Annotated in this window: 49 protein-coding genes, 1 pseudogene and 1 riboswitch (2 of these 51 only partly in view); of the genes and pseudogenes, 20 read left to right on the top strand and 30 right to left on the bottom strand. The window is 62.5% G+C overall.

The window, feature by feature from the left end:
• The 3 genes from urtC to urtA form a co-directional block, all read right to left on the bottom strand.
• On the bottom strand, window positions 1–699 hold the 5' portion of the coding sequence (gene urtC / locus LPJGGPFB_RS20580; protein WP_173421772.1) for an urea ABC transporter permease subunit UrtC. It extends 465 nt beyond the left edge of the window; only the first 699 of its 1,164 coding nucleotides appear in the window; it begins with the start codon at window positions 697–699; the stop codon falls past the left edge of the window.
• Window positions 696–2,312, bottom strand: a complete 1,617-nt coding sequence (urtB, locus tag LPJGGPFB_RS20575) for an urea ABC transporter permease subunit UrtB (RefSeq protein ID WP_173422261.1) — start codon at window positions 2,310–2,312, stop codon at window positions 696–698. The genes urtC and urtB overlap by 4 nt, the downstream gene beginning before the upstream one ends.
• Before the next feature lie 175 nt (window positions 2,313–2,487).
• Entirely contained in the window at window positions 2,488–3,780 is a 1,293-nt protein-coding gene (urtA, locus tag LPJGGPFB_RS20570; RefSeq protein WP_173421771.1) for an urea ABC transporter substrate-binding protein, read from the bottom strand.
• A 279-nt stretch (window positions 3,781–4,059) separates the two neighbouring features.
• On the opposite strand from urtA, the gene LPJGGPFB_RS20565 reads away from it, so the two are divergent.
• The 3 genes from LPJGGPFB_RS20565 (at window position 4,060) to LPJGGPFB_RS20555 (ending at window position 8,904) form a co-directional block, all read left to right on the top strand.
• A complete protein-coding gene (locus LPJGGPFB_RS20565) occupies window positions 4,060–4,491 on the top strand; it encodes an OsmC family protein (protein ID WP_173421770.1) in 432 nt (143 codons plus the stop codon).
• Window positions 4,492–4,604: 113 nt separating this feature from the next.
• Complete coding sequence (locus LPJGGPFB_RS20560) at window positions 4,605–7,991, top strand: hybrid sensor histidine kinase/response regulator (RefSeq protein WP_173421769.1); 3,387 nt, start codon at window positions 4,605–4,607, stop codon at window positions 7,989–7,991.
• Window positions 7,984–8,904, top strand: a complete 921-nt coding sequence (locus LPJGGPFB_RS20555; protein WP_077505334.1) for a response regulator — start codon at window positions 7,984–7,986, stop codon at window positions 8,902–8,904. The genes LPJGGPFB_RS20560 and LPJGGPFB_RS20555 overlap by 8 nt, the downstream gene beginning before the upstream one ends.
• 75 nt (window positions 8,905–8,979) lie before the next feature.
• Here the strand turns inward: LPJGGPFB_RS20555 and LPJGGPFB_RS20550 are convergent, their stop codons facing one another.
• Both LPJGGPFB_RS20550 and LPJGGPFB_RS20545 read right to left on the bottom strand, forming a co-directional pair.
• Window positions 8,980–9,708, bottom strand: a complete 729-nt coding sequence (locus tag LPJGGPFB_RS20550; protein WP_173421768.1) for an invasion associated locus B family protein — start codon at window positions 9,706–9,708, stop codon at window positions 8,980–8,982.
• A 265-nt stretch (window positions 9,709–9,973) separates the two neighbouring features.
• Window positions 9,974–10,192 (bottom strand): hypothetical protein, encoded by a 219-nt coding sequence (locus LPJGGPFB_RS20545; RefSeq protein WP_147294610.1) that lies wholly within the window; start codon window positions 10,190–10,192, stop codon window positions 9,974–9,976.
• Window positions 10,193–10,642: 450 nt separating this feature from the next.
• Here LPJGGPFB_RS20545 and LPJGGPFB_RS20540 point away from each other — a divergent pair, with 450 nt between their 5' ends.
• The 5 genes from LPJGGPFB_RS20540 (at window position 10,643) to LPJGGPFB_RS20520 (ending at window position 16,665) form a co-directional block, all read left to right on the top strand.
• Window positions 10,643–11,419, top strand: a complete 777-nt coding sequence (locus tag LPJGGPFB_RS20540) for a CsgG/HfaB family protein (RefSeq protein ID WP_234902946.1) — start codon at window positions 10,643–10,645, stop codon at window positions 11,417–11,419.
• Between the two features lie 296 nt (window positions 11,420–11,715).
• Window positions 11,716–15,231, top strand: coding sequence for a beta strand repeat-containing protein (locus tag LPJGGPFB_RS20535; RefSeq protein WP_173421767.1), 3,516 nt, complete (start codon window positions 11,716–11,718; stop codon window positions 15,229–15,231).
• A gap of 148 nt (window positions 15,232–15,379) precedes the next feature.
• Entirely contained in the window at window positions 15,380–15,721 is a 342-nt protein-coding gene (gene csgH, locus LPJGGPFB_RS20530; protein ID WP_173421766.1) for a curli-like amyloid fiber formation chaperone CsgH, read from the top strand.
• Between the two features lie 31 nt (window positions 15,722–15,752).
• Complete coding sequence (locus LPJGGPFB_RS20525; RefSeq protein WP_173421765.1) at window positions 15,753–16,361, top strand: hypothetical protein; 609 nt, start codon at window positions 15,753–15,755, stop codon at window positions 16,359–16,361.
• A gap of 31 nt (window positions 16,362–16,392) precedes the next feature.
• Entirely contained in the window at window positions 16,393–16,665 is a 273-nt protein-coding gene (locus LPJGGPFB_RS20520; RefSeq protein WP_115422482.1) for a curli assembly protein CsgF, read from the top strand.
• Window positions 16,666–16,773: 108 nt separating this feature from the next.
• Here the strand turns inward: LPJGGPFB_RS20520 and LPJGGPFB_RS20515 are convergent, their stop codons facing one another.
• On the bottom strand, window positions 16,774–17,178 hold the full coding sequence (locus LPJGGPFB_RS20515; protein ID WP_173421764.1) for a hypothetical protein: 405 nt from the start codon (window positions 17,176–17,178) through the stop codon (window positions 16,774–16,776).
• A 201-nt stretch (window positions 17,179–17,379) separates the two neighbouring features.
• The gene (locus tag LPJGGPFB_RS20510; protein WP_173421763.1) at window positions 17,380–18,282 is read right to left on the bottom strand and encodes a hypothetical protein; all 903 of its coding nucleotides are present in this window, start codon (window positions 18,280–18,282) and stop codon (window positions 17,380–17,382) included.
• A gap of 485 nt (window positions 18,283–18,767) precedes the next feature.
• Between LPJGGPFB_RS20510 and LPJGGPFB_RS20505 the strand changes: the two genes are divergently transcribed.
• Window positions 18,768–19,268: a hypothetical protein gene (locus tag LPJGGPFB_RS20505; RefSeq protein WP_173421762.1), complete on the top strand. Its 501-nt coding sequence runs from the start codon at window positions 18,768–18,770 to the stop codon at window positions 19,266–19,268.
• A gap of 19 nt (window positions 19,269–19,287) precedes the next feature.
• On the opposite strand, the gene LPJGGPFB_RS20500 is transcribed toward LPJGGPFB_RS20505, so the two are convergent.
• From LPJGGPFB_RS20500 to LPJGGPFB_RS20475, 6 genes are all read right to left on the bottom strand, one after another.
• Window positions 19,288–19,998: a FadR/GntR family transcriptional regulator gene (locus tag LPJGGPFB_RS20500; RefSeq protein WP_173421761.1), complete on the bottom strand. Its 711-nt coding sequence runs from the start codon at window positions 19,996–19,998 to the stop codon at window positions 19,288–19,290.
• Window positions 19,999–20,113: 115 nt separating this feature from the next.
• Window positions 20,114–21,022, bottom strand: a complete 909-nt coding sequence (locus LPJGGPFB_RS20495) for a dihydrodipicolinate synthase family protein (RefSeq protein WP_173421760.1) — start codon at window positions 21,020–21,022, stop codon at window positions 20,114–20,116.
• A gap of 12 nt (window positions 21,023–21,034) precedes the next feature.
• Window positions 21,035–22,750 (bottom strand): IlvD/Edd family dehydratase, encoded by a 1,716-nt coding sequence (locus LPJGGPFB_RS20490; protein WP_173421759.1) that lies wholly within the window; start codon window positions 22,748–22,750, stop codon window positions 21,035–21,037.
• Window positions 22,751–23,050: 300 nt separating this feature from the next.
• Window positions 23,051–23,827: an SDR family oxidoreductase gene (locus LPJGGPFB_RS20485; RefSeq protein WP_173421758.1), complete on the bottom strand. Its 777-nt coding sequence runs from the start codon at window positions 23,825–23,827 to the stop codon at window positions 23,051–23,053.
• 37 nt (window positions 23,828–23,864) lie between these two features.
• Window positions 23,865–25,013 carry a galactonate dehydratase gene (gene dgoD / locus LPJGGPFB_RS20480; protein WP_173421757.1) on the bottom strand — a complete coding sequence of 383 codons (1,149 nt, stop codon included), beginning with the start codon at window positions 25,011–25,013 and terminating at the stop codon, window positions 23,865–23,867.
• A 70-nt stretch (window positions 25,014–25,083) separates the two neighbouring features.
• Window positions 25,084–25,845 carry a FadR/GntR family transcriptional regulator gene (locus LPJGGPFB_RS20475; RefSeq protein ID WP_173421756.1) on the bottom strand — a complete coding sequence of 254 codons (762 nt, stop codon included), beginning with the start codon at window positions 25,843–25,845 and terminating at the stop codon, window positions 25,084–25,086.
• 198 nt (window positions 25,846–26,043) lie between these two features.
• Between LPJGGPFB_RS20475 and LPJGGPFB_RS20470 the strand changes: the two genes are divergently transcribed.
• The 4 genes from LPJGGPFB_RS20470 (at window position 26,044) to LPJGGPFB_RS20455 (ending at window position 30,468) form a co-directional block, all read left to right on the top strand.
• The gene (locus LPJGGPFB_RS20470; protein ID WP_173421755.1) at window positions 26,044–27,027 is read left to right on the top strand and encodes an arabinose ABC transporter substrate-binding protein; all 984 of its coding nucleotides are present in this window, start codon (window positions 26,044–26,046) and stop codon (window positions 27,025–27,027) included.
• Between the two features lie 69 nt (window positions 27,028–27,096).
• Window positions 27,097–28,623, top strand: a complete 1,527-nt coding sequence (araG, locus tag LPJGGPFB_RS20465) for an L-arabinose ABC transporter ATP-binding protein AraG (protein ID WP_173421754.1) — start codon at window positions 27,097–27,099, stop codon at window positions 28,621–28,623.
• A 2-nt stretch (window positions 28,624–28,625) separates the two neighbouring features.
• On the top strand, window positions 28,626–29,576 hold the full coding sequence (araH, locus tag LPJGGPFB_RS20460) for an L-arabinose ABC transporter permease AraH (protein ID WP_173421753.1): 951 nt from the start codon (window positions 28,626–28,628) through the stop codon (window positions 29,574–29,576).
• A 7-nt stretch (window positions 29,577–29,583) separates the two neighbouring features.
• Window positions 29,584–30,468, top strand: coding sequence for an aldose 1-epimerase (locus tag LPJGGPFB_RS20455; protein ID WP_173421752.1), 885 nt, complete (start codon window positions 29,584–29,586; stop codon window positions 30,466–30,468).
• A 102-nt stretch (window positions 30,469–30,570) separates the two neighbouring features.
• Here LPJGGPFB_RS20455 and LPJGGPFB_RS20450 read toward each other — a convergent pair whose 3' ends face one another.
• Window positions 30,571–31,182, bottom strand: a complete 612-nt coding sequence (locus LPJGGPFB_RS20450; RefSeq protein WP_173421751.1) for a glutathione S-transferase family protein — start codon at window positions 31,180–31,182, stop codon at window positions 30,571–30,573.
• A 76-nt stretch (window positions 31,183–31,258) separates the two neighbouring features.
• Between LPJGGPFB_RS20450 and LPJGGPFB_RS20445 the strand changes: the two genes are divergently transcribed.
• Window positions 31,259–31,975, top strand: coding sequence for a helix-turn-helix transcriptional regulator (locus tag LPJGGPFB_RS20445; protein WP_173421750.1), 717 nt, complete (start codon window positions 31,259–31,261; stop codon window positions 31,973–31,975).
• A gap of 33 nt (window positions 31,976–32,008) precedes the next feature.
• Here LPJGGPFB_RS20445 and LPJGGPFB_RS20440 read toward each other — a convergent pair.
• The 3 genes and pseudogenes from LPJGGPFB_RS20440 to LPJGGPFB_RS20435 all read right to left on the bottom strand — a co-directional run.
• Window positions 32,009–32,197 (bottom strand): annotated as a pseudogene (locus LPJGGPFB_RS20440) (cupin domain-containing protein); the annotation flags it as partial.
• Window positions 32,198–32,218: 21 nt separating this feature from the next.
• Complete coding sequence (locus LPJGGPFB_RS33500) at window positions 32,219–32,341, bottom strand: hypothetical protein (protein ID WP_268833709.1); 123 nt, start codon at window positions 32,339–32,341, stop codon at window positions 32,219–32,221.
• An 85-nt stretch (window positions 32,342–32,426) separates the two neighbouring features.
• Window positions 32,427–33,752 carry a dicarboxylate/amino acid:cation symporter gene (locus tag LPJGGPFB_RS20435; protein WP_173421749.1) on the bottom strand — a complete coding sequence of 442 codons (1,326 nt, stop codon included), beginning with the start codon at window positions 33,750–33,752 and terminating at the stop codon, window positions 32,427–32,429.
• Between the two features lie 228 nt (window positions 33,753–33,980).
• Between LPJGGPFB_RS20435 and LPJGGPFB_RS20430 the strand changes: the two genes are divergently transcribed.
• The 3 genes from LPJGGPFB_RS20430 (at window position 33,981) to thiC (ending at window position 39,339) form a co-directional block, all read left to right on the top strand.
• The gene (locus tag LPJGGPFB_RS20430) at window positions 33,981–35,849 is read left to right on the top strand and encodes a sensor histidine kinase (protein ID WP_173421748.1); all 1,869 of its coding nucleotides are present in this window, start codon (window positions 33,981–33,983) and stop codon (window positions 35,847–35,849) included.
• Window positions 35,850–35,852: 3 nt separating this feature from the next.
• Complete coding sequence (locus LPJGGPFB_RS20425; protein WP_173421747.1) at window positions 35,853–37,217, top strand: sigma-54-dependent transcriptional regulator; 1,365 nt, start codon at window positions 35,853–35,855, stop codon at window positions 37,215–37,217.
• A 75-nt stretch (window positions 37,218–37,292) separates the two neighbouring features.
• Window positions 37,293–37,424, top strand: a riboswitch (TPP riboswitch).
• Between the two features lie 94 nt (window positions 37,425–37,518).
• On the top strand, window positions 37,519–39,339 hold the full coding sequence (thiC, locus tag LPJGGPFB_RS20420; RefSeq protein WP_173421746.1) for a phosphomethylpyrimidine synthase ThiC: 1,821 nt from the start codon (window positions 37,519–37,521) through the stop codon (window positions 39,337–39,339).
• A gap of 290 nt (window positions 39,340–39,629) precedes the next feature.
• Here the strand turns inward: thiC and LPJGGPFB_RS20415 are convergent, their stop codons facing one another.
• From LPJGGPFB_RS20415 to LPJGGPFB_RS20405, 3 genes are read right to left on the bottom strand one after another with little or no spacing between them, the layout of a single operon-like run.
• Window positions 39,630–40,868 (bottom strand): Zn-dependent hydrolase, encoded by a 1,239-nt coding sequence (locus LPJGGPFB_RS20415; RefSeq protein ID WP_173422260.1) that lies wholly within the window; start codon window positions 40,866–40,868, stop codon window positions 39,630–39,632.
• 44 nt (window positions 40,869–40,912) lie between these two features.
• The gene (locus tag LPJGGPFB_RS20410) at window positions 40,913–42,085 is read right to left on the bottom strand and encodes a M20 aminoacylase family protein (RefSeq protein WP_173421745.1); all 1,173 of its coding nucleotides are present in this window, start codon (window positions 42,083–42,085) and stop codon (window positions 40,913–40,915) included.
• 5 nt (window positions 42,086–42,090) lie between these two features.
• A complete protein-coding gene (locus tag LPJGGPFB_RS20405) occupies window positions 42,091–43,299 on the bottom strand; it encodes a diaminopropionate ammonia-lyase (RefSeq protein WP_173421744.1) in 1,209 nt (402 codons plus the stop codon).
• Window positions 43,300–43,404: 105 nt separating this feature from the next.
• On the opposite strand from LPJGGPFB_RS20405, the gene LPJGGPFB_RS20400 reads away from it, so the two are divergent.
• The gene (locus LPJGGPFB_RS20400) at window positions 43,405–43,899 is read left to right on the top strand and encodes an Lrp/AsnC family transcriptional regulator (RefSeq protein ID WP_173421743.1); all 495 of its coding nucleotides are present in this window, start codon (window positions 43,405–43,407) and stop codon (window positions 43,897–43,899) included.
• A gap of 2 nt (window positions 43,900–43,901) precedes the next feature.
• Here LPJGGPFB_RS20400 and LPJGGPFB_RS20395 read toward each other — a convergent pair whose 3' ends face one another.
• On the bottom strand, window positions 43,902–44,708 hold the full coding sequence (locus tag LPJGGPFB_RS20395; protein ID WP_173421742.1) for an anti-sigma factor family protein: 807 nt from the start codon (window positions 44,706–44,708) through the stop codon (window positions 43,902–43,904).
• Window positions 44,705–45,247: an RNA polymerase sigma factor gene (locus tag LPJGGPFB_RS20390; protein WP_173421741.1), complete on the bottom strand. Its 543-nt coding sequence runs from the start codon at window positions 45,245–45,247 to the stop codon at window positions 44,705–44,707. The genes LPJGGPFB_RS20395 and LPJGGPFB_RS20390 overlap by 4 nt, the downstream gene beginning before the upstream one ends.
• Before the next feature lie 161 nt (window positions 45,248–45,408).
• Here LPJGGPFB_RS20390 and LPJGGPFB_RS20385 point away from each other — a divergent pair, with 161 nt between their 5' ends.
• A complete protein-coding gene (locus LPJGGPFB_RS20385; RefSeq protein ID WP_173421740.1) occupies window positions 45,409–46,818 on the top strand; it encodes a S8 family serine peptidase in 1,410 nt (469 codons plus the stop codon).
• Between the two features lie 137 nt (window positions 46,819–46,955).
• Here LPJGGPFB_RS20385 and LPJGGPFB_RS20380 read toward each other — a convergent pair whose 3' ends face one another.
• The gene (locus LPJGGPFB_RS20380; RefSeq protein WP_173421739.1) at window positions 46,956–48,128 is read right to left on the bottom strand and encodes a glycerate kinase family protein; all 1,173 of its coding nucleotides are present in this window, start codon (window positions 48,126–48,128) and stop codon (window positions 46,956–46,958) included.
• A gap of 172 nt (window positions 48,129–48,300) precedes the next feature.
• Window positions 48,301–49,776, bottom strand: a complete 1,476-nt coding sequence (locus LPJGGPFB_RS20375) for an SLC13 family permease (protein ID WP_234902944.1) — start codon at window positions 49,774–49,776, stop codon at window positions 48,301–48,303.
• Between the two features lie 297 nt (window positions 49,777–50,073).
• Between LPJGGPFB_RS20375 and LPJGGPFB_RS20370 the strand changes: the two genes are divergently transcribed.
• On the top strand, window positions 50,074–50,559 hold the full coding sequence (locus LPJGGPFB_RS20370) for a pyridoxamine 5'-phosphate oxidase family protein (RefSeq protein WP_173421738.1): 486 nt from the start codon (window positions 50,074–50,076) through the stop codon (window positions 50,557–50,559).
• A 63-nt stretch (window positions 50,560–50,622) separates the two neighbouring features.
• Here LPJGGPFB_RS20370 and LPJGGPFB_RS20365 read toward each other — a convergent pair whose 3' ends face one another.
• The 6 genes from LPJGGPFB_RS20365 to LPJGGPFB_RS20340 all read right to left on the bottom strand — a co-directional run.
• On the bottom strand, window positions 50,623–51,867 hold the full coding sequence (locus LPJGGPFB_RS20365; RefSeq protein ID WP_173421737.1) for a Gfo/Idh/MocA family protein: 1,245 nt from the start codon (window positions 51,865–51,867) through the stop codon (window positions 50,623–50,625).
• A gap of 22 nt (window positions 51,868–51,889) precedes the next feature.
• Window positions 51,890–52,909, bottom strand: coding sequence for a LacI family DNA-binding transcriptional regulator (locus LPJGGPFB_RS20360; RefSeq protein WP_173421736.1), 1,020 nt, complete (start codon window positions 52,907–52,909; stop codon window positions 51,890–51,892).
• Window positions 52,906–53,862 (bottom strand): ABC transporter permease, encoded by a 957-nt coding sequence (locus tag LPJGGPFB_RS20355; RefSeq protein WP_173421735.1) that lies wholly within the window; start codon window positions 53,860–53,862, stop codon window positions 52,906–52,908. The genes LPJGGPFB_RS20360 and LPJGGPFB_RS20355 overlap by 4 nt, the downstream gene beginning before the upstream one ends.
• Window positions 53,859–54,851 carry an ABC transporter permease gene (locus LPJGGPFB_RS20350; RefSeq protein ID WP_173421734.1) on the bottom strand — a complete coding sequence of 331 codons (993 nt, stop codon included), beginning with the start codon at window positions 54,849–54,851 and terminating at the stop codon, window positions 53,859–53,861. Before LPJGGPFB_RS20350 ends, LPJGGPFB_RS20355 begins: the two co-directional genes overlap by 4 nt.
• Window positions 54,851–56,356: a sugar ABC transporter ATP-binding protein gene (locus LPJGGPFB_RS20345; RefSeq protein ID WP_173421733.1), complete on the bottom strand. Its 1,506-nt coding sequence runs from the start codon at window positions 56,354–56,356 to the stop codon at window positions 54,851–54,853. The genes LPJGGPFB_RS20350 and LPJGGPFB_RS20345 overlap by 1 nt, the downstream gene beginning before the upstream one ends.
• A 68-nt stretch (window positions 56,357–56,424) precedes the next feature.
• On the bottom strand, window positions 56,425–56,699 hold the final stretch of the coding sequence (locus LPJGGPFB_RS20340; RefSeq protein WP_173421732.1) for an ABC transporter substrate-binding protein. Its footprint extends 751 nt past the window's final position; 275 of the gene's 1,026 nt are visible here — the last part of the coding sequence; its start codon lies beyond the right edge, outside the window; it ends in the stop codon at window positions 56,425–56,427.

The following is a 56,699-nucleotide window of genomic DNA, read 5'->3' as shown; positions in this document are numbered from 1 at the left end:
GTATTTCGAGCGAACGATCGCCGTCGTCAGCACCAGGCACAAGGCGAGCGTCACGGCAGATGCGGCAAAAAGGGCGGCGCGCGTACCGGGCGCCTGGATGTTGAAGCCAAGAATATCCTTGAAGTCGGTCAGGCCGTTGTTGCCGCCAAACCCCATGTCGTTGCGAAAGAAGGCAAGCAGCAGCGCATAGGTCATCGCCTGGGTGATGATCGAAAGATAGACGCCGTTGACCCGCGAGCGGAAGGCAAACCAGCCGAAAACGAAAGCGAGCAGCCCGGGCACCAGCACCACCATCAGGGCGGCAAACCAGAACATGTCGAAGCCCTGCCAGAACCAGGGCAATTCCTTCCAGTTGAGGAACACCATGAAGTCCGGCAGCATCGGATTGCCGTAGGAGCCGCGCGCGCCGATCTGGCGCATCAGATACATGCCCATGGCGTAGCCGCCGAGCGCGAAGAAGGCCGCATGGCCGAGCGAGAGGATGCCGCAGAAGCCCCAAACGAGATCGAGCGCCAGCGCCAGAAGCGCATAGGTCAGGTACTTGCCGAACAGCGACACCAGATAGGTCGGCACGTGCAGCGGATGATCCGGCGCCGTCAAAAGGTTGAGCGCCGGAATGGCGACGGCAAGACCAAGCAGGATCGCCACGACGGTGACGATGCTGCGGTCGAGCGACCTGAGCAGAAACGAGGTGATCATGCTTCCACCGCCCTTCCCTTGAGTGCGAAGAGGCCGCGCGGCTTCTTCTGGATGAAGAGGATGATGAGCACGAGCACGAGGATCTTGCCGAGGACGGCACCGGCATAGGGCTCAAGGAACTTGTTGAGGATGCCGAGCGAAAAGGCGCCGACCAGCGTACCCCAGAGATTGCCGACGCCGCCGAAGACCACGACCATGAAGCTGTCGATGATATAGCCCTGGCCGAGATTGGGCGAGACATTGTCGATCTGCGACAGCGCTACGCCTGCCATGCCGGCGATGCCGGAGCCGAGCGCAAAGGTCAGGGCATCGACCAGGGGGGTGCGAATACCCATGGATGATGCCATGCGGCGGTTTTGGGTGACGGCCCGCATCCTGAGGCCCATCGACGTTCTTTTCAGGAGGAACAGCAATGCGGCAAAGACAGCCAGCGCGAAGACGATGATCCAGAGCCGGTTCCAGGTGATTGTCAGACCGCCGAGTTCGAAGGCACCGGCCATCCAGGAGGGGTTGCCGACCTCGCGGTTGGTCGGCCCGAAGATTGACCGGACCGCCTGCTGCAGGATCAGCGAGATCCCCCAGGTGGCCAGCAGCGTTTCGAGCGGCCGCCCATAGAGAAAGCGGATGACACTGCGCTCGATGGCAAGGCCGATGATCCCGGTGACGAGAAAGGCGAGCGGCAAGGCAATCGTGAGCGACCAGTCGAAGAGTTCAGGATAGGACGTGCGGATGACGTCCTGGACCAGGAACGTCGTATAGGCGCCGAGCATCACCATCTCGCCATGCGCCATGTTGATGATGCCCATCACGCCGAAGGTGATGGCAAGGCCGATCGCCGCCAAGAGCAGCACGGAGCCGAGCGACAGGCCGTACCAGACGTTCTGGCCGGCGTTCCAGAAGACCTGCGCCTGCTCGATGCGCTGCAAGGCTGCTTCGATATCCGGCTTCAGGCTGGCATCCGCCGATGAAAGTGCCGAGGTCAGCACGCCCAATGCCTCGCGACCGCCGCTTTCGGCCAGCGTCTTGATCGCTGCGCGCTTGTCGTCGTCGGAACGGTCGGAGATAAGCAGCGTCACGGCGCGCGCCTCGTCGAGGCTCTTGCGCACCGCCCCGTCCTTCTCAGTGGCAAGCGCCTTGTCGATCGCCTCTAGCGCGTCGGCGTTCGGGGTCTGGCGCATGGACTGCGCCGCCTTCAACCTTGCGCCCGCATCCGTGCTGAAAAGCGTTAGACCGCCGAGCGCGCTTCGAACAGCGCGGCGGACTGAATTATTGACCTTGATCTTCTGCAACTCGCCTTTCGGCACTTCACCGGCTTGCGCGCCATCGACTGGATCGACGAGAACAAAACTGCCGCCCTTCTCCGTGGCGAGGTACACGCTGCCATCGGTTTTTCGTGCGTAGAGATTGCCCTCGCCGAGCGCCTCGAGAACCGGGATGACCCGCGGATCGCCGCTCTTGGCAAGCGCTTCAATACGATCGTCGAGCTCGGAGAGCTTTGCTGTCCCGAGCGCGTTGACCAAGGCTGAGAGATCGTCTGCCGCGCGCAACCCGGTCACGTGGGCTGAAACCAGCAGACAAAGGGTGATCAACAGGGTTTGCAGAATGCGATACATCGCCCTCTCGCTTGGGTCTCGCTTGCCCGCGGCAAGCGCCGCAATGGCGGCGTGGGATTTCAAGGTCCCTTCGCCCGACGGGAGCGTCGGGCGAAGGGTCTGCCCGCCTATGGATTGGTCATGCAAAGGTTGTCCGGGCAGCAGCGCCACCCGGCAATATCCCTAGGTGATGAAATCAGGAGCCCTTGCCGCCGCACTTGCCGGTGGCGACGTTGAAGTTGCCGCAGGACATCGGTGCGCGCCAATCGGCGATCAGGTCCTTGGAATCGGGCAGGTAGTCGGACCATTCATCACCGACCACGAGGCCGGGCGTTTCCCAGACCGTCTCGAACTGGCCGTCGCTCTGGATTTCACCGATCAGCACCGGTTTGGTGATGTGATGGTTCGGCATCATCGTCGAATAGCCGCCGGAGAGATTGGGGACCGAGACGCCGATCATCGCATCAAGCACCGCGTCGGTGTCGGTCGTTCCTGCCTTTTCGACCGCCTTCAGCCACATGTTGAAGCCGATGTAATGGGCTTCCATCGGGTCGTTGGTGACGCGCTTGTCGTTCTTGGTATAGGCCTTCCAGGTCTTGATGAACTCGGCATTGGCAGGGGTGTCGACCGACTGGAAGTAGTTCCAGGCGGCGAGATGACCGACGAGCGGTTTCGTATCGAGGCCGGCAAGTTCCTCTTCGCCGACGGAGAAGGCGACAACCGGGATATCCTCGGCCTTGACGCCCTGGTTCGCCAGCTCCTTGTAGAACGGCACGTTCGCGTCGCCGTTGATCGTCGAGACGACGGCGGTTTTCTTGCCGGCGGAACCGAATTTCTTGATGTCGGACACGATCGTCTGCCAGTCGGAATGACCGAACGGCGTGTAGTTGATCATGATGTCCTCGGGCTTCACGCCCTTGGAGATGAGATAGGCTTCGAGGATCTTGTTGGTCGTGCGGGGATAGACGTAGTCGGTGCCGGCCAGAACCCAGCGCTCGACGCTTTCGTTTTCCATCAGGTAGTCGACGGCCGGAACAGCCTGCTGGTTCGGCGCGGCACCCGTGTAGAAGACGTTGCGCTGGCTTTCCTCGCCCTCGTACTGCACGGGGTAGAAGAGGATCGAATTCAACTCCTCGAAAACAGGCAGGACGGATTTGCGCGACACCGACGTCCAGCAGCCGAACACGGCGGAAACCTTGTCGACGGAAACGAGTTCACGTGCCTTTTCGGCAAAGAGCGGCCAATCGGAGGCCGGGTCGACGACGACAGCTTCCAATTTCTTGCCGAGCAGGCCGCCCTTCTTGTTCTGCTCGTCGATGAGCATGAGCATGGCGTCCTTGAGCGTCGTCTCGGAGATCGCCATGGTGCCCGACAGCGAATGCAGAATGCCGACCTTGATCGTGTCGTCGGCGGCAAAGGCGCCGTTGAATGCCGTCGTCGACAGGATCGTTGCCAGGAATGCGCCGGTGACGCGTGCCTTGATATTCATCTGATTGAACCCCTCTCGTTCTGATCGCCGCAACGAGGCTTCGTTCCTTTTGACCGTTGCTTGAGGGATCATCCGCCAGTCCTGCTGCACTGCACATACGTCATTCTACGTAGGTCGAGGGGGCAAAGCGGAAGCAGCGGACCGGCCACGCGCAGTTGGCGGCGCTGCGTTGGCGCTGAAATCCCCACACCGGTCTGGCCGCAACATGATGTTTACGGCTATTAAAAGCGTTCGACGGTCACACGGCCGCGACGAGCATCACAACACAGGTGAAAGACCATGAAAGCACGCATCAAATGGGTTGAAGAGCGGACATTCGTCGGCGAATCGGGCAGCGGTCACAAGATCGTGCTGGGAACGGCATCCGGTCCGGAGGGGCGCACGCCTGGCCCAAGCCCGATGGAACTGATGCTGATCGGCGCCGGCGGCTGCTCGGCCTACGACGTGGTTCATATCCTTGAAAAGGGTCGCGAGCCGGTCGAGGATTGCTCCGTGGAACTCGACGCCGACCGCGCCGAAGAGGACCCGAAAGTCTTTACCCGCATCCATATGCATTTCGTGGTGAAAGGCCGCGGCCTTTCGGAAAAGAAGGTCGAGCGTGCCGTTGCCCTCTCGCTGGAAAAATACTGCTCGGCATCGGCCATGCTCGCCAAGTCCGCGACGATCACACATGATTTTGTCGTCGTCGACACATCAGCTGTGACCGCCTGAGCCTTTGACACTTGCTTTCGCCCTCTCCGCATTGCATAAATTTCACGCATAGACTCTTTGTGCCGTGAAAATAGGCATTAACCTGCCGGCAATGCGAGAGATGACGAGGCAACATGGCGGCACGCCAGCGCATCATTCCCGTTCGACGTGAATACAATCGCTGGGTCGCCGACCAGACGCTGGAAGACTATGCGCTGCGCTTCACCGCCAAGAGTGCGCGGCGCTTCTCCTCCGAGCGCATTTCTCAGACCGCGATCGGCGCGATCTCGTTTCTGGCGCTCGAAGCCATCGGCGGCGCGATCACCATGTCCTACGGCACGACCAACGCCATCGTCGCCATCCTGATCGCCAGTCTGATGATCCTGACGGTCGGCCTGCCGATCAGCCGCTACGCCATCCGCCACGGCGTCGATATCGACCTTCTGACCCGGGGCGCCAGCTTCGGCTATATCGGCTCGACGCTGACGTCGCTGATCTATGCCAGCTTCACCTTCATCCTCTTTGCGATCGAGGCCTCGATCATGTCGGGAGCGCTGGAGCTTGCGCTCGGCATCCCGCTTTGGGTCGGTTACATCGTCAGCGCCGTCGTCGTCATCCCACTCGTCACCCATGGCGTGCGACTCATCAGCAAATTCCAACTGATCACCCAGCCCTTCTGGATCGTGCTCAATATCCTGCCGTTCCTTTTCATCGCCTTTGCCGATTGGGAGAAGGTCGGCATCTGGCTTGCCTATGCCGGCATGCACCACGCATCCGGGCCGCCCGGCACGCTTGCGCCCTTCGACCTCATCGAGTTCGGCGCGGCCTCGGCAGTGATCTTCGCGCTGATGGCACAGATCGGCGAGCAGGTCGACTTCCTGCGCTTTCTGCCGCCGGACGGACAGCGCAAGCTGCATCACCGCGTCGCCATCTTCCTGGCAGGCTCTGGCTGGGTTTTGGTTGGCGCGCCGAAACTGCTGGCCGGGTCTTTTCTCGTCGTGCTGGCGCTTTCGTCCGGCGTTCCATCGACACAGGCCGCAGATCCGGCGCAGATGTACTACACCGCCTTCGGCTACATGATCCCATCGGAGACCGCCGCCCTCCTTTTGATGGTCGCCTTCGTCGTCGTCTCGCAGTTGAAGATCAACGTCATGAACGCCTATGCCGGGTCGCTCGCCTGGTCTAATTTCTTCTCGCGCCTCACCCACAGCCATCCCGGACGCGTCGTCTGGCTGGTGTTCAACGTGGCGATCGCGCTGCTTTTGATGGAACTCGGCATCTACAAACTGCTGGAGGAAACGCTCGGCGTCTTCTCGATCGTCGCCATGGCATGGCTCTGCACCATTTCGGCCGACCTCTTCATCAACAAACCACTTGGCCTGTCGCCGCCCGGCATCGAATTCAAGCGCGCTCACCTCTATGACATCAACCCGGTCGGCCTCGGCGCCATGGCGCTTTCGGCAACGATTGCGCTCATCGCGCACTTCGGCACCTTCGGTGCCATCGCCGCATCGCTTGCGCCCTACATTGCTCTCATCGTCGCCTTCGTCGCCTCACCGCTGATTGCTTGGGGAACGGGCGGCAAATACTACCTCGCCCGCAAGCCAAGAAAGAGCTGGGCGAGCAAAAGTGAGATCACCTGCTCGATCTGCGAACACCCCTTCGAGCCGGAGGACATGGCCTGGTGTCCGGCCTATGCCGCCCCCATCTGTTCGCTCTGCTGTTCACTCGACAGCCGCTGCCATGACATGTGCAAGCCGAAGGCCCGCTTCAACGCACAGGTGGCCACGGTCGCGCACGCCCTTCTGCCCGAATCCATAACGGCGAAGCTGACGACCCGCCTCGGCCGCTACGCCATTTCGGCCGTGCTCTCGATCGCCGGCATCGGCCTGATCCTGGCGATGATCGCGCATCAGACCGGCAACGCCTCGCCGGAGACGGCTGTCGTCGTCGAGCGAACCATTGCCGTCGTCTTCTTCGTCTTTGCCGTGCTCGCCGGCATTGTCTGCTGGTTCTATGTGCTCGCCCATGACAGCCGTGTCGTCGCCGAGGAAGAATCATCGCGACAGAACACGCTGCTCCTGAAAGAAATCGCCGCACACAAGAAGACCGACGCCGCCCTGCAGCAGGCAAAGGAGACCGCCGAAGCAGCCAATCGCGCCAAGAGCCGCTATGTCGTCGGCCTCAGCCATGAACTGCGCACGCCGCTCAACGCCGTACTCGGTTACGCACAGGTGCTTGAGCGCGATGAAACGATCCCACCGGGGCGACAGGGCGCGATCAAGGTGATCAAACGCAGCGCCGACCATCTCTCCGGTCTCATCGACGGGCTTCTCGACATCTCCAAGATCGAGGCGGGCAAGCTGCAGGTCTATTCCAACGAAATCAACGTTTACGACTTCCTCGACCAGGTCGTCGAGATGTTCCGGCCGCAGGCGCAGGCGAAAGGCATCGCCTTCGAACATCGGCGCGCCTCCAGCCTGCCACGCTACGTCAAGACAGACGAAAAGCGGCTGCGCCAGATCCTCGTCAATCTGCTCTCGAACGCCATGAAGTTCACCGAGCGCGGCGAGATCCGCTTCGATATCGACTATCGCAGCCAGGTTGCGACATTTACGATCAGCGATAGCGGCCGAGGCATAACCGAGAGGGATCTGCCACGCATCTTCGACCCCTTCCAGCGCGGCGAGGCGGAGCATCTCGGCAGCATGCCAGGTCTCGGCCTGGGGCTGACCATCACCCGGTTGCTGACACAGACGCTCGGCGGCGAGATATCCGTCGTCAGCGAACCGAACAAGGGCACGACCTTCAAGGTCCGGCTGATGCTTTCCGCCGTCGACCGGCCGGCGCCGCTTGTGGCCGTGCGACGGATCACCTCCTATCTCGGCCCGCGGCGGACAATCATGGTGGTCGACGACAACGCCGATCACCGCGACCTCATGCGCGAAATTCTCACGCCGATGGATTTCACCGTGCTGACGGCTGACAGCGGCAAGCAATGCCTCGCCATGCTTGAAGCGCTCAGCCCGGATATCTTTCTCGTCGATATCTCCATGCCCGATATGAGCGGCTGGGACCTCGTTGATCGATTGCGACGCGACGGCAAGGTGGCGCCGATCATAATGCTGTCCGCCAATATCGGCGACGGGTCGACCACCGGCGCCTTTGTCGGCCACAATGATACACTCACCAAGCCCTTTGGCGTCGGACAACTCGCGGACAAACTCGCCGTGCAACTCGGCCTCACCTGGATCCATGAGGGCGAAGCATCTGAAGAACCGGTTGCTGCATGCGCGGATGCGATGACGCTGCCCGGTCAGCACCATGTGGAAGAATTGATCCGGCTCGGCGAGATCGGCTATGTCAGAGGCATCGAGGCCAAGCTTGCCGAGATCGGCCTGCAACCGGAACATCAGCTCTTCGTCAAGGCAGCGCGAGCCTATGTGCAGGCCTTCGACCTCTCCGGTTATGATGCCTTCCTGAAGGAAAAAACGACGATTGGAGCCATCACCCGTGGTTGAGACTTATGATCGTCGCGACATCGTCCTGCTAGTGGACGATTCCCCCGAAGCGCTCGGTTTTTTGACCGAAGCTTTGGAGCAATCCGGCTTTTCCGTGCTGATCGCCACCTCCGGCAATGCCGCCCTGTCGATTGCCGACCGGATCACCCCCGACGTCATTCTCCTGGATGCGGTCATGCCCGGCATGGACGGGTTCGAAACCTGCCTCAGACTGAAGGCCAACGCCTCGGTTGGCCAGACGCCGGTGCTGTTCATGACAGGGCTCACCGAAACCGAGCATGTGGTCCATGCGCTCGAAGCCGGCGGTGTCGACTATCTGACGAAACCCATCAACATCGATGAACTGAGGGCGCGCATCCGCGTTCATCTCTCCAATGCCCGCTCAGCGCAAAGCGCCCGCGTCGCGCTCGATGCCGCCGGTCGCCATCTGCTTGCCGTTCGCTCTGATGGCAGCGTTCGCTGGTCGACACCGCAGGCCAACCGCCTGGTCAACGCGGCAACCGGCAGCGATGAGGGCCTGGCAACGATCGCCAGACGCATTGCAGCCTGGATGGAAAAGACCGAGGCCGGCGGAAAGCGGGAAAACAGTTTTACGCTCGAAGAGCCCGGGCAATCCGGCCTGCAGGTCTCGTTTCTCGGCTCGATCGGCGCCAACGAGTACCTGTTCAGGCTGACGGCCGAAAGCCGACGAAGCGACGACGAGATGCTGCGTCAGCATTTCGCCCTGACCCAACGCGAGTCCGAGGTGCTGCTCTGGATTGCCAAGGGGAAATCCAACCGCGACATCGGCGAGATCCTCGGCTTGAGCTCACGCACGGTGACCAAGCATCTTGAGCAGATCTATGTGAAGCTCGGCGTCGAAAACCGCGCCTCGGCCGCAGTCAAGGCGACACAGGTGCTGCACGGGATATAGCCCGCGGTAGCCCGGCATGTCCTTCGAAGGGAGCCGGCGGGCGACAAAGCCGGTTGTCGCCCGAGCGATCCCCACTCAGTTGCTGCTCGCCTTCTTTGCGTCCGCGTGGCGCCCGAGAAGGGCGGTGTAGGCGTCGGAAAAGCCGGAAAGCGATAGCGTGATCGGGATCGCCTTGCCTTCCGGCGTTGCCACCGTGACGGTTGCTGCCGCCTTCGCCTTCATCGCTTCGACCAGCGCCGGCTCGACGGCACCTTCGACAAGGCAACCCTGCGGCGTGCAACGGCTGAGCGCCATTGCCGCTTCGTAACCGCCAGCCACATTGATCTTGACCCCGTCCTTCAACGCGACGCCGAGCGGCACCGCCATTTGCATCGCAACCGTCTTTCCGTCCGGACGAAACGCAAGGCTCATCACCAGGATCACCTGCTTGCCGTCGCCGGACAGTGTGCTGCCGGAGATCTGGCAGCGGGCAGGCTCCTTACCCAGTTCGACGCATTGCAGCGCCCATTGCTTGAACTGCTCGGCGGCAGCCCCGGTCATTGATGGCTGCGCTTGCGCAGGCTTCTGCGCCTTGTCAGAGGTCCCGGCAGGCCGCATCTGCGTCTTGCCGCCGACGGAGTCGATGATCTGGCCGTTTCCGTCTGCGTTTGGGTCGATCAGGATCGGTGCACCTGTTGTCGAGCGGGATGCGGGGGTGGAGAACATCGGCCCCGGCGAGTCCTGCGCCGCCAGCGGCAACGGCGAAGCGAGCACCAAGGCCGTCGAAAAGCCGAACACAAGACGCATCGCGTTCCTGCACGTCATGGGGAGTCCTCCAATATATCTTCGTGCATTTTGTCTTCCACGGAACATTACCTGAGTCAAACAGGCGTTGCCGATTGTGGTTTTATGAAGAAATGCATAAGGATCATGTCTAATCAGGGTTTTTAGATTTGGTGAAGAATATGACTTCGAACCTGCTGTCGCCCATGCGAATTTCCGCCTTCCTCTGCCTGTCGCTGTTGACGAGCGGCACGGTCTGGGCACAGGCCTATGTCGACCAGGTCAACCGAAATGGCGGCAACAAAGCCTATGTCGACCAGATGCCATCCGGCGCAAAACCGAATGTTTCGACGACAAATTCACAAGCAAAAAGAAATACTTCAGCCTCATCTGCTCGACCAGGAAAAGCCGGCGGGCAAGCTGCCTCTTCCGCCAGCTCCAGCACCGTCCAGCGTGCAGCAAGCGATGTCGTGCCCACCGTTGGTGCCGGCTCGTCGGCAATCGTCCGGTTGATTTCGTCCGACACGGAATGGCCCACAGTCGGGCGTGGGACGGTCAGCCGTTAGGTCCTAATGCCGGAACGGTCATGGTTACCATCGCGTTAACCAGATTGTGCATTCCTGCCTCATTTTCGGCCAAAATCGCGGATTCACCCAAAAATGGGACTGCGAACCCATAAAACTTCAGTGGTAGGGAAGCGGTGCAATAAATTCGCCAGACCAGGGCTGGGCTAGTTCGGTCGGGTGGATCACTGAGGGTAGTCAATCAGTCTCGAAATGCTTTCGTTCCGAAAACTATAGTTTCCGGAAAAGTATATTTGCACGCCTATAGTTTCGGCCGGATCCGGCTCGAGAAGCGATGACGTATGGCTTGCTGCAACTTGCGGCAGCAACCTGACGGGGGAATTATGAAGTTCAAACTGGCAGCTCTTTGTGTCTTTGGTGGGCTCCTTGCGGGATGTCAAAGCGGTCAACAATTGGATACGCCGGCGGCGACGCTGACCGCACCGACGAAGACGACACCGAAGGTAAAGTCGATGCCATTGCCCGAGATCCCGGTCGATATCGCGGTTTATGATTTCCCTGACCTCACCGGCCAGGCAAAGCCCAACGAGGCTTTTGCGGAATACAGCCGCGCTGTCACACAGGGCGGTGCTGCGATCCTGGTCGACGTGCTCAAGAAGACCGGTAACGGCCAGTGGTTCCGGGTCGTCGAACGCTCGGGCCTCAAGAATCTCGTCCAGGAACGAACACTGATCGAGAACACGCAACGCGCCTATGGCCGTCAGAGTGGCCTGCCGCCCGTGCGGTTCGCCGGACTGCTGCTCGAGGGCGGCATCGTCGGATACGATTCCAACGAACTGACCGGCGGCGCCGGTGCACGCTATCTCGGGATCGGCGGGGACGTGCAGTATCGCTCCGATATCGTCACCGTCAATCTGCGCGCCGTCAGCGTGCAAACCGGCGAAGTCCTCGCCTCCACCACCACGACCAAGCAAATCTACTCGGTGCAGGTTCGTGGCGGGGCATACAAGTTTGCGACCGCCGGCGAACTGCTCGAGATCGAACTCGGCCAGTCGCGCAACGATCCAGGCTCGCTGGCTGTCAGAGAAGGCATCGAACTCGGCGTCTATTCGCTCGCCGTCGATGGTGTGCGCCAGGGCCTCTGGCATCTGAAGGACCGCACGCGCGAAGCAGAGTTCATTCGGGCCTATGAAGAGAAATATGGAAATATCTCGCTTCCGTCCTCATAACCGACCTGCGATACCCTCAAAGTATAAACAAGGCTAAAAGTAAATCTATTTAATAACACGCTGCGGCGAATCTATATTGATTCGCCGCAGCGTGTTTTTTTGTTTCGACACTACCGACATAATTACCCCAATTTTGGGTGTTTCTATTTTTGTGATTAACTACTACTTAATTATTCTGTAGGAGCGCCTTGTTCAGACACAGGACGCAGTGATATTAAACGAATTGTTAACGCTCTAATTGAGTGCGGCGCTTCAGGGCGACCAAGACGCCGGCGCCGAACAAAAGGGAGAAGTCCATGAAATTTTCAGCAAGAAGAACTTTGTTGCTGACCGGCGTTGCCGTCCTGGCGATGTCCGCAGCCGCTTCAGCGCAGGAAGCCAACACCGGTTACATCGGCCAGCGCGACGACAGCAACTTCGCCTACCTGTCCCAGGAAGGCGCCAACCGCGGCTTCATCTACCAGCACGGCCAGCAGAACGTCTTCCTGCCGCTGACAGCAGGTGGCGCAGCCGGTGACGCTCAACAAGGCAACAACGACCTCGGCGTCATGCAGCTCGGCAAGCAGAACGTCGTCGGCGGTGACTTCCTGCAGAAGGGCGAGAACGTCGGTGGCATTGCCCAGTTCGGCACCAACAACCTGGTCGACACGTTCCGCCAGACCGGCAACAACCGCGGCACGATCTTCCAGGGCGGCAACGCCAATATTGCGCGCAACACCCAGGAAAAGGGCGCGACGAGCAACGACACCGGCATCATCCAGCTGAATGACGACGCTACCAAGCCAGGCAACTATGCCGAAAGCAACCAGAAGGGCGCGCTTGGCGGCGGCAATTTCTCCGGCATCCTGCAGAGCGGATCCGGCAATGCTGCCATCAACAACCAGACGAACGAAACGTCGTCCAACGCCGTCACCGCCCAGAGCGGCACCGGCAACGCCGGGATCAACAACCAGACCGGCAGCAAGGACGGCAATGCAGGCATCCTGCAGGTAGGCAAGGGCAATGGCGCGATCAACACCCAGCAGGGTGGTTCGGTCGACGCAACGGCCATCATTGCCCAGAACGGCAAGGACAACAGCGCCGTCAACACCCAGACGAATGTCGACCCGACCTCCGCAACGGTTATCCAGGACGGAAACAGCAACGCCGCTGCCAACGTCCAGACCTCGGTGAACAACTCCGACGCCTTCATCCTGCAGGACGGCAACAACAACACGGCTTCGAACCTGCAGTCTCCGGGTTCCCAGGCGGGCCCGGCCGACAAGCTGAACGCTTCGATCGTCCAGAGCGGGAACAAGAACAACGCCGTCAACCTCCAGGCCGGCGGCGCAGGCGGCGGCAAGAACAATACGGCGCAGACTGTCCAGGACGGCAATCGCAACACCGCGCTCAACAGCCAGATCGGCGACTTCCACAACAACGGCTACAACAACGACAACAAGGCCGTCATTGGACAGGTCGGCAACGACAACCTTGCCGTCAACACCCAGAACGATGGCCGCAATTCGACGGCAACCATCCTGCAGGGCGGCAAGCGCAACGACGCTTACAACCTGTCGGAAGGCGGCACGAAGCACAGCTCGTCGATTGCCCAGTTTGGCGACGACAACCTTGCCGTCAACGCCCGCAATCGCGGCGGAAACCTGACCGATGGCAACGACGCGACGATCCTGCAGTTCGGCGACGACAACATCGCGGCCAACTCCCAGAACGACGCCGTCGGCAGCGAGCAGTTTACCCGCAACAGCGCCAATATCGGCCAGTTCGGTTCGGGCAACACCGGCACGAACTTCCAGGATACCGGCCGCGACAATGATGCCAACATCGCCCAGTTCGGCACCGGCAACGGCGCCAGCAACGCGCAGATCGACAGCGGCGTAAAGAACGCTGCCAACATTCTGCAGGTCGGCAGCGGCAACAGCGGTGTGAACGTACAAAGCGGCGGCCTCGAAGCAACTGCGAACATCATCCAGGGCGGCTCCAACAACGTCGCAGCCAACCTTCAGACCGACGTCGATCCGACCAACGCCTCGATCCTGCAGCTCGGCAGCCGCAACACGGCCGGCAACGTGCAGTCAGATCTGGTCAACTCTGATGCGCTGATCGTCCAGGACGGCGCGCGCAACGAAGCGACAAACCTGCAGACCGACGGCGCTGACATGGCAACCATCATCCTGCAGAAGGGCGACCGCAACAGTGCGGGCACGATCCAGACCGGCAGCAGCGATGTCGACGCATTCACCCTGCAGAACGGCGACCGCAACGAGGCGAGCAATGCCCAGTCGGGTGTCAACGGCGGCACCGCCGGCATCTTGCAGGACGGTAACCGCAACGTCGCCGGCAACGTCCAGCTCACCAGCACGGATGTCGAGGCCTCGATCATCCAGTCGGGCAACCGCAATGAGGCAGCCAACCTGCAGTCCGGCGTAACCGGCAGCAGCGCCGCCATCCTACAGGACGGCCGCGACAACACGGCTGCCAACCTGCAGCTCTCGAGCACCGGCGTCGATGCGACGATCATCCAGAGCGGTCGCTTCAATGAAGCGGTCAACAGCCAGACGGCGTCGTCACTCTCCAACGCCTTCATCATCCAGGGCGCTGGCGGCAACAACGAGGCTGCCAACGTCCAGAACGACGTCGTCGGCGCGACGGCCCTGATCGGCCAGTTCGGCTGGGGCAACACCGCCGGCAACCTGCAGCAGGCCGACAGCAGCAATGTCGTCGCCGGCATCCTGCAGGTCGGTTCGGGAAACACCGCCTACAACACGCAGGGCGTGACGCAGACCGTCAGCTATGAGGTGGCGCCGGCGTTTGACGCCACCATCAAGCTGCCGATGCCGAATTACACCAATTGGAATGTTGGTTTTGACTTGTTCAAGTTTGGCGTTGAAGGCGGTCCGACAATTGCGACGGGCTCCGGCTCTGCCCCTGCTAAAGACTCTGTTGCTCTCGTTGGGCAGTTTGGCGACGGTAACGCCGCCGCTAACGTCCAGATTGGGCAGCTTATACTCCCTGCAAGTGGAACGCTCAGTGTGGACATAACCACCTATGAGGCAAAGACCGTCTATAGTGGCGGCAGTTTCCTCGGCATTCGCAAAAATGCTACAACCACACAATCTGAAACAGACAAAACTATCGAAACTCCGTTCACCAACCCGCTTGGCGAAGTGAACATTCCGACGGTCGCGTCGGCAGCCGGTATCGTACAGGTCGGCGACGACAACGAGGCCTTCAACTTCCAGACCGTTGCTGCCGGCTCGCTTGCCGCCACGGTTCAGATCGGTGACGGCAACGGTGCTGCCAACATCCAGACGGCAACGCTCGGTGCAGCCGCCGCCATCGTTCAGTCTGGCGAAGGCAACAGCGCAAGCAACCTGCAGAACGGCGCCATCCTCTCTGCAGCCGGCATCATCCAGTCCGGTCGGGACAACGTGGCAACGACGACGCAAATCGCAAGCCTCGGCAACGCTGCTCTGACGATCCAGAACGGCAAGAAGAACGTCGCCGGCACCAACCAGTCGAACACAGTGGGCAACACCTCGCTGATCGTCCAGTCGTCGAACAACTCGCTTGCTCTCGTCGACCAGTCGGGCGCTGGCGGTCATTCGTCGGCAGTCGTCCAGGCAGGCGCCTACTCCAACGCCTGGATCAGCCAGACGGGCTCCGCTTCCAACTCGGTGGTGCTGCAGTACGGCAGCGGCTCGAGCGATGCCGATCGCAACTATGCGATCGTCAGCCAGGGCAACAGCGGCCAGAACTCGGTGGTCATCCAGGCCGGCAGCAGAAACGTCGCTTTCGTCAGCCAGAATTGATCGACAGAGGTTGATCGACACGGTGGGGCGCTTTCGAGCGCCCCACCCCTTCAGGGAGGATCAGGTCATGCGGCTTGTGCAGGCAATTCGGTTTCTCCAGATTTTTGCAGTCACGATCACTTTCGGCTTTCAAGCGAGTGCCACTTCGATGAACGGTCAGACCATCCTCGGCAATTCCAGCGATCCCCGCATCAAGGCATGCGGGGTACGGATCGGTGGACAGGAGATGGCGACGCTCAGACCCTTCATCGAAGGTGCAGCCGACCTCAACGGCAGTTTCGCCTTAAGCATCGCCAAGCAATCCCCGGGGGGAAGCAGCACGACCAGCCAGAAGAACCGCTTTTCCGAGGGCTCTCTTGGCGACACGCAGGTCGTGATCAACCGCCCCGGTCGGGTCCGCATCACGCTCGTGGTTACGGACGACGCTGGCAAGACACTCTGCGATCTCGACCAGACGATCGAGCTTTCGCAACCGATGACACGCATCTGACCGAAGAAACAGAAAAACGGGTAGAAGACAGATGAAACGTTCAACACGCCCAATCGGCAAAGTTCTTCGCCACGCGATCATGGCCGCAGGCCTCGTAGCGGCCGCCAGCACGGCTGCGGCCGAAGACCTGCTCGTCAGGGATTACAGCACCAATCCGGCCGAGGTGAACGCGCTGATGGCGCCGATCCAGCCGTTCCTCGGCGGTGAAAGCGGTTCGACGACATCGATCATCCAGCTCGGCCAAGGCAACAATGCCAATGCCGGCATCGAGGGAACGGGCAGCCTGGCGCTGATCCAGCAGGCAGGCACCAACAACCGCGCCGTCCAGGCGATCGAGGGCAACAGCTCGGCCCTGCTTCTCGTCCAGGGTGGCAACAACAACTCGGTGGTGCAGGCAAGCCGCGGCGACAATAATTTCCAGCTTGTCGGCGTCTCCGGCGAGAACAACCAGATCGCCTATATCCAGGACGGCAACAGCCTCGCCGGCGTGCTGGATGTGCGTGATTCCAAGAATTCGACGGTGCTGGCGATCCAGACGGCACAGAGCGGACGGTACATGATGCCGACCGGCCTGCGCGGACTGGAAAACAAGACCGTTGTCGTGGTCCCGGGCCGGATGTACGTTCTACCTAAACGTTGACCGCCCCCGATACTCAAGAAGGAGAATACCAATGAAGTTGCTTCAGACCGCACTTCTCGCGGCAACGGTAACCATCGCGGCAGGCGGAACGGGCTTCGCGTCCGAGCTTGTCTATCGCCCGATCAATCCCTCGCTCGGCGGCGATCCGCTAAACGGCAACTGGCTGCTTTCGCAGGCAAGCGCCCAGGGCGAAGGTGCAAGCGACAGTGGCCCAGGATTCACGATCGACTTCCCCGATTTCGGTGGCGTTCCGCAGCCCAATCCCAACCCGGTGCCGCTGCCAGAGGTGGATGACGGGCAGTAAACCCCGGCGCCAGCAGAAAGAGAAAAAGAGCCCGCGACCGCAGGCTCTACCGAATGTAGATAGACGGCGCGCCTGTCCCCGGGCGCGCCGTCGTGTCTGTTATTGTTCTTAGCGCTGGCTGATTATCGCAACGTTGTTGCGGCCCTGCTGCGAGATGAAGGCCTGGTGGCCGACGCCGGTCTGGCTGATCGAGGCCGAGTTCATGTAGCCGGCCTGCTGGATCAAACCGACGTTGCGTACGCCGCTCTGCTGGATCGAGGCGGTGTTGAAGTCACCGCTCTGGTAGACGAAGGAAAGGTTGCCCGCGAGCGACGACGTGTCGACGGTCGGCGTTGCAACAATCAGGTCCATGACCGGCTTCATGATGGCGGCAGTATCGAGCGCCGAAAAGCCGGCGCCGCCGGTGGCCTGCTGCACGAAGGCCGGCGAAGCGAATTCGGTGCCGGCCATGGCGACCGGAGCCGAAAGAAGCGATGCAAGCAATACTGCAGAAATTACTTTAGCGTTGTTCATTTCTTGTCTCCCCGTTCTTGATGAGACAAGTTGTAGCGACGCCGAATTAAGCAATAGCCATAGATACTTGGAAAAATTTCCACCAATTTGAACGCTAAAAAGCGGCGCTCGACGTTAACGCAAAAGCAACCTTGGAGGCCGGCAACGGCAGCACACAAACGGCCTGTTTGCGAATGCCGCATGGTGAACGGCTGCGGCCTGCTATGCCGTTCGGGCAACAGCCCAATCGAATGCCTCTTCGAGAGCGGCAAACTTGACCGCCTGCCATCGTCGATAGTCATGCACAAGCGCTGAGGACACCCATAGATCGCCGCGGTTGCCCGGCCTTTGCCAACCGACGATGCCCAGGTCGCGCGCACGCGCAAACACCCGTTGGGCGTGACTTTTCGAAATGATGTAGCGGTTGGTGATCTCGCTGATCCGCAAGGGGCCGATCGTTATTTGCCCCTCAGCAAGCTCCCCCTTGGGCAGGCGCGCAATCAGATCATGGAGAATGTTGCTGCCGGACTCCGTCCAGACGAATGTGGCAACGCTTTCTGGCGGTGAACACCAGCCTGGCTCGCCGAACAGGCGCCGCGTCGCCCTTGGATGTGCGAAATGCATCAGGGATGGCTTGGCACTGGAAAGATCGCAGCGCCTCCCCTTGTCCAACCTGTCGAGCGATCTGAGGTGCCCGTCGAACCACTGACGGATAAGGTCCTCGGCCGTTTCCGACACGATCAGCGGCCGCAGACGCTTGTCGCCCGCCCATTCGGCATCAAGCAACAGCCTGTAGCTTCGCATTTCGGCCAGATGAGCCACGGCCGTATTTCGGCTTGCCACATTGTTGGCGACGAAAAAATCCAAGAGCTTTGCCGCTGTCAGGCCCGAGCGGGTGGGGTCCGTCTTGCGCTCGAAGTGCAAAGTCAGGATTGCCTGGGTGAGAAGCCACTTCTGCAGATTGGCGGTGTAGCGCACGATCCTGGGCGCGATGTCGTGCATCGCGACAAGCCGCAGCGCCACATCGCGCAAGGCTTCGGCAAACTGCTCTCGCTCGAGGATCGCGTCAATCCAGGGAGCAAGAGGGTGTTCGAAAGCACCGTGATGCGAAGGATGAACGTTCACGACCTCCCACCCCACGAGGCAGCCGGATCACCGAGCTCGTTCGTAGCCTTCACGATGGGCCGTCGGCCGGTGTACCGCTGTATAGACGAGTGTGATATGAGCAAAAAAATCGGTGCGATAAACACAATATCGATCCAAAGACGTATGCATGACAATAATTAAGTCGAAGTGACGTTCATGTTGAATACATATACTATGATAGTAACAGTTTCTTTACCAACTTTTAGCGCATACATCCACCGCCTTGGCGAGGCTTTCGCCAGATGAGGTTAATGGCGACACACCGTTGCTCATGGACGCCTGAATGCCGTCATGCGCATAGACGCCTAAGCCGAACCGTCCGGCCGTATGGCTAGAGGCAATACGCTCCGCTGGAAGCGTCAGTGCATGACCGCGCGGAACATCCGCCGCGGTTGCGCGTTGCGGCTGGTGATCTGGGCCTTGGCTGGTGTACCATGCCGAGCCTCTGAACGGAGGATTGCGTTATGCTGCGTTGGCTCGTGTTTGCCGCCATGACAACATCGCTTGCCGGCGCCGCCCAGGCGGACGAAGGTGCGTTCCTGAAGTCGCTGCAGGGCAGCTGGACGGGCGCCGGGACAGTCAGAATCCGCACGCATATGTCGCCCATCAACGTTTCCTGCAACTTCGATTCTCAATCGCAGGGCTTGGCGCTGTCGATGGAGGGCGTCTGCCGCGGGTTGATCCTGATCTCAAAATCGATCGATGCCCAACTGAAATTCAGCGGCACGAAATACAGCGGATCGTATCTCGGCCCGCGCGGCGGACGGGCGGGCTTGAGCGGCAGCCGTCGCGGTGATGCCATCAACCTGACCATTCGCTGGGCGAAGGAAGTCAACGGCGACCGCAGCGCGGATCTGACGCTACAGAAAGTTGGCGCCAACGGCATGCGGCTGACGACTGTTGATGTCGACCCGGAATCCGGTGACAGGGTCGTCACCAGCGAGATCAACCTGCACCGAAAATGATGCCGTGACTGGGTCCTGGTTACGGCTGTGCGGATAGGAAATTGCGCTGGTAGGTGGCGTTCAACAGTGTTTCCGCCGCCGTTTCTGCCGTTGCCGCATTGCGCGCTTCAATCGCTTCGACGATCGCCTCGTGCATCTTGAGGGAGTGCTGCAATCCACCAAACGTCCTGAGCGTGCGGGGAATACTGATTGTCAGCGCCGTGCGAATGACCGCTGAGACGGGCAGAAGAAAGCGATTGTGCGCCGCCTGGATGATTTCCAGGTGGAAATCGATGTCAGCTTCAATCGCGGCAGAAACCGTCGCGTGGTCTTCCGTCATGCGGGCATAGGCCGCGCGGATGCGCTCAAGCTCATCCGCCGACCCACGGCGAGCGGCAAGCCCCGCTGCCATCGGCTCTATCGCCAGGCGGATCTCGAACAGTTCCTCGGCGAGTTGCTGCTGGTCATCCGCGCCCTCGTGCCAGGAGAGCACCACCGGATCGAGCGTGTTCCAATGCTCCGGCGCGCGGACACGGGTGCCCAGGCGCGGCTTGGCCTCGATGAAGCCCTTGGTCGACAGGATCTTCAGCGCCTCGCGCAAGGTCGTCCGGCTGACGCGCAGATTGCCCAGCATCTCGGACTCCTTGGGCAGGATCTCGCCGGGCTTGAGTTCGCCGAGCGCAATCCGCCGGCCGATTTCCGCCGCGATCTGTGCGGGCAAGCCCCGGTCTCCGATCGTAAATGTCGTCATCAGCCGTCCGTTTCCGAAATCCCGGCGCGCACTTTGGCGCGATTCGACCCCTTGCTACCATAGCCGTCGCCACGCCCCAACAACGGGCGGTCGGCCCCTGGCATGGCGATAACGCCTATTCCTCGCCGAGCCGGCCAAGCTCTTCGGCAAAACGCTCAACCATCGCCAGGCCGGTCGCCGTCGGCCGCAGCGCCGGCGCACGGTCGAACACGGGCAGGCCGGCGCGTTCACCAAAGAGACGTTTGCCGTAGCACATCAGGTTCTCGATCCCCTGCATGGTGAACACCACGGCCGGCAGCATGTCGCGATAGGCCGCGTCCGCCTCCTCGTCCCAGCCGTCGCGATAGAACTCGTAAGCCCTGACGGCATGGTCGATGCAGTCGGGCGCAAGAATGAAGCCGCGGCATCCGGCCCGCAGGTTGTCGATGAGTTCGAGACCGGCCCGGCCGTTGAAAACCGGCAATCTTCCCTCGGTAACCTCGATCAGCGCGGCGATATCGACCACCGGTCCCTCGCCCTTGATCAGCGTAATGTTCGGATGCTGGCGGACCAACTCTGCAATGTCGGTTGCGGTCAGTCCCCTCCCCATGAAGGCTGGCGCATTCTGGATGGCGACGGGCACATCAATCGCATCGGCGACACGGCCGAAGAAGCGGATATATTCCTGGGCGGAGAACTGGCCGACGATCGGCGGCTGCAGGATCAGCCAGTCGGCGCCCGCACCAACGGCATGGCGCGCCTGACGGACCTGCTCCTCGACCGAAGGACCGAAGATGGTGAGCGCCACCGGCACTTGGCCGGCCGTGTCTTCCACCAGCCATTCCATCACCGCCATGCGTTCGGCCTCGCTCAATTTCGAGGCTTCGGTTGCAAGACCGAGGGCCGCCATGCCATGCACGCCGGCATCAAGACAGACCTCAGTCTGGCGCCGCATGGCTCCGCGATCGAGCTTTTCGTCGCAATCGAACAACGCATAGAGGATGGCGTGGATGCCGTGCAGGTCAGCGGGGTCGAACCGGGACATCGCCGCTCCTCCTCAGTGGCTTTCGCGCGGCACGGCGTGCCCGCGACAACCGACAAGGAAATCGAGATCAGCGCCGCGATCGGCCTGCATCACCCGTTCGACATAAAGGCCCTGGTAGCCGCCCGGCATGGCGATCTCAGGCGGCGTCCACTGCTGCCGGCGGCGAGCAAGCTCCGCCTCGTCGACATCGAGGTGGAGCCGACGCCCGGCGACGTCGAGCTCGATCCAGTCACCGTCCCGGACCAGCGCCAGAGCACCACCGACAGCTGCCTCCGGCGCCACGTGCAAGACCACAGTGCCGAAGGCCGTGCCGGACATGCGGGCGTCGGAAATGCGCACCATGTCACGCACGCCCTGCTTCAAAAGCTTCTGCGGCAACGCCATGTTGCCGACTTCGGCCATCCCCGGATAACCCTTCGGCCCACAGTTCTTCAGAACCATGATCGAGGTCTCGTCGATATCAAGGTTGGGATCGTCGATTCGCTCTTTGTAGTGATCAATCGTTTCGAAGATGACGGCGCGGCCGCGGTGCTGCATCAGCGCCGGGGTTGCCGCAGACGGTTTCAGGATCGCGCCCTGCGGCGCGAGATTGCCCTTGAGCACAGCGATGCCACCCTGTTGGGTCAGCGCAACGGCACGAGGCAGAATGACATCCGGATTGTAGTTCTCCGCATCCGCGATGTTTTCGCCGACGCTTTTGCCGGTCACCGTCGGATTGTCGAGGTCGAGTAGGTCGGCGATCTCCTTCATGACCGCGGGCAGGCCGCCGGCGTAACAGAAGTCTTCCATCAGGAATTTTCCTGACGGCATGAGGTTGAGGATCGTCGGGATATCCCGGCCAAACCGGTCCCAATCCTCGAGCGTCTGTTCGGTGCCGACCCGCCCGGCGATCGCCAGCAGATGCACGACGGCGTTGGTCGAGCCGCCGATGGCGCCGTTGACGCGGATGGCATTGGCAAAGGCTTTTCGCGTCAGGATATGCGAGGGCCGCAGGTCCTCGGCAACCATCGCGACGATCCGCCGACCGGAGAGCCGCGCCAGGCGCGCGCGATGAGCGTCGACCGCGGGATAGGCCGCGTTGCCGGGTAGAGCCAGCCCCAAGGCTTCGGCCATCGACGCCATGGTCGAGGCGGTGCCCATGGTCATGCAATGACCTGGCGAGCGCGACATTGCGCTTTCCGCCGCCATGAATTCGGCCGGCGTCATGACGCCGGCCCGCACATCCTCGGAAAACTTCCAGACATCCGTACCCGAGCCGATGGTCCTGCCCTTCAGTCGGCCGTTCAGCATCGGCCCGCCGGAAACGACGATTGCCGGCAGATCGCAAGAGGCGGCCCCCATGACGAGCGACGGCGTGGTCTTGTCGCAGCCGGCCATCAGTACGACGCCGTCGATCGGGTTGCCGCGGATCGCCTCTTCCACATCCATGGAGGCGAGGTTGCGAAAGAGCATGGCGGTCGGACGCAGATTGGACTCGCCGCAGGAAAACACCGGAAATTCCAGCGGCAGGCCACCCGCCTCCAGCACGCCCGCCTTGATGTGTTCGATCAGGCCGCGAAAGTGGGCGTTGCAAGGTGTGAGTTCGGAGAACGTGTTGCAGATGCCGATGACCGGGCGTCCATCGAAGGCGTCATCCGGCAGGCCGTTGTTCTTCATCCAGCTGCGATGAATGAAACCATCCTTGTCTAGCCCTCCGAACCAATGCTGCGATCTCAGTTTTCTCGACATGTCCACTCCCCCGCCGTGCGCCCGCCCTCCGAGTGGCGTGTCGCGCTTTTTATTTCTCATATAATCGGAGTTATTCGCGGTCAAGCGTCAAACCGCACAACAAGCCGGCTTGCTCGCCTGTTCGAAAAGCGGGAGCAGCGATCGAGAAGTTGAAGGTTAGGCAGGATGAAGAGGTGAGAGCCGCGGTAAGCGCGCAGGGCGCTGCCAGCCCGGCATCAAACGGCGGCCGGCGAGGAACGCCAACCACCGCGCAGCGCAGTGATTGGCGAATGCAATTCAGACCAGACCTGCCGGTCTGGCTCAGGGATGGTGCAGGACGCTCAAGCCGCCGTCGACGGTCAGGCAGGTGGCGTTGATGAAGGTGCATTCGTCCGACACCAGGAACAGTGCGGCGCGGGCGATCTCGTCAGCCGTGGCGATGCGGCCGCTCGGATGCAGTTTCATCGTCTCGGCCTCGGCAGCGACCGGGTCCGGGAAGCTGTTCCAGTATTCGACAGCCTTCTGCGTCAGCACGTACCCCGGCGCAAGGGCGTTCACCCGGATCCCCTTTGAAGCGTATTCGATGCCGAGCGACTTGGTCATGCCGAGAAGCGCATGTTTCGCCACCGGATAAGGGAAAGTGTGCGGGATAATGGTGAAGGCATGGGTGGACGCGATATTGAGGATGACGCCGCCGCCATCCTCGATCATGCCCGGCAGCACGGCCCGGCTGCAGTTCCACGCCCCCTTGAGATTGACGTCGAAGCAGCGCTGCCAGTCGGCGTCACTCAACGCCAGTGGTTCAGAAAAGACGTTGATGCCGGCATTGTTGACGAGCGCATTCGGGCGCCCGATCGTGTTTTCGGCCTGACCGATGGCTTCGGCAATCCCGTCGGCGTCGGTAATGTCTGATGTCGTCGAGGCGACCGTGCCGCCAGCCGCCTTGAGCCTTGCTGTCTCCTGGTCGAGCAGCGGTCCATCGCGATCGATCAGAAAGAGGCTGGCGCCTTCCTTCAGAAATTCCTCCGCCATGGCGAGGCCAATGCCCTGCGCTGCCCCGGTGATGACGATGCGCTTGCCAGCAAGCCGCTTGCTCATGCCTGTTCCCTCTCTATCCGATCAGTCGGCGCGGCCGTTACCACTCGGCGACGCTGCCATCCTCATGACGCCAGATCGGGTTGCGCCAGCGGTGGCCTTCCTTGGCGCGCTCGATGACATAGGCCTCGTCGACCTCGACGCCGAGGCCAGGGCCCTGCGGGATCGAGACGAAGCCGTCCTCATAGTGGAAGACATCCTTGTTGGAGACGTAGTCGAGAATGTCGTTAGCCTCGTTGTAGTGAATGCCGAGGCTCTGCTCCTGGATGAAGGCGTTGTAGCTGATGGCGTCGATCTGCAGGCAGGCGGCAAGTGCGATTGGCCCGAGCGGGCAATGGGGCGCCAGCGCCACGTCATACGCTTCTGCCATAGCCGCGATCTTGCGGCATTCGGTGATCCCTCCAGCATGGGAAAGGTCGGGCTGGATGATGTCGACATAACCGTCCGCCAGCACCGACTTGAAGTCCCAGCGCGAATAGAGCCGCTCGCCGAGCGCGATCGGGGTCGAGCAATGGTTGGCGATCTCCTTCAGCGCCTCGCGGTTTTCCGAAAGCACCGGCTCCTCGATGAACATCAGCTTGAACTGCTCGAGTTCCTTGGCCAGCACCTTGGCCATCGGCCGATGCACCCGGCCGTGGAAGTCGACGCCGATACCAATGTTCGGGCCGATCGCATCGCGGATGATGCCGATGGTCTCGACCGCCTTGTCGATCTTCTCGTTGGTGTCGACGATCTGCAGTTCTTCGCAGCCATTGAGCTTGATCGCCTTGAAGCCGCGCGCCACCACATCCTTGGCGTTGCGGGCGACGTCGCTCGGGCGGTCGCCACCGATCCAGGAATAGACCTTGATCTTGTCGCGGCATTGGCCGCCGAGCAGGGAGTGCACGGGCTGGCCAAGCGCCTTGCCCTTAATGTCCCAGAGCGCCTGGTCGATGCCGGCAAGCGCGCTCATATGGATGGCGCCGCCGCGGTAGAAACCGCCGCGATACATCACATTCCAATGATCCTCGATCAGGAACGGGTCCTTGCCGACGAGATAGTCTGCAAGCTCGTGCACGGCCGCCTCGACTGTCAGTGCCCGCCCCTCGACGACGGGTTCGCCCCAGCCGACGATGCCCTCGTCGGTCTCCACTTTGAGAAACAGCCAGCGCGGCGGGACGATATAGGTCGTGAGCTTGGTGATCTTCATGGAATGATGTCCGGTTCGGTGAGGATAGCGTGTCGTGACCAGCCGTGCGCGTGCATGCCGGCGGGAATTTTCAGAGAACGGGTTTGGCGGGGCTGTGCTGCTTGACCGCGGTTGCCAGGTCGCGCGCGGCGAGATCAAGCATGCGCGTCGAGCAATCGCGCGCCGCCGCCTTGTCGCGCATGCGCAGCGCCTCGACCAGTTCGCGATGGATGTCGATGGCTTCGTCGCGCCGCTCGGCGGCTTCGTTGGAAGCGTGCAGCGAAAACTTCAGCGCCGCCTGGATGATGCCGACCAGTTGCAGGAAGACCTGGTTGTGGCTGGCCTTGAGCAGGCAGGTGTGGAAGGCAACGTCGGCATCGGTGAAGCCGGCGACATCGCGCTCGCCGTCACGCATCGCCTGCCAGGCGCGCTCGAGATCGGCGATTTCCTGAACGGTCGCGCGCTCCGCGGCGAATTCGGCCGCAACCGGCTCGATCGCCCGGCGCGCTTCCAGAATGCAGTTCAACAGGTCGAATTCGAAGATGCGCTCGCCGATCCATTCGAGCACCTGGGCATCGAGGATGTTCCACTCGTCCTTGCCGCAAACGACCGTGCCGACCCGCGAGCGGCCACGCACCATGCCCTTCGATTCCAGGATCTTCAACGATTCGCGAATGACGGTTCGGCTGACGCCGTAGCGCTCACAAAGATCATTTTCCCGCGGCAGATAGGAGCCGACAGGAAAGATATCGGCGCAAATATCGGAAGCGATCGTCCGCGTCACGTTCTTCTGGACGCGCGGCCGGCGCTGTACTTGCTCCGCGGCCACGGCCTGCGGCTCCTGTCCTTCCATCTGCATCTCCACCCATCCCTTTCAGTTCCGCCGACGCTTTTATCCCAGATCACCTTTCCTCGCGACAGGGATCCGGGAGCACTTCAGCAATAGTTATACATCACTATCTCAATCATCATACAAAGGCAATTGACGGATATGATGATTCATCATACACAAAAGGCAACTGCAGGAGGCAGTTCACCAGGGAGAGAAATCATGCGCTTCTTCAAAGCCGCCATCTTGGCTGGCACCGTCGCCGTATTCGCCGCAACCTCGGCCTTCGCCGCCGACGTCAAGATCGGTTTCATCGTCAAGCAGCCCGAGGAGCCATGGTTCCAGGACGAATGGAAGTTCGCCGATGTCGCCGCCAAGGAAAAAGGCTTCACGCTGGTCAAGATCGGCGCCGAAGATGGCGAGAAGGTCCAGTCAGCGATCGACAACCTCGGCGCCCAGGGCGCGCAAGGCTTCATCATCTGCACGCCTGACGTCAAGCTCGGCCCCGGCATCATCGCCAAGGCTGAAGCCAACGACCTGAAGCTGATGACCGTTGACGATCGCCTCGTCAACGCCGATGGCAGCCCGATCGAAGACGTGCCGCATATGGGCATTTCCGCAACCAAGATCGGCGAAGCCGTCGGCCAGTCGATCGTCGACGAGATCAAGAAGCGCGGCTGGGACATGAAGGAGGTCGGCGCGATCCGCGTCTCCTACGACCAGCTGCCGACCGCCGTCGACCGTGTCGAAGGCGCGCTCTCGGTGCTAAAGGCAAACGGCTTCCCGGAAGCCAACATCTTCGACGCGCCGCAGGCCAAGACCGATACGGAAGCAGCGCTGAACGCCTCGACCGTCGTTCTCAACAAGAATGCCGGCATCAAGAAGTGGGTCGCCGTCGGCCTCAATGACGAAGCGGTGCTCGGCGCAGTGCGCGCAACCGAGACCGTCGGCATCGCTCCCGACAGCATGATCGGCGTCGGCATCGGTGGTGCTGACTCGGCCATCAACGAGTTCAAGAAGCCCGCGGCAACCGGCTTCTTCGGCACCGTGATCATCTCGCCGAAGCGCCACGGTTACGAGACCGCGCTTAACATGTATGAGTGGGTCGCCAACGGCAAGGAGCCGGAAAAGCTGACGCTGACCGCCGGCCAGATCGCGCTGCGCGATACCTATGAGGCCGTTCGCAAGGACCTCGGCATCGAGTAATCCTCGTCTTCGATGACTTGAGCCCGGCGGCCTAGCTCCGCCGGGCGCCCCATTTCCGGAGCGTCGCAGATGCAAGACTTCCTCGAATTCCGAACCATCTCCAAGGGCTATCCCGGCGTCCAGGCGCTGTCGAACGTCTCGTTCTCGGTGAAAAAAGGCGCCGTGCACGGATTGATGGGCGAAAACGGCGCCGGCAAGTCGACGCTGATCCGCGTCCTCTCCGGCGACCAGTCCGCAGACACCGGCGAAATCCTGATCGACGGCAAAGAGCAACACTACCGCTCGGTGCGCGACGCCTTCCATGCCGGCGTCATCGTCATTCACCAGGAACTGCAGCTCGTGCCGGAGCTGACGGTCGCCGAAAACCTCTGGCTCGGACGTTTTCCCGGCAAGGCCGGCGTCATCGATCGCCAGCAACTGATCGGAGTCGTCTCGAAGAAGCTTGTGGAGATCGGCATCGACGTCGATCCCTCCGTCAAGGTCGCCTCGCTTTCGATCGGCGAGCGGCAGATGGTGGAAATCGCCAAGGCGGTCATGCTCGACGCCCGGGTGATCGCGCTCGACGAGCCGACGTCGTCGCTCTCCTCCAGGGAAAGCGAGATCCTCTTTGCCCTCATCGACCGGCTGCGCGCCAACGGCACCGTCATTCTCTACGTCTCCCATCGCCTCGACGAGATCTTCCGTCTCTGCGACAGCCTGACTGTGCTGCGCGACGGGAAGCTTGCTGCACACCACCCTGATATTTCGAAGGTGACGCGCGACCAGATCATCTCGGAAATGGTCGGCCGCGAGATCGCCAACATCTGGGGATGGCGCGAGCGCGCGCTCGGCCAGGAGCGGTTGCGCGTCGAAGGCATTTCGGGACCGAAACTGCGCCAACCTTTAAGCTTTTCCGTCCGGCGCGGCGAAATCCTCGGCTTCTTCGGGCTGATCGGTGCCGGCCGCAGCGAAATGGCTCGCCTGGTCTATGGCGCTGATGCCCGCAGCAGCGGAACGGTCTCTGTCGACGGCACCTTGATCCAGGCGGACAGTCCGCCACACTCCATCCGCTCCGGCATCGTGCTCTGCCCGGAAGACCGCAAGTTCGACGGCATCGTCCAGGGACGCTCGATCGAGGAGAACATGACGATCTCCTCGCGCCGCCACTTCTCGCCCTTCGGCATCATCAACCCGAAGAAGGAGGGTGCGCTTGCCGACAAGTTCATCGCCAAGCTGCGCGTGCGCACGCCGTCGCGCCGCCAGGACATCATCAATCTCTCGGGCGGCAACCAGCAGAAAGTGATCCTCGGCCGTTGGCTGTCGGAAGAGGGCGTCAAGGTGCTCGTCATCGACGAGCCGACGCGCGGCATCGATGTCGGCGCCAAGTCGGAAATCTACGAAATCCTCTACGAACTGGCCGCCGAGGGCATGGCGATCGTGGTGATCTCCAGCGAGCTGCCCGAAGTCATGGGCATCGCCGATCGCATCATGGTCATGTGCGAAGGCCGGGTCGCCGCCGACATTCCACGGGCGGATTTCGACGAGCGGCGCATTCTCGCAGCAGCCCTACCGGACGTTCAAAACGCCAACACTCCTTCTCACGCACAGGCACGGTGACGATGACCTCCTTGAAAAAACTTCTTCTCGGCGAACAGGGACTCGTCGTCATCTTCGCGCTGGCCTTTCTCGTCGTTTCGCTGACGGTTCCCAACTTCCTGACCGAGCGCAACATGCTCGGCCTGCTGCAGTCGGTCGTCACCATCGGCATCGTCGCCTGCACCATGATGTTCTGCCTCGCCTCGCGCGACTTCGACCTTTCCGTCGGCTCGACGGTCGCCTTTTCCGGCATGGTCGCGGTGATGGCGTCGAACGCGACCGGCTCGATCCTGCTCGGCCTTGTTGCCGCGCTCATCTGCGGCGGTCTCGTCGGCACGGTCAACGGTGTCGTCATCGCCCGCTTCCGCATCAACGCGCTCATCACGACGCTTGCCACCATGCAGATCGTGCGCGGCCTGGCGCTGATCGCCTCCGACGGCCGCGCCGTCGGCATCAACGATCCGAGCTTCTACCAGCTGGCACTGTCGCGCTTCCTCGGCATCCCGACACCGATCTGGGTCATGGCGCTGTTCTTCGTCGCCTTCGGCTTCCTGTTGAACCGCACCGTCTTCGGCAAGAACACGCTGGCGATCGGCGGCAACCCGGAGGCATCGCGGCTTGCGGGTGTCGATGTCGCGCGCATGCGCATCTGGATTTTCGCCTTGCAGGGCCTCGTCTGCGCCGTTGCCGGCGTGCTGCTCGCCTCGCGCATCACCTCGGGCCAGCCGAACGCGGCGACGGGCCTTGAGCTTTCCGTCATCTCGGCCTGCGTCCTTGGGGGCGTGTCGCTTGCCGGCGGCCGTGCCGCGATGACCGGCGTGATCATCGGCGTGCTGATCATGGGCATCGCCGAGAACGTCATGAACCTGCTCAACATCCAGGCCTTCTACCAATATGTCGTGCGCGGCCTGATCCTGCTGCTCGCCGTGCTGCTCGACAACCTGCGCTCGTCGGCGGCAGGACGGCGGGCTTAGCTGCCCTATGTCCGGGGACATACTGCGGCTCAACAACGGTGCGCTTTCGATCGAGTTGAGCCGCTTCGGCGGCTCAATCCTCTCCGGCACCTATCGCGGGATCCCGATCTTTCGTCCTGCACGAACCAATGGTCTCGCGTCTCAGCGCCATGGCACTGAGGCAAGCTTTCCGCTAGTTCCCTTCGGCAACAGGCTGGAGGGCAACGCTTTCACTCTCGCCGGACAGCGCCATGCACTCACCCGGAATGCCGCCGATGCCTATTATCTGCATGGCGACGGCTGGCTGGCGACGTGGGAGGCGGTCTCGCACAGCGAAACCTCAGCATGCCTGCGCTATCAACATGGCGCTGTAGCGCCGAGCCCCTATGCCTATGATGCACTTCAGCATTTCAGCATTATCGGCGACCGCATAACTATCACGCTTTCCGTGACCAATAGGTCGGCCTTCGCGCTGCCGATGGGCATCGGGCACCATCCCTTCTTTCCGAAAACCGCCGGCACACGGCTGACGGCGATAGCCGAACGCTTCTGGACCGAACGAGCCGGCCACCTACCCGATCAGCCCGGTCCGATCCCGGGCGAGCTGGATTTCAAGGGAGGCAATCGGATCCCGCCGCGATGGCTGAACAATGCCTATGAGGACTGGGACGGCAAGGCTGTGATCGAGTGGCCGGAGCATGATCTCTGCCTGGAAATCGAAGCGGGGCCGCCCTTTCGCCACTTCATGCTCTACACGCCTGAGGACGCCGACTTCTTCTGCTTCGAGCCGATGACACATCTGCCGAACGGCCATCATCTTCCTGGCCTCGGCGGTTTTTCCGTTGTTCCGAGCGGCCAAAGCCTTTCCGGCACGATGACGCTCACGCCGCGCCTGATTTCGGAAGGGCGTTGAAGGGGAACGGCGCGCCTGATCAGCCGGCTCGAATACCAGAGCGCCGTGCGTCACAATCGACACGCGGCACCTTGGCGGATAGTCGCTCGTTCGTCTCGCTGCCTACGCGGCAACCTGCTGCGACGCATCGAAGTCCGCCGCCCACTGCACCGATGGGCGCGCGGCGCAGCGCTCGATCCAGGCCTTGACGGCCGGCACGTCGGGCGTTGCTTCCGGGTACCATGCAAAAGGCGAATAGAGCAGCAAGTCGGCAGCGGAGAATCCGTCGCCCATCAGATAGGGGCTCGCAGTGAGCGCCGTCTCCAAATGATCCGCCATCTCCTTGGAACCACGGAACGTGGCCTGCAGATAGGGATGCGAAAGGCCGGCCGCTTCGGCGATCAACACCGGCTCGACCACGCCGGCATACCAGGCAAGCCAGCTCAGATAGCGGCCGCGCTTGGGGTCGCCGGCAAGCGGCGCGAGTTTCTTTTCCGGAAACAGATCGGTCAGGTACTGGATGATGGCGATGCTTTCCCAGATGACGACGCCGTCATGCACGAGCAGCGGCACCTTGCCATCCGGATGCGGGTTCTTCGGATCCTTCGCTCCGCTGCCGTCGCCGCGGGTGATGTCAACGATGACAATGTTGACCTTGTCGAGCGCATCCAGCTCGCGAAGCAGCGAGATGATGCGCGAGGAGCGGGAACGCGGAGCGTGATAGAGCGTCAACATGGAAAGGACCTCGATTGCGGTTTCTGTCTGCCCTCTTTATAGATCAACCCAACTGTCAATTTCCGTCAGTAGGGTCATGGCACGCAGCGATCGTCTCTTTCGTCTTCTCCAGGCGCTTCGCAGCCTGCCGCAGCCGGTCACCGCGGCGCGGCTGGCGGAAGAGACCGGCGTATCGCTGCGCTCGCTCTATCGCGACATCGACAGCCTGCGCGCGGCCGGTGCCGTGATCGACGGCGAGCGCGGCTTCGGTTATCGCCTGACGGAAGATATCGCCCTTCCGCCCCAGACCTTCACGCGCCTTGAAATCGAAGCGCTTGTGCTGGGGCTCGGCGAAGTCCGCCACATGGGCGAGCCAGAGCTCGCACGCGCTGCTGCAGCTGTGCTTTCGAAGATAACTGCCACTCTGCCCGACCGGTTGCAGCAGCAGACCATCCATGCGGTCTCGCAGGTTCATCGTTTCGAACAGAGGGCCGTGCCGGATATCGACGTCGGCCTGTTACGCGAAGCCTGCTGGCAGGAGCAAGCCATCGTCATCGACTATGTCGACGCCGGGGGACAACACAGCGAACGGCGCGTGCTGCCGCTTGGCATCGTCTATCTCGAACAGGTTCTTGTGCTGCTCGGCTGGTGTTGCCTGCGCCAGGATTTCCGCAAGTTTCGCATCGATCGCATCGCCGAAGTCAGGACGACGGACGAGAGCTTCCGGCCGCGACGCGTACCGATGCTGCGCGACTTCATCGCCCGGATGAATGCCGGGACACCGGACGCGGCGCCGGCCCACCGCAAGGGATAGGCCGACCCCGCCGATACCGCATTGGCGCGGCGCTCAGTAATCCGGCGCCACGCCGAAGACGGGCTCAACCTGCTCGCCCGACATGTTGTCGTACTGATGGTCGGTTCCGGCCGGAATGTAGAAGCCGTCGCGCGGGTTGAGTTCGAACCAGGCCTGACCTTCCGCGTCGGGCACATGGATGTTGAGCGTGCCCGAAACGACATGGAGGCATTTGTCGCCCTTGTGGCGCTCGACGCCGGTGGGTTATTCCGCAAGCGGCGTCGTCTTGCCGACGGTGAGCTGGTCGGTGGCGCAGTAGAGACCGGTGAAGGCGCCCTGCGTTGCCGGATCGAGGCTCCAGAGCAGGTCGGCAACCCTGCGCGGCAATCCCACAAACGAAAAAGGCGTACCCCACCCGAAGGTGGAGCACGCCTTGCCGCACCGAAATGCGGTCTTGCCCTGGGAGGCAGCTTTATTCGGCGGGCTGCAGGCCCTGAACGGAACCTTCCGGCAGCGCCCGGCCGCCAAGGGTTGCGGCAAGCTGGGTCTCGTCCAGTTCGCCTTCCCATTTCGCCACGACGATGGTCGCAACCGCATTGCCGACGAAGTTGGTGAGTGCCCGGCATTCCGACATGAAACGGTCGATGCCGAGGATCAGCGCCATGCCGGCGACCGGCACCGCCGGAACCACCGAAAGGGTGGCCGCAAGCGTGATAAAGCCGGCGCCGGTGATGCCGGCCGCCCCCTTGGAGCTCAGCATCGCCACCAGCAGCAAGAGCACCTGATCGCCGAGCGACAGCGGAATGTCGGTCGCCTGGGCGATGAAGAGCGCGGCCAGCGTCATGTAGATATTGGTGCCGTCGAGGTTGAAGGAATAGCCGGTCGGGATCACCAGCCCGACGACGGAACGCTTGCAGCCGGCCTTCTCCATCTTGTTCATCAGGCCCGGAAGGGCTGCTTCCGACGAAGAAGTGCCGAGAACCAGAAGCAACTCTTCTTTGATGTAGCGGATGAGCGCGACGATCGAGAAGCCGTTGTAGCGGGCGACCGCTCCGAGCACGACGAAGACGAAGAGCAACGAGGTGACGTAGAAGGTGCCGATCAGCATGGCGAGATTGGCGATCGAGCCGACGCCATACTTTCCAATGGTAAAGGCCATGGCGCCGAAGGCGCCGATCGGTGCCGCCTTCATCAGGATCGCGACCAGCTTGAAGATCGGCAGCGTCAGCGCATGCAGGAAGTCGACGACGGGCTCGGCCTTCTTGCCGACCATGGCAAGCGCTAGGCCGAACAGCACCGAGATGAACAGCACCTGCAGGATGTCGCCCTCGGCAAACGCGCCGACAAGCGTCGTCGGGATGATGTTCATCAGGAAGCCGGTGATCGACTGCTCATGCGCCTTTTCGGCATAGGAGGTGACCGCCTTGACGTCGAGCGAGGCTGGATCGATGTGCATGCCGGCGCCCGGCTGTACGACATTGGCAACGATCAGGCCGATGATCAGCGCGAGCGTCGAGAACGTCAGGAAGTAGATCATCGCCTTGCCGGCGACCCGCCCGACCTTGGCGAGATCGGTCATGCCGGCAATGCCGGTGGCGACCGTCAGGAAGATGACGGGGGCGATGATCATCTTCACCAGCCGGATGAAGGCGTCGCCAAGCGGCTTCAGCTGCGTGCCGATCTCGGGGTAGAAATGGCCGAGCAGGATGCCCGCTGCGATCGCCGCCAGGACCTGCACATAGAGATGACGATAGAAGGGTGTCTTGCCGCGCGGTTCCGCGGATTGGTCGATAATCATGATATCCTCCACTAGACCCAGTCCGGCGTCATGCCGGGCCTCCCGGGCCAATTTCCGAAGCGCGACAGCTCGAGCTGTCATGAGGATGTCATTTGCAATGGGCGTGCCAGATTGCAGAGTGAGGAAGCAAGCCGTTGAAATACCAGGAAACTTTAGGAATAGACTGAGAGGACACACGAATATTTGAGCGGATATCCGCACAGATGATCTGGAAATCTGGGCGGAATAATGCACAATTCCACCATGTCCATGCCAAACTTCGTCCCACTGAAGCCTGCGGATCTCGACCGGCATATGCGCCGCGCCTGGCTGATTTTCGCCGCGGTGGCAGCACTGCTGTTGGCAGCCGGGCTTTTTGTCGCCGGCGAATATGGGCGAAAGAAGGCGCTCGAGACCGTCGATATCCAGAGCCGCATCGACGCCAATCTCAAGGCGTCGCTGCTGCGCGCCGTGCTGGAGCGCCAGCGTGCACTGCCCCTGGTTCTGGCGGATGATGTCGAAGTGAAGTCCGCCCTGGAAAAAGGCGGCGACCAGCCGCTGCAGCGGCTCAACCAAAAGCTGGAGGCGCTCGCCGCCAACACGGACGCGGCGGTGATCTACGCGATCGGCCTCGACGGCGTGGCGATTGCGGCGAGCAACTGGCGCGAACCGACCAGCTTCGTCGGCAATGACTACGCGTTCCGGGAATATTTCCGCATGGCGATGCGCGACGGCAAGGCCGAGCATTTCGCCATGGGCAATGTCAGCAAAAGGCCCGGTCTTTACATCTCCAGACGGGTCGACGGACCCGCCGGCCCGATCGGCGTTGTGGTCGCGAAACTCGAATTCGATGGAGTCGAGGCCGACTGGCTCGCCTCCGGCAAGCCAGTCTATGTCACCGACAGGCGCGGCATCGTGCTGATTACCAGCTTCCCGTCCTGGCGGTTCATGACGACTCGCAACATCCCCGGGGATCGTCTTGCCGCCATCCGCGAGAGCCTGCAGTTCGGCGATGCATCCCTTTTGCCCCTGCCGTTCCGCCGGATCGAGCCGACAAGCGACGGATCAAGCATGCTGACAGCGCTCCTGCCCGGTAGCAGCGAGAAGCAATTCCTGAGGGTCGAGACGATGGTGCCCTCGACCAGCTGGCGGCTGGAGCAACTGGCGCCGCTGGATGCCGCTTTGAGCGCAGCGAGTCGCGAAGCACGGCTGCTGGCGCTGGCTGCCCTCGTGCCGCTGCTGGCGCTTGCCGCATTTCTCCTTCGCCGGCGTCAGTCGTTGACGCTTGTCGCGGCCAACGAGCGCGCCGCCCGCGATGAACTGGAGCGTCGCGTCACCGAGCGCACGCAGGATCTCAGCCTCGCCCGCGATCACCTCGAAACCGAAATCGCCGACCACCGGCGCACCGGCGAAAAGCTGCAGGCGGTGCAACAAGAACTGGTCCAGGCCAACCGATTGGCAATCCTCGGGCAGGTGGCGGCCGGCGTTGCCCACGAGATCAACCAGCCGGTCGCGACCATCCGCGCCTATGCCGACAATGCCCGCACCTTCCTCGACCGCGGACAGAAGGAAACCGCGGTCGAAAACCTCAAAAGCATTGCGGCGCTGACCGAGCGTGTCGGCACCATCACCGACGAGTTGCGCAGCTTTGCGCGCAAGGGCCGTTTCGTTGCCGAGCCGACGGCGGTGCGCGAGGTGATCGAAGGCGCGCGGATGCTGCTGCGCAGCCGCTTTGCCGGTCGCATGGACGCGATCGTCATCGACCTGCCCGACAACGGGCTCAGTGTGCTCGGCAACCGTATCCGCCTGGAGCAGGTGCTGATCAACCTCTTGCAGAATGCTCTGGAAGCCCTCGGCGATCGGCCGGATGCCGAGATCCATGTCCGTTGCGAAACTGGTCCCAACGATACTGTTTTGCTTGTTGTCGCCGACAATGGTCCGGGCATAAGGCCCGATATCCTTGAAGACTTGTTCACGCCGTTCAACACCTCCAAGGATCAGGGTCTCGGACTCGGCCTTGCCATTTCCAAGGAGATCGTCGTCGACTACGGCGGCGACATCGACGTCAAGACCGGGCCTGAGGGCACCGTCTTCATCGTGCGACTGAAGAGGGCCTGAGCGATGCAGCAATCCGTATGCCTCGTTGACGACGACAGCGACCTGCGCAAGGCGATGAAGCAGACGCTCGAGCTTGCCGGCCTGAGCGTGACAGACTTTCCCGGTGCGGCGGATGCGCTCGCCGTGCTCGGCCCCGACTTCGGCGGTATCGTCATCAGCGATATTCGCATGCCGGGGATCGATGGCCTCACATTGTTTCGCCGGGTCGCCGGCTTCGACCCCGACCTTCCCGTCATCCTGGTCACCGGCCACGGCGATATTCCGATGGCCGTGCAGGCCCTTAAGGACGGCGTCTATGACTTCATTCCGAAACCCTTTGCTGCCGACCGTCTTGTGCAAAGCGCGCGCCGCGCGCTCGAAAAACGCCGACTGGTGATGGAGAACCGCGCGCTGAAGCGCGCGGCCGAAACGGCGGGCGAAAGCCTGCCGCTGATCGGCCAGACGCCGGTCATGGAACGGCTGCGCCAGACCTTGCGACATATCGCCGACACCGATGTCGATGTGCTCGTCGCCGGCGAGACCGGCAGCGGCAAGGAAGTGGTGGCGACGCTGCTGCACAACTGGAGCCGGCGCCGGGATGGGAATTTCGTGGCGCTGAATTGCGGCGCACTGCCGGAAACGGTGATCGAAAGCGAACTTTTCGGCCACGAACAGGGCGCCTTTACCGGTGCGCTGAAGAAGCGCATCGGCCGCATCGAGCATGCGAGCGGCGGCACGCTTTTCCTCGACGAGATCGAGGCGATGCCGCCGGCAACGCAGGTCAAGATGCTGCGCGTGCTGGAAGCCCGCGAAATCACCCCGCTTGGCACCAACGTGGTGCGCCCTGTCGATATCCGCGTCATCGCCGCCGCCAAGATCGATCTCGGCGATCCGGCCCAGCGCGGCGACTTTCGCGAGGATCTCTATTTCCGGCTGAACGTCGTAACCCTGTCGATCCCGCCGCTGCGCGAGCGCCGCGACGACATCCCGCTGCTGTTCTCGCATTTCCTGACGCGGGCGGCGGAGCGGTTCAAGCGCGACGTTCCTGACATCTCGCCAGCGGTGCGCCACCATCTGATGTCGCATTCCTGGCCTGGCAATGTGCGCGAGCTCTCGCATTTCGCCGAACGCGTCGCCCTTGGCGTCGAGGGTCCCCTCGGACAAGCGACCGCCAGCCCGACAGCATCCGCTGCCGCCCTTCCCGAGCGGCTTGAGCGCTACGAAGCGGAGATTTTGAAGGAGGCGCTGCGGGCGCAGCGCGGCGACGTCAAGGCGACGATCGAGGTGCTCGGCATTCCGCGCAAGACCTTCTACGACAAGCTGCAGCGGCACGGCATCAATCGTGCGGATTATGCCGAGCGCCCGGCATCCGAGAAGCCCGGACGCTAGCAAGCGATCAACAGTCGAAGGGTACAACCTTCGGATTAGCGCTTGACGGCGCATCCGGATCGATGGCTATCTCTCGATATTCACCAGGGGGGTCCCGTCAAGGGGCTGAGAGTCTGCTGGTCGGATCGGCGTTGCCGACCGAGGCGCAGTGACCCGTTGAACCTGATCCAGTTCATACTGGCGTAGGGACGGTGCAGACATCGACGCCACGATTCCGTTCTTTCAGCGGGAATTAGGGCGAACCTGTCTTTTCCTTCCGGCTTCAGAACTGGGTCTCCAACCGCAAACTTGGAGCCTCATCATGAATATTGCCACCAAACCCGCAGACCTCTCCGTCACCAAAGGCCCGCTTCCCGCTTCGAAGAAGGTCTATAAATCCGGCGCGATCCACCCTGAAATCCGCGTGCCGATGCGCGAAATCGCCCTGCACCCGACATCGGGCGAGCCGCCAGTCACGGTCTATGATGCCTCAGGGCCATACACCGTCGAAGACGTAAACATCCGCATTGAGGACGGGCTGCCCAGACCGCGGCGCAACTGGATCATCGCGCGCGGCGATGTCGAGGCCTATGACGGTCGTTGCGTCCGGCCCGAGGATAACGGTTTTGCCACCGGCGACCGGCTGACACCGACCTTCCCCCTCCGTCATGCACCGCTGCGCGCGACCGGAAGGCGCGCCGTGACGCAGCTTGCCTATGCGCGGGCCGGCATCATCACGCCGGAAATGGAGTTTGTCGCCATCCGCGAAAACATCGGTCGCGACGCTGCGCGTGCCACGGCGCGCGACGGCGAAAGCTTCGGCGCCCATATCCCTGACCACGTCACACCGGAATTCGTCCGCCAGGAGATCGCCAGCGGCCGCGCCGTACTGCCGGCCAACATCAACCACCCGGAATCCGAGCCGATGATCATTGGCCGGAATTTCCTGGTGAAGATCAACGCCAATATCGGCAACTCCGCCGTCACCTCCTCGATGGCCGAGGAAGTCGAGAAAATGGTCTGGGCGACGCGTTGGGGCGCCGACACTGTCATGGATCTGTCGACCGGGCGCAACATCCACAACATCCGCGAATGGATCATCCGCAATTCGCCCGTGCCGATCGGCACCGTGCCGCTCTATCAGGCACTCGAAAAGGTCAACGGCATCGCCGAGGATCTGACCTGGGAGGTCTATCGCGACACGCTGATCGAACAGGCGGAACAAGGCGTCGACTACTTCACCATCCATGCCGGTGTCCGGCTTCACTATATCCCGTTGACGGTCGATCGCGTCACCGGCATCGTCTCGCGCGGCGGCTCGATCATGGCCAAGTGGTGCCTGCATCACCACAAGGAGAGCTTTCTCTACGAGCACTTTGCCGAGATCTGCGACATCTGCCGCGCCTATGACGTGTCGTTCTCGCTCGGAGATGGCCTGCGCCCGGGCTCGATTGCGGACGCCAACGACGCGGCGCAATTTTCCGAGCTGGAAACGCTGGGCGAACTGACGAAGATCGCCTGGGCCAGGGATTGCCAGGTGATGATCGAAGGCCCCGGCCACGTGCCGATGCACAAAATCAAGGAGAACATGGACAAGCAGCTCGCGGTCTGCGGCGAGGCGCCATTCTATACGCTTGGGCCGCTCACGACCGATATCGCGCCCGGCTACGACCACATCACGTCCGGCATCGGGGCGGCTATGATCGGCTGGTTTGGCACCGCCATGCTCTGCTACGTGACGCCGAAGGAGCATCTGGGGCTTCCCGACCGAAACGACGTAAAGATCGGGGTGATCACCTACAAGATCGCCGCCCACGCCGCCGACCTCGCCAAGGGGCACCCGGCCGCGCGCACCCGCGACGACGCCCTGTCGCGCGCTCGTTTCGAATTCCGCTGGGAAGATCAGTTCAACCTGTCGCTCGATCCGGAGACGGCACGCGCCTTCCACGATGAGACCTTGCCGAAGGAGGCGCACAAGGTCGCGCATTTCTGCTCGATGTGCGGCCCGAAATTCTGCTCGATGCGGATCTCGCACGACATCCGCGCCGAGGCGCAGAAAGAAGGGTTTCAGGCGATGGCGGCGAAGTATCGTGAGGGCGGCGACCTCTATATACCGGTGGAGGCAGTTGTGGCCGAAGGATAGCGACGACGGCGGAAGGGTCGGCGAAGGTCGATTGTGGTGCGTCTTTCTGAACGCAAGGCGCACCAGCACCCGTGAGCTTGCAAACTTTGAATGCTGCCGCTCCCCTCTACTCGGTCATGCTCGGGCTTGACCCGAGCATCCACACCCCCTGCGCTCAATTTCTCGACATCCAGCCGCAGAGGTGGCAGCTGGATGCTCGGGTCAAGCCCGAGCATGACGGGCGTGGGTGGCGCGACTACCTCCACCCGACCACCAATCCAACATGCCATTCACGAACGCTGTCCTCCGATCTATCGACCGCTGGCGATCCGCTTGACCACGTCGAGCAGAACATTGGCGCCGGCGATGAGGTCGGCCGGATCCGTGTGCTCGCGCGGATTGTGGCTGATGCCGTCGCGACTTGGAACGAAGATCATCGCCGCCGGCGCGATGCGGGCGATCATCTGGGCATCGTGGCCGGCACCGGAGGTCATCCGCCGGCTCTTCAATCCGCGGGCGCCCGCCGACGCCTCGATCATCTGCACTATGGCGCGATCGAAGGCCACCGGCTCGAAGCGCGCCAACCGTTCAACCGTTGCCGTCACGCCCTCCTCCGCAATGATCACCCGCAATTCCGCTGCAAGTGCCGCTTCAAGCGCCTGCAGACGCTCCTCGTCCGGGTCACGCAGGTCCACGGTAAAAACTGCGCGCGAGGGGATGACGTTGATCGCGTCCGGCTCGAAGCGCATGGTGCCGATCGTCGCGACACTCGGCGCGTTCGATCGCGCGATATGATCGCGCAGGAACAGCCCGACACGGGCGGCGGCAAGGCCCGCATCGCACCGCATCGCCATCGGCGTGGTGCCGGCATGATTGGCAACACCCTCTATAGTCACGCGCTGCCACGAAATCCCCTGCAGGTTTTCGACGGCGCCGATGGCGATTGCCTCGCGCTCCAGCACCGGTCCCTGCTCGATATGCAGTTCGACATAGGCATGAGGCTTCAGGAAGCCAGGCTCGACAGCGCCGGCATAGCCGATGCGCGCCAATTCCGATCCGAGCAACGTGCCATCGGTTCCCACCGTCGCAAGCGCTTCCTCGATGTCGAGGCCGCCGACATGGACGAGCGAGCCCAGCATATCGGGCGCGTAGCGCACGCCCTCTTCGTTGGTAAAAGCGGCGACGGCGATCGGCCGCGCGGGTTCAAAACCCTGCTCCTTCAAAGTCTCGATCACTTCGAGCCCAGCCAGTACGCCGTAGCAGCCGTCATAGACGCCGGCATTGATAACGGTGTCGATATGCGAGCCCAGCATCAACGGCGATTGCCCGGCGTTGTCCTCACTTTGCCAGATGCCGAAGACGTTGCCGATCCGATCGATGACGACCTCGAGACCTGCGACCTCCAGCCAACCGACAAGACGATCCCGCCCCTGCTTCTCGCTGTCGGACGCCGCAAGCCGGGTCAACTGGCCCCGATCGTCGCGCCCGATTGTGCCAAGGTCCTGGATATGTGCCAGCAGACGCTCGGCATTGATGGAAGGGTGAGGCATGTCGATGTCGCCTTTGAAGGTGCTGATTTTGGGGACGACGACAGTCATTGGCCGACATCCGGAAAGGCCAGTCGCTGCCGGGTGATTTCGGCGTGGAACCGGGCGCCGAAGATCAGGGCATCGTCATTGAAGTCATACGTGGGATTGTGCAACGGCGCGGACTCCTTGCCATTGCCGATAAAGACGAAGCAGCCCGGAACATGGGCAAGAAACCGCGCAAAATCCTCCGAGCCGGTCATCGGTTCGGCAGCCACGCCGACATTCTCCGCCCCGAAAACCACATCGGCGGCCGCGAACGCATGGTCGACGAGCGCGGGATCGTTGAGGAGCGGCACGAATTCACGCGTATAGTTCACCTCGACCTCGCAGCCGTAGGCATCCGCGGTACCCCTGGCGATCGTGCGCATCTGCTGCTCGATCTTGGCACTGACCTCGGGCCGAAAGCTGCGGGCGTCGCCGAGGATGCGGGCAAGGCCCGGAAGCGCGTTGCGGGTGCCGTCCGTGATCACTTCCGTCACCGAAACGACGGCGATATCGGCCGGAGAGAGCCTTCGCGAGACGATGGTCTGCAGATTGACCACCGTCGCGCAGGCCGCAACCAGGGTCTCGTTGCCGAAGTGAGGCCGGGCCGCATGGCCCCCGACACCCTTGAGTGTGATTTCGAAATTGTCCTCGGCCGACATGATGGCGCCCGGACGCGTTTCGAACTTGCCGACGGCAAGACCCGGCATGTTGTGCAGGCCATAGATCTCGTCGAAGGGAAAGCGCTCCATCAAGCCGTCGGCGAGCATGGCAAGCGCCCCCTTGCCCCATTCCTCAGCCGGCTGGAAGACGAAGTGTACTGTGCCGTCGAAACCGCCCTCCTCGGCGAGCAGCTTCGCCGCGCCGAGCAGCATTGCCGTGTGGCCGTCATGACCGCAGGCGTGCATCGTGCCCGGCCGGGTTGAGCAATAGGCAGCAGTCCCCTGCTCCGTTATGCGCAACGCGTCCATGTCGGCGCGCAGGGCGATGGCGCGGTTTCCCGTTCCACGTCGCAGCGTGCCGACAACGCCGGTGCCGCCGATCCCTTCGGCGACCTCGTCGAGGCCGAACGCGCGCAGCTTGGCGGCAACAAAGGCGGCCGTTCGTTTTTCTTCAAAGCCGAATTCCGGATGAGCGTGCAGATCGCGGCGCCATGCCGTCATATCCGCCACAAGCCTGTCGTTCGTGCTTGTCATTCGCATCACACCCTTTCCACGCTCAAGGCCCCTGCGACCTCAGCGGGTGCGAGACCGACCAGGTCTTCATACCGCTCCGGATCCGTGGCGCCTTCTGTATTGATCACCAGGATCCGCGAACTGGCATCGAGGCCGAGGGCAGCACGCATGTTCCGGTCTCCGGCGACCGTGACAAGGCCGGCCAGACCGACACCGCCGCTTTCGCCGGCAACGATTGCCGGATCGCTGCCTTTCGGGCGCGCCAGACGGTTCATGATCGAAACGGCATCCTCCTCCTCGACGGTCATGAAGGCGCAGGCAACGCGCGAAAGAATACGCCAGGCGACAAGCGACGGCTCGTAGCATTCGAGCATGGCCATGACGGTCGGCTCGCCATGCGCCACCTTCACCGGATGCCCGGCCTTTGCCGTTTCCAGGAGGCAGGCGGCGCGCGCAGGCTCGACGACGACGAAGCGGGGTCGCGCCTTGCCGTAGCGCAGGGCCAGATGGCCGGCCGTTGCCGCCGCAATGCCACCGACGCCTGCCTGGACGAAGACATGGGTCGGCGGTGTCCCGATCTCCCTCAAGGCCTCGCACAGGAGCGCCATGTAGCCCTGCATCACCAGTCCGGGAATATACTCGTAGCCCGGCCAGGACGTGTCCGAGACAACCGTCCATCCGCGCTCGTCACAGGCCCTTGCGGCAAACTCGACCGAGTCGTCATAGGTTCCCTCGACGCGGACGATCTCAGCTCCATAGTCGGCGATAGCGTCGATGCGTTTCTGACTGACGCCGGCATGCACAAAGATCACCGATTTCGCGCCCACAAGCTGCGCACCCATCGCAACCGACCGACCGTGGTTGCCGTCCGTGGCGCAACCGAACGTCATCTCTCGGGCAACCGCGCGAACATCGTCACGCGCCAGGTCGTCGATGTCGACGTCCCGGCCGGTCTGCTTTCGAGCCTCGTCAAGCACCAGACGGATTACCGCGTACGATCCGCCGAGCGCCTTGAAGCTGCCAAGCCCGAGCCGATGGCCCTCGTCCTTGACCAGGATCGCGCCGACGTCGAGCTCGCCCGCGAGCGCCGGCAGGGAATGAAGCGGTGTCGGCCGGTGGTTATCGCGGCGCGAAAGCTGACGCTCGACCTCGGCGGCAGCGGCAATTGAAAGCATTTCGGCATCTTCCGGAAGCAGCGGCGATCCGAAGTCGGCATGATGGTTGCGAATAAGCATGCGGGGCAGTCTCCCTGTTTGGTGAAATTCTATTTCAGCTCGAGAGAGAAATGCGCTCTAAATAGCGACCTTGGATGCAAGTTTGTAAACAAAAGCGAGGGAACGATGGCCGTTTCAAAGACTGCACCGTCTGAGCTTGACCGCTTCGATCTGGCGATCCTGGCAATCCTGCAGAAGGACAACACGACGCCGCAGCGGCAGATCGGCGAGGCCGTCAACCTGTCCGCGCCGGCCGTGCAGCGCCGGATCAAGCGCATGGAAGAAACCGGCGTCATCCGCGCCAATGTGGCGGTGATCGATCCGGCCCGCGTCAACCAGGCCTTGACGATCCTGGTCGAGGTGGAGGTGGAAAGCGAGCAGATCGACCTGCTCGATGCGGCGAAAGCTGCCTTTTCGGCGGCTCCCGAAGTGCAGCAATGCTATTACGTCACTGGCGATGTCGATTTCATGCTTGTCGTGATCGTGCCGACGATGGGCGACTATGAAGCCTTCACCCGCCGCATGTTCTTCGGCAACCCGAACATCCGGCGGTTCCGGACATTCGTGACCATGGATCGCGTCAAGGTCGGCCTATCCGTTCCGGTGGAAAGGCCGCGCTGAGGCTACTTCGGGCCGGCAAGTGCGTTCTTCTCGGCCTCCGCCTCAAGCGGCGCACCGGCGCCGATCGAGGTCAGATAGGCATCGACGGTTTCAAGTGACGACGCCGGCGCGAAACCTTCGCCGGATTCCGGTGTGACGATCGCAAGCTGCGTCTGCCAGCCGGCGGCGCTACGGCAGGCAATCGAGACGAAATCCGGCTGATCCGGCCGCTTCATTTCGTACTCGCGGCAGATCTGTTCGCCACCTGCCTTGAACGTCGAAACCAACCGAACCTGTCCGTCGCCGACGACGATTTCCTCGCCCGAGGCGCGCTGGTCGAGAATACCTGACACGATCGGATCGACCAGGCCCGCAACCTGCGGGCCCTCGACATCCGTTCGGCCTGCTCCGCCAGCAAAGTATCCGCCGACGCCACCGACGACGATGAGAAGCGATGCGGCCAACGCCATCATCAGCGACGAAGGACGGCGCGGGGTCTGAGCCGTTGGCTCTGGCCGGCGGAAGGCAATGATGTTGTCCGCACTCGCACTTTCGTTAGCCTCAGCAGCGGCCCGGCTGCCGCCATCGCGTGCTGCCGCCTTGGCGGCCATGGCGCGGACGTTCTCAACCAGTTGATCCGGAACCGCCTCGTCGAGCATCGGCTTCAGCGCCTCGCTCGAGGCCGCCCGCGTTTCCATGAACATGGCGACGCGGGCCATCAGGTCGTCGTCCGTTTCGAGCGCCGTCTCGACAAGCCGCGTCGTCTCGTCGTCGAGTTCGCCATCGGCGAATGCCATCAGGATCTCGTCGGTGAATTCCATATCGCTCATCTCGCCCCGCCTCTCATATCCGGTGAACGCGCGGCCGCAGGTTCTATTCCCGCGGCTTCAGCAAGATTCTTGCGGGCGCGGGCGAGCCTGCTCATCACTGTACCGATAGGAATGCCGAGCACCTCGGCTGCCTCCTTATAGGAGAGATCCTCCACGCATGTCAGCAGCAGCACCTCGCGCTGATCCAGCACGAGATCGTCGATGGCAGCGGCCACGCTTTTCAGCGTCATACGTGCCTCGTATCCCGCTTCTCCGGAGGGAACGGCAAGCTCCGGCTGAGCTTCGATCTCCTCCGTCGGACCGGCCGTCTTCTGGCGGCGGAGCTGGTCTATCCAAAGATTGCGCAGAATGCGGAACATCCAGGCGTCGAAACGCGTGCCCTCCTCGAACCGCTCCGAGCCGGCAAGCGCCTTCTCGCAAGCGGCTTGCACCAGGTCGTCGGCGATATCGCGGGAGCGGCAAAGCGAGATGGCAAAGCGGCGCAGGTTGGGCAGGAAAGCGACGAGGCGCTCGCCGAAGGCGATGTCCTGATCGGTCATTCCACGTTCCTTCCGGCGCTTCGATTGGCACGCGGGGGAATAATTTGTCCATTCATCCGTTGAGCGATATGGGAAGCACACGCAAAAGTCACCACCGGTGAGCCTGCCTTTCACGGTAAGCTGATCCACTCCGGCGCGGTCAGGACAAGGAGAAAGCCTTGATGAAACGCCTGCTTCGATTGACCGCCGCATCGCTCTGCGGCCTCGCAGTCGCCAATGGCGACCTTGTTCCCTCAGGGATCACCGGCGCCACGACCACCAATTCCTTCGCCTTCATCACATCGGCCCATGCGGACGACGACGATGGCGGCGGGGACGACGATGACGGAGGCGGGAGCGGTGGAGGTTCATCGTCGAGCCGGTCCTCCGATCGCGGTTCCGGCGGCTCCTGGCGCGGCGGCGGCAATCTTTTCGACCTCTTCCGGGGCACGCCGGAAAAGCGCGCTGCCCGACGGCCTGCGCCTGTGCGCAAGCCTATCCATGTGCCCGGCGAACTCATTGCGCTTGGGCTGGACGAAGCCGCGATCCAGCGTCTCGGCGAACGCGGTTTCACGGCCCGGGCGCGACAATCTCTCGGGCTCTCCGGCTCTGAGATCGTCAAGCTTTCGATTCCCTCTGGAATGACGCTTGAGGCTGCGCGGCAGGAGGTCGCCTCGGCCTCGCCGGGAGCCGTCGCCGATCTCAACCATTACTTCGAGCCGAACGAAGGTGCCACCCAGCCAACACCGTGCGGCGAAGGACGGTGCGCTCTGGTGCGCACAGCCATCGGCTGGCCTGAGCCCGACGCAGCGAAGGCATGCGCCGCTGCCGGTCCGATCGGGCTGATCGACACCGCGATCAACCCCGACCACCCGGCGCTTCAGGGCGTCGATCTCGAGATCGTCCGCCTGGCGGCCGACGAAGTGCCGGAGTCCGGGCGCCAGCACGGGACGGCCGTTGCCGCCCTCCTTGCCGGCCGGCAGGACAGCCGCGCACCCGGTCTGCTGCGCAACGCGCGATTGATCGCAGTCGACGCGTTCCAGAAGACGAAACGCGATGCTGACGTCGCCGAGACCTACGATCTGGTGAGGGCAATCGACCTTTTGGCAGCCCGCGGGGTCACAGTGATCAACATGAGCCTTTCGGGACCCCACAACCAGTTGCTGGAGAAAACCGTTGGGCTGGTCGCGGAGCGCAACATCCTGCAGGTGGCGGCCGCCGGCAACGACGGTCCCAGGGCAAAGCCGGTCTATCCCGCCGCCTACCCCGAACTGATCGCGGTTACCGCCGTCGACCGCAATTTTCGCCCCTACCGTCGCGCAGCACAGGGCGAGCACATCGACGTCGCGGCCCTCGGCACGGGCGTCTGGACGGCCGCTTCGATCGACGGCGGCCGGCCACGCACCGGCACATCCTTCGCTGCACCGTTCGTGACCGCCGCGGTCGCCATTCTGAGGGCTTCGAACCCTTCGCTTTCGGCCGAAGACATCGGCAAGCTCGTCGCGCAAACGGCAGAGGATGTCGGCGCGCCCGGCAAGGATCCGGTTTTCGGCTGGGGTGTTTTGAACGCCCGCGAACTCTGCCGCTCGTAGCAGCCGAATTTATTTCAAGGCGAAAGGCTTGCAACCGATCAAGCCTGATAGCAGTCGTGACGATCAAAAAAGCTCTGGCGGAAAGAAGGTATCGCATCGCGCACCTCCTTTCCGCCGGAGCGTCATGCCCGTTCTGATCAGGCGGCAAGGCCCCGCTCGGTCAGCAGCATGCCGACCCGCACCATGCGCACGGCATCTTCCGCCGCACGAACAAGCAGTTTCGGCGCAGCGTTGATCGCGTCGTCAAGGCTGCAGGGTGCTTTCAGGATCGAGGCAAAGGCATCGATGCCATGCTCGAAGTTCAAGGTGACACCCTTGCCGATCGTGCCGGCGAGCGCGATCACCGGCCGTCCGGCCTCCTTGGCACGATGGCCGACTTCCGCCGGCACCTTGCCGAAGGGCGTCTGGCCATCAAGACTACCTTCCGCCGTGATCACCAGATCGGCCCGCGCGATCATGCTGTCGAGATCGAGATATTGCATGACGATGTCGTAGCGCGGGTGCAGCTTGCCGCTGAGCAGTCCGAGCACCGCAGCGCCGAGCCCGCCCGAGGCGCCGGCACCCGGCGCGCTGCCAACGTCGACGCCGGTCGTGCGGTGGATTGCCTCGGCATAGGTCTCCATCGCATCGGCCAGCACTTCGACCTGCTCGGGCGTCGCGCCCTTCTGCGGGCCGAAGACCCGGGCAACGCCGCGTTCGCCGAGCAGCATGTTGTGCCAGTTCACAGCCGCATCGATGCGAACATCGGCCAGGCGCGGGTCGCGCGACGACAGATCGATGCGAGCCAATTGGCCGAGTGCGCCGCCGCCGGGCGGCAGTGGTAAACCGTCCTTGTCGAGCAGACCGACGCCCAGCGCCTGAGCCATGCCGGCTCCGCCGTCATTGATGCCGCTGTCGCCGCAGCCGAGCAGTATCCGGCGCGCGCCGGCGTCGAGTGCTGCCCGGATCAACTCGCCGACGCCATAACTGCTCGTGATGCACGGGTTGCGACGATCGCGCGGCACCAGCCGGAGGCCGGCGGCAGCCGCCATTTCGATGATGGCGACCGGCTCATCCTGCCCGCCGAGAAATCCGAAATGCGACAGGACCGGCGTGCCCAGCGGCCCGGTGACAACGCATTCGTGCAACGTGCCGCCCGTGACGGCGACCAAGGCCTTGGTAAAACCTTCGCCGCCATCGACCATCGGCACTTTCAGAACCTTTGCCTGAGGGCAGGCGCGCAGCACGCCCTTCTCGATGCAATCGGCCGCTTCTTCCGCCGACAGACTTTCCTTGAACCCAGACGGTGCAACCAGAATGGTCAGTGTCATGTGACAGTCTCCTTGCGTTTTTGTGACAATGCGGATGCAAGGGAGGAACGGTCGCTCGGAGGGTTTATTCCGCCGAATACCAAACTATTTCGCGGTTAGTACAAAAAGCAGCAAAGGCCGGAGCTGGCGGGCTCCGGCCTTTGCTAAAAACACATATTTTCAGATGCTTATATCAATCTCCAAGACCCATCAGCGGCCAGACGAAGACGGCAAAAAGCGTCAGGAGCCCAATGAAGGGGATGAGCAGCATCGCGGCCAGCCGCATCAGGTCCGACGGCGTGAACGCAGGCGGTTCCATGCTGCCGAACAGCGCCACCGGCTTGGCCGAAACCATCAAGGTCTGGCAGAAGCCACTACCCAGAGTAGCGGCCATGATGAGAACCGCCGGTTCGACGCCGAGACCTGCGAGCGGCAAGGCGAGTGCCGGGATCAGCACCGTCGCCCGTGCCGTCCGCGAGGCGACGACGATATGCGCCAATGTCGCCAGGATCACGGTGAACAGGATCACCATCCAGACCGGCGGTTTGCCGATAAGGCTGAGCATGCCGATGGCGCGGTCGGCCAGCAGAGCCGCCGTCCCGGTGCTCATCAGCGCCTCGCCGATGACGAGCGTGCCGGCCAGAAACAAGAGCAGGTTCCACTCGACGGTTTTCAGCGCCTTGCGGAAGGGCATTCCCGAGATCTTTTCCGAGGCCATCACCAGGGCGCCGATCAAGGCGACGAAGGGCAAGGCAACACCGTGGAGGCTTGACGTCGCAAGCGCCAGGACAATGAGCGCCGTTACGGCCAGCAAGGTCCGCTCCGGCGCAAGGAGCGGCTGCTTTTCGGTTCTAGCGCTTGCCTCGAACATGGCGTCGCGATCGTCAGTACCAAGGAAGAATCGCAGAATGAGACCGCAGGCCATGAGGCTCGTAAACAATCCAAATGGGGCTGCCAGCAACGCCCACTCGAGGAAATCCGGCGCGTCACCGCCGCTGCGGCGAATGAAATCGACCGCCACCAGGTGCGCGCCGGCACCGGTGAGCGAAGCGGCGGCAGACAACAGGATCACCGACGGAAAGAGCAAGGCAAGCGCGCGTGTAACGGTGGGCCGATCGATTGCGGCCGTCAGCCCCAGAAACACCGGCATGAAGATAGCCGCGCGCGCCGACGTGGAGGGAATGATGAAGGCAGTGGCGAAGATCGTCAGCGTGACCGCCCAGAACAGGCTGCTGACGCGTCGGAAAGGCGCCAGCAGCCTGAAGGTGAGACGCTCCACCAACCCGGACGCCTGCAGCACCGAGGCGATAACGAAGGCGGCAATCATCAGCCAGACGATATCATTGCCCAGCGCCGCAAAAACCGCTTCTTCACTGACGGTGCCGGTGGCACCAAGCGCCAACGCTCCGGCAAGCGCCACCGGCGTTTCCGGCAGGTCGAAGATCGTCCAGCAGACAAGCGTTGTCGCAAACACCATCAGCGCCAGGCGCATCGGCATGGTCAGCCCGTCGGCTGCCAGAAAAATCAGGATCGCCGCGAAGAGAAGCAGCATGGACCCCGTCAACAGCCGCACCTGGCGTAGCGGCATCTGCCCGCCGAAATCGCCCACTTCGTTGACGGAGGAGATGATGATGTCCTTCGCCGGTGCAAATGTTTGAACGCCGGTCATGGTGGCCCAATCCTTTTCTGCTGGCGGCCGGTTCGCGGCGAAAACCCGCGTGCGACGCCCGGCCTTCACGAGGTATCGTTGAGGGCCTAACGGCGCTGCACGCTGTTTATTCCACCCGCAGCGCCACCGGGTTCGATTTATCGGTAAGCAGAGGCAATGGGATGCCGGATGAGGCGGAGCCGTATCGGGCCTTGGCAATCACGCCTGTCAAAGTTGACGCATTGCGCCATATCAATGCGGTGGACCGCGAAATGCCTGCAGTCTTTGGGAGCGTCTCACCGCAGGAGGAAGCGAAACATGTTCGTCAGGGAATTGTCGCGTGAGGAATGCATCGCACTTGTCTCCTCGCACCATATCGGTCGGCTGGCCTGCGCTAGGGATGACCAGCCCTACATCGTGCCCGTCCAGTACGCCTTTACTGCAAACCGGCTATACGGCTTCTCGATGCCCGGACAGAAAATCGACTGGATGCGCGCAAACCCTCGCGTCTGTGTCCAGATCGACGCGTTCTCCGACGGGGGAAGCTGGAAAAGCGCGGTCATCTACGGCAGATATCGGGAACTGCCGGATACCAAGCAATGGCACCAGGAGCGTCTGCAGGCATGGTCGCTGCTGGAGAAACGCACCAACTGGTGGGAACCGGGCGGATTGAAACCGGTGGAACAGGGCGTCGTCGGCACGTCGCCCCATCTGTTCTTTGTGATCGAGATCGAAGAGATAACCGGACGCGCCATGGACGAAGATCCGGTGGACATCTCCTCGCACTCACGAAGAGACGCCTGAACGGGAGGCTAGACCTATCATGTCGACGGGGGCTGCGCCCCCGCCAGCCTTAGACAAGCATGATCATGCGCCCTTGCGCGCGACGACGGGCACGTAGTGCTCAAGCTCCGGCGCAGGGAACTGCAAGGTGGCGTTGATCTCGGCGGAGCGATAGAGACCCATCAGCATCTCGACCACGGCAAGGCCGTCCTCGAAGGTTTCGAGCGGCTTCTGGCCCTTGCGGAAGCATTCCACCATGTGGCGGTTCTCGTCGGTGTAACCATAGACGCCGGCCTCGTCCTCGAGCACCGGCATCAGCCCCTGCTCGGCATTCTGCTTTTCGACCAAATCCTCGCCTTCCGAACCGGTGACTTCGCGGGACATGAAGATCTTCAGGCCGGTGCTCAGCGAATTGTATTCGAGCGCATATTCCGGTCCGAGCAGTTCGAGCTGGATGCGCAGCCCTGCGCCGACATAGGCCCAGGAGGTCGTCGCCTCGATCATCAGTTCGTTGCCGTCCTCATCTTCGAGCGTCACCGTGGCGCGGGCAAAATCCTCCGAAGGGCGGTTGCGATAGTCGACATCGTTGCCGAAGCGCTTGCGCAACTGTTCGGCATAGTTGGGGCGCGTCCATTTCAGGTTGGCGACGGTGCCGTTGACAGACTTGATCTTCAGCGAATTGCGCGGTGCGCCCGGCGCGGTCAGCAGATAACGCGCCACCTCGACGCTGTGGCACATCATGTCGGAGAGCACCCCGCCGCCCTGCTTGTCGCCCTGCCAGAACCAGGGTTCGTGCGGTCCAGAATGTTCCTCTGCCGCGCGCGCTAGATAGGGTCTGCCAGTGGTGGAGGCGGCCCGGCGCCAGATGATTTCCTTGCCCCGCAGCACCGGCGTGCAGAACACCTGGTTTTCGAGATAGCCGTGGTTGAGGCCGGCATCTTCGGCAAGCGTCAGCATCTCGCGGGCTTCCGCCACCGTGCGCGCCAAGGGCTTCTCGCAGGCAACCGCGAACACCTTGCTGCGGCCAGACTTGATCGCACCGTGCAGCGAACGCATTACATCGAGGCGCGTGTAGTTTGGCGACAGGATCCAGATCGCATCGACGTCGTCGGCCGACAGCAGCGCTTCAAGACTCTCATGCGTGCGGCAGGTGCCGAGCCCGAGTGTTTCGACTTCCTTGGCAAACGTCTCGCGGTTTTCCGCCTTGCGGCTGAACACGCCCGTCACTTCGACATTGCGCACGCCGATCATCGACTTCAGGTGGAAATGGGCGATGAAGCCGGTTCCGACGAACCCCACGCGCAGCGTCTGCTTCGGTAGCTGTGTCATTCTCTTCTCCCAGATTGTCAGGTTATTGGCGTGGCGAGGCGGTGCTGGCTCGAACGCTCAGGGCCGTCGGCAGCACGATGGGCGGGGCAAGTCCCACCGCCTCACCGGAAAGCATGCGCAGCAGCAGCGACATCGCCGTCCGGCCGATGTCGGCGCGCGGCTGGGTCACGGTCGTCAGCGGCGGATAGAAAGCCTTGCTCAGGTAGAGATCGTCGAAGCCGACGACGGAAACGTCGCCCGGAATGTCGCGGCCGAGGCGGCGCAGCTCGTGAATGGCGCCGTAGGCCATTTCGTCGTTGGCAGCAAAAAGTGCCGTCGGCGGTTCGGACAGGGCAAACAGCTGTCCGCAGCAGAGCTGACCGGTTTCGAGCAGATAGTCGCCGCGAACCTCATAGCCCTCGGGGATGGCAAGGCCGGCCTCCCGCATGGCGGCGCGGTAGCCGTCGCGGCGGTGCACGGCCATGACCTCGGGCAACGGCCCGGCGATATGGGCGATCTTGCGGTGGCCGAGCGAAATCAGATGCTCGACCGCGGCCTTTGCCGCGGCGATGTTGTCGACCTGAACATGCGGCAGTCCGGAGGATTCGATCATTTCCAACGCGACGACCACGGGCAGGTGCGCCACATCGAGTCCGCTATCGTGGCCTGGCGGCGGCAGCTTGCCCGTCATAAGGATCATGCCATCCGCATGGCCGTCGCGCAGCATGTTGAAATATTCCGTCTCGCGATCCGGATCGTTCTCGGTGTTGCCCATCAGGACCGAGTAACCGGCCTCGCGCGCCGTCGCCTCGACGCCCTTCAAGATGTCGAGATAGAACGGGTTGCCGACGTCGCGCACGACCAGCAGTACCGACATCGACTTGCGGGTGCGAAGGTTGCGCGCGCTGACGTTTGGCCGGTAGTTGAGTTCACGCGCAAGCGCGTGGATGCGCTGGCTCGTTTCGGCGGTCACCAGGCCGGAATCGCTGAGCGCCCGCGAGACGGTTGCGACCGAAACGCCGGCACGCTCGGCAATGTCCTTGATCTTCGGCCGATCGTTCATGCCCGCATCGCCTTTCCACGCCCATAGAACAACATCAGCAGCAGCAGCGTCGCGCCAAACACCATCTGGCGGCCGGATTCGTCGATGTTGACCGTCGTCAGGATGCCCTGGAGGATCACCAGCAGCAGCGCGCCGGCCATGGTTCCGGTGTAGCCGCCCTTGCCGCCGGCAAGCGACGTCCCGCCGAAGACGACGGCGATGATCGAGGAGAGCATGTATTGCTCGCCGACATTGGCAAAGGACGAGCCGGAATAGCCGAGCAGGCAGAGGCCGGCGATGGCGGCAAACATGCCTGAGATCATGAACAGACCGATGCGCATGCGGCGGACCGGAACGCCAGCCATATAGGCCGCATGTTCATTGGAGCCGATCGCATAGATGCGATGGCCGAAGACGGTGCGGTTGAGCATGAAGGCCATGAACAGGCCAATGGCGATCCAGAGCCAGATGATGCCGGGAATGCCGAACACCAGCGGCTGGGTGACAAAGGCGGAAAGGCCGGGAGCGGCACGGCCGGAGGGAATGCCGTTGCGGATGACGACGAGCAGGCCCTGGAGCACGCCGAGCATGCCGAGCGTCATCACCAGCGGCGGGATGCGCAGAAGCGTGACGCCGAGCCCGTTCAGGAGCCCGAAGAAGGCACCGGCCGCGAGGCAGGCAAGGATCGCCGGCAGGATGCCGCCATCGGCACCGTTCATGACATTGCCGGCAATGATCGCCGAGAGCGAGACGACGCCACCGACCGAGAGGTCGATGCCTTCGCGGCCGCCGAGGATGATGACATTCTGGCCGGCGGCGACAATGCCGAGAAGCGAGGCAACGATCAGCAGGCGCAGGACCTGGTCTGCCGAGGCGAAGCCCGGCGACAGGCTCTCGCCGAGATAGAGCAGCGCGGCGATCAGAAGCAGCGCGATGACCAGCGGCCTCTTGAGGAAGGAAAGGACGGCGTTCATGCGCGGACCCTCCGGCCGGCCAGCACGCCGGCCATCAAGACGAGAAGAATGGCAAGGCCCTGCACGAAGTTCTGCCACTCCGACGGCGTGCCCATGAAGAAGACCAGCGAATTGACGAGACCGATCGTCAGTGCGCCGAGCAGCGAACCGACGACGGTGGTCCAGCCGCCCGCAAGCGCGCTGCCGCCGAGCACCACAGCCGCGACGCTGTAAAGCGTCATCTTGCCGCCAACGAGCGGATCGCCGCTGGCGGTGTCGCCGGTGAGGCAAAAGGCGGCAAGTGCGGAGAACAGGCCGCAGAGCGCATAGCCCTTGATGCGGACCAGGACAACCGGAAGCCCGGTCTGGTAGGCCGCCTGCTGGTCGTCGCCAACGGCCAGAAGCTGGGTGACGAGGCGGGTACGCGAGAAGAGGAAGAGCAGCAGGGCCAGTGCCGCGAGAACGTAGAAGACGAAGGGAAGACCAAGCAGCCTGCCGCCATAAGTGCGCCAGAAGAGTGCCGGCGCCGGCGTGCCGGCGACCGGCATGACATAGAGCGCGACACCGGTGAAGAAGATGCTGGTGGCGAAAGTGGCGACAATCGCCTGCAATCGGAGCGCTGCAACGACGATGCCGTTGATCACCCCGCAGGCGAGCCCGAGTAGGATGCCACACAGCATGGCGCCGATCACGGCTGCGCCGCCACCTCCCCATTTCTCCATCAGGACGACGATCGCGACATTGACGAGCGACAGCGTCGCGCCGGCCGAAAGATCGATATCCCCTGCGGAGACGACATAGGTCTGGGCGATCGCCAGCATGATCAGCGCCATGTAGGTGCTGAGCAATCCCGTCAGCGAGCGGTAGCTGAGGCTGTTGGGCGAAAACGCGCCGTTCAGCGCCAGAAGGGCGACGACGATGATCAATGCCGGCAGGAACGGATAGCGTTCGAGCCAAAGCTTCAGGCCGCCGGAGCGGATGGGTCGGGTTTCTATCGTGGTCGGTGTCATCACGCGGCCTCGTATGCAGCCTGGTAGAGATTGTAGCGGGTGCGATCCTCGCCGGTGAGTTCGCGCGTCACCGACCCGCCGTTGAAGACGAGGATGCGATTGGCATTCCCGAGCAACTCGGCATCCTCGGATGAATAGAGCAGGATCCCGAGCCCGTCTGCCGCCAGTTGGCGAATGAGGGCAAAAAGATCCGCCTTGGCCGAGAGGTCGATGCCCTTGGTCGGATCGTCGAGCAGCAGCACGTCCGGCCGGTCGATCAGCCAGCGGGCGATGATCACCTTCTGCTGGTTGCCGCCGGAGAGAGAATTGATCGGGTGCATCAGGCTCGCAAACTTGGTGTGCATGGCTTCAAGCGCTGGCATCGCCTTTGCCTTGAGGCCTGACGGGCGCGCGATCATGAGCCGGTCGCGCAGGTAATGGATGGGCGTGACGTTCTCGATGATCGGCCTGCCGGCGATGACGCCGTCGCGGCCACGGTCGCCCGAGACATAGGCGCAACCGTGCCGGATGGCGTCACGCGGGCTCTTCGCATCGAAACGGTCGCTGCCGATGCGGATCTCGCCTGACGTTACCGAGCCTGCGCCGAAGATCGCACGCAACACCGCCGACTGTCCCTGGCCGTGCAAACCACCGAGCCCGAGGATCTCACCCTTGGCGACCTCGAAGCTGACATTGCGGAACCCGGCACCCGAAAGCCGGTCGACTGTCATGGCGGCACCTGCCGAAAAGCTCGCAACGGCAGGCGCGGACGATTGCGAGGCCGGCATGTCGCCGGCACCACCCACCATCAGCCGGATGACGGCGGCCGGATCGGTTTCAGAGAGATTCAGCGTCTGGATCGTCTCGCCGTCGCGGATGATCGTCACCCGGTCGCCGATCGCGGTGATCTCGTCCATGCGGTGCGAGATGAAGATGATGCCGCGGCCGTCGCGCTTCAGTCCGCGCAGGATGTCGAAGAAGCGGTCGACCTGGGCTCGGTCGAGGGCCGATGTCGGTTCGTCGAAGATCAGGATCGGCGCTTCGCTGGCGAGCGCCTTCATGATCTCGACCAACTGCCGCTGATCGGCGCGCAGGTTGCCGACGAGCGTTTCGGCCGCAAATCCATCACCGGAAACGCCGGCGAAAAGCTCGATGTAACGCGCGGCCCGCGCCTTCAGGGCGGGGCGATCGACGAAGAACGCAGCTTTCACCGGTAGCATGGCGAGGCAGATATTCTCCTCGACTGAGCGGTTCGCCGCAAGGCTGAGTTCCTGGTAAAAAATGCCGATGCCCTGCTCGCGCGCCGACTGCGGACCTGAAATCGTCACCGACCGTCCGTCGATGAGGATCTCGCCGCCATCAGGCCGCACGCTGCCGGCAATGATCTTGCACAAAGTGCTCTTGCCCGAGCCGTTCGAGCCCATCAGCACATGGACTTCGCCGGCCGCGATCTCAAGGTCGCCGCGGCGCAAAGCCAGGGTGGCGCCGTAAGCCTTGCTTACGCCGTTCAACGTCAGTTTCGGCATGGGGTTTGGTCCGTAAGGTCGGGTCCGGGGTGTCAGGCGGATCAGCAGATCCGCCTGACTTAGGGCGCTTACTTGAAGAGCGCTTCGGCGTCTTCGATCGAAAGAGCGCTGGTGTAGGAGTAGTAGCCCGGCTTGCCGTCGACCTGCTTGGCGGCGTCCGCCAGGTTCTTTGAGTCGATGAACGGGATCGGCAGGTACATGGCGTTCTTGTACTGGCCGGCCGTTGCCGGTTCCTTCAGCTCCTTGCCCTGCAGCATGAGCACGGCGACGTTGAGCGCGCTTGCCATGACGCCTGGCGGGTTGACGGTCGCGCCGGAGTTCAGCTTGTCCTTGCTCCAGAGAT

Source organism: Ensifer adhaerens (genome assembly GCF_013283195.1).
Classification (GTDB): Bacteria; Pseudomonadota; Alphaproteobacteria; order Rhizobiales; family Rhizobiaceae; genus Ensifer; species Ensifer adhaerens_G.
This window is presented reverse-complemented; position numbering and strand designations above follow the sequence as displayed.

What these genes read in the sequence shown, in the direction of transcription:
- urtB (WP_173422261.1), bottom strand. Translation starts at nt 2,312, where the DNA reads ATGTATCGCATTCTGCAAACCCTGTTGATCACCCTTTGTCTGCTGGTT.
- urtA (WP_173421771.1), bottom strand. Translation starts at nt 3,780, where the DNA reads ATGAATATCAAGGCACGCGTCACCGGCGCATTCCTGGCAACGATCCTG.
- LPJGGPFB_RS20565 (WP_173421770.1), top strand. Translation starts at nt 4,060, where the DNA reads ATGAAAGCACGCATCAAATGGGTTGAAGAGCGGACATTCGTCGGCGAA.
- LPJGGPFB_RS20560 (WP_173421769.1), top strand. Translation starts at nt 4,605, where the DNA reads ATGGCGGCACGCCAGCGCATCATTCCCGTTCGACGTGAATACAATCGC.
- LPJGGPFB_RS20550 (WP_173421768.1), bottom strand. Translation starts at nt 9,708, where the DNA reads ATGACGTGCAGGAACGCGATGCGTCTTGTGTTCGGCTTTTCGACGGCC.
- LPJGGPFB_RS20535 (WP_173421767.1), top strand. Translation starts at nt 11,716, where the DNA reads ATGAAATTTTCAGCAAGAAGAACTTTGTTGCTGACCGGCGTTGCCGTC.
- csgH (WP_173421766.1), top strand. Translation starts at nt 15,380, where the DNA reads ATGAACGGTCAGACCATCCTCGGCAATTCCAGCGATCCCCGCATCAAG.
- LPJGGPFB_RS20525 (WP_173421765.1), top strand. Translation starts at nt 15,753, where the DNA reads ATGAAACGTTCAACACGCCCAATCGGCAAAGTTCTTCGCCACGCGATC.
- LPJGGPFB_RS20520 (WP_115422482.1), top strand. Translation starts at nt 16,393, where the DNA reads ATGAAGTTGCTTCAGACCGCACTTCTCGCGGCAACGGTAACCATCGCG.
- LPJGGPFB_RS20515 (WP_173421764.1), bottom strand. Translation starts at nt 17,178, where the DNA reads ATGAACAACGCTAAAGTAATTTCTGCAGTATTGCTTGCATCGCTTCTT.
- LPJGGPFB_RS20505 (WP_173421762.1), top strand. Translation starts at nt 18,768, where the DNA reads ATGCTGCGTTGGCTCGTGTTTGCCGCCATGACAACATCGCTTGCCGGC.
- LPJGGPFB_RS20500 (WP_173421761.1), bottom strand. Translation starts at nt 19,998, where the DNA reads ATGACGACATTTACGATCGGAGACCGGGGCTTGCCCGCACAGATCGCG.
- LPJGGPFB_RS20495 (WP_173421760.1), bottom strand. Translation starts at nt 21,022, where the DNA reads ATGTCCCGGTTCGACCCCGCTGACCTGCACGGCATCCACGCCATCCTC.
- LPJGGPFB_RS20490 (WP_173421759.1), bottom strand. Translation starts at nt 22,750, where the DNA reads ATGTCGAGAAAACTGAGATCGCAGCATTGGTTCGGAGGGCTAGACAAG.
- LPJGGPFB_RS20485 (WP_173421758.1), bottom strand. Translation starts at nt 23,827, where the DNA reads ATGAGCAAGCGGCTTGCTGGCAAGCGCATCGTCATCACCGGGGCAGCG.
- dgoD (WP_173421757.1), bottom strand. Translation starts at nt 25,013, where the DNA reads ATGAAGATCACCAAGCTCACGACCTATATCGTCCCGCCGCGCTGGCTG.
- LPJGGPFB_RS20475 (WP_173421756.1), bottom strand. Translation starts at nt 25,845, where the DNA reads ATGGAAGGACAGGAGCCGCAGGCCGTGGCCGCGGAGCAAGTACAGCGC.
- LPJGGPFB_RS20470 (WP_173421755.1), top strand. Translation starts at nt 26,044, where the DNA reads ATGCGCTTCTTCAAAGCCGCCATCTTGGCTGGCACCGTCGCCGTATTC.
- araG (WP_173421754.1), top strand. Translation starts at nt 27,097, where the DNA reads ATGCAAGACTTCCTCGAATTCCGAACCATCTCCAAGGGCTATCCCGGC.
- araH (WP_173421753.1), top strand. Translation starts at nt 28,626, where the DNA reads ATGACCTCCTTGAAAAAACTTCTTCTCGGCGAACAGGGACTCGTCGTC.
- LPJGGPFB_RS20455 (WP_173421752.1), top strand. Translation starts at nt 29,584, where the DNA reads ATGTCCGGGGACATACTGCGGCTCAACAACGGTGCGCTTTCGATCGAG.
- LPJGGPFB_RS20450 (WP_173421751.1), bottom strand. Translation starts at nt 31,182, where the DNA reads ATGTTGACGCTCTATCACGCTCCGCGTTCCCGCTCCTCGCGCATCATC.
- LPJGGPFB_RS20445 (WP_173421750.1), top strand. Translation starts at nt 31,259, where the DNA reads ATGGCACGCAGCGATCGTCTCTTTCGTCTTCTCCAGGCGCTTCGCAGC.
- LPJGGPFB_RS20435 (WP_173421749.1), bottom strand. Translation starts at nt 33,752, where the DNA reads ATGATTATCGACCAATCCGCGGAACCGCGCGGCAAGACACCCTTCTAT.
- LPJGGPFB_RS20430 (WP_173421748.1), top strand. Translation starts at nt 33,981, where the DNA reads ATGCACAATTCCACCATGTCCATGCCAAACTTCGTCCCACTGAAGCCT.
- LPJGGPFB_RS20425 (WP_173421747.1), top strand. Translation starts at nt 35,853, where the DNA reads ATGCAGCAATCCGTATGCCTCGTTGACGACGACAGCGACCTGCGCAAG.
- thiC (WP_173421746.1), top strand. Translation starts at nt 37,519, where the DNA reads ATGAATATTGCCACCAAACCCGCAGACCTCTCCGTCACCAAAGGCCCG.
- LPJGGPFB_RS20415 (WP_173422260.1), bottom strand. Translation starts at nt 40,868, where the DNA reads ATGCCTCACCCTTCCATCAATGCCGAGCGTCTGCTGGCACATATCCAG.
- LPJGGPFB_RS20410 (WP_173421745.1), bottom strand. Translation starts at nt 42,085, where the DNA reads ATGACAAGCACGAACGACAGGCTTGTGGCGGATATGACGGCATGGCGC.
- LPJGGPFB_RS20405 (WP_173421744.1), bottom strand. Translation starts at nt 43,299, where the DNA reads ATGCTTATTCGCAACCATCATGCCGACTTCGGATCGCCGCTGCTTCCG.
- LPJGGPFB_RS20400 (WP_173421743.1), top strand. Translation starts at nt 43,405, where the DNA reads ATGGCCGTTTCAAAGACTGCACCGTCTGAGCTTGACCGCTTCGATCTG.
- LPJGGPFB_RS20395 (WP_173421742.1), bottom strand. Translation starts at nt 44,708, where the DNA reads ATGAGCGATATGGAATTCACCGACGAGATCCTGATGGCATTCGCCGAT.
- LPJGGPFB_RS20390 (WP_173421741.1), bottom strand. Translation starts at nt 45,247, where the DNA reads ATGACCGATCAGGACATCGCCTTCGGCGAGCGCCTCGTCGCTTTCCTG.
- LPJGGPFB_RS20385 (WP_173421740.1), top strand. Translation starts at nt 45,409, where the DNA reads ATGAAACGCCTGCTTCGATTGACCGCCGCATCGCTCTGCGGCCTCGCA.
- LPJGGPFB_RS20380 (WP_173421739.1), bottom strand. Translation starts at nt 48,128, where the DNA reads ATGACACTGACCATTCTGGTTGCACCGTCTGGGTTCAAGGAAAGTCTG.
- LPJGGPFB_RS20375 (WP_234902944.1), bottom strand. Translation starts at nt 49,776, where the DNA reads ATGACCGGCGTTCAAACATTTGCACCGGCGAAGGACATCATCATCTCC.
- LPJGGPFB_RS20370 (WP_173421738.1), top strand. Translation starts at nt 50,074, where the DNA reads ATGTTCGTCAGGGAATTGTCGCGTGAGGAATGCATCGCACTTGTCTCC.
- LPJGGPFB_RS20365 (WP_173421737.1), bottom strand. Translation starts at nt 51,867, where the DNA reads ATGACACAGCTACCGAAGCAGACGCTGCGCGTGGGGTTCGTCGGAACC.
- LPJGGPFB_RS20360 (WP_173421736.1), bottom strand. Translation starts at nt 52,909, where the DNA reads ATGAACGATCGGCCGAAGATCAAGGACATTGCCGAGCGTGCCGGCGTT.
- LPJGGPFB_RS20355 (WP_173421735.1), bottom strand. Translation starts at nt 53,862, where the DNA reads ATGAACGCCGTCCTTTCCTTCCTCAAGAGGCCGCTGGTCATCGCGCTG.
- LPJGGPFB_RS20350 (WP_173421734.1), bottom strand. Translation starts at nt 54,851, where the DNA reads ATGACACCGACCACGATAGAAACCCGACCCATCCGCTCCGGCGGCCTG.
- LPJGGPFB_RS20345 (WP_173421733.1), bottom strand. Translation starts at nt 56,356, where the DNA reads ATGCCGAAACTGACGTTGAACGGCGTAAGCAAGGCTTACGGCGCCACC.